Genomic DNA, 57,671 nt, shown 5'->3' with positions numbered 1-57,671 from the left:
ACTGTTCATAACGGTTTGTTGATCATTTAAAAACCGTCAGACGATAAATATTTATGCCAGCCAAAGTAAAGTGAGCCCGTCAGCAGCTCAGGTCATACCAGCAGCAGTGATTTCAGGAGCGGAATTTCAAGGGGCTTCGACAGGAGCCGGATAATATGGGGATTATTGCGGGCTTCGAGAATATCGGCGGTATCAACCGTGGAGGAAATCATAAAGAGCTTGATGCGGCTGCGGATTTCGGAAGGTAACGAAGCATAAAGTCCGGTAAACTCAAACCCATTGATTTCAGGCATTTGCAGGTCGAGCAGGATTACCGTTTCAGGCATTTCCGTCGTTTGTTCCATCAAAAAATCAATTGCCTCCCTGCCTGAGCCAAACGACGTGACGTGTTGTGCAAGACCGCTGCGCATCAGCAGCTTTTCGTGCGTGAACAAGTCGAACACGCTGTCATCAATCAGTATAAAATCCATAGCGCTACCGGTAATGTTTAAATGTTGAATACCCTTCAACCTTTACCTGTCAGTTAATCTGTAATCACTCTTTGTTTACATTATTGTAAGATACCGTAGAAGTAGTTTAATACTTAAAATAAAAGAGTATCTTAGTAGCGTGTAGGAAAATATCTGGACTAATGTTATATAAAGCTTTATTTCCTAAATATAAACTGAAAGTATCTTTATTGGCTGTATTTGTCCTCATTTTTAAGGTACTTCCTACTATCGGGCAGGAAATCAACTACCCCTTCCGTCATCTTTCCACGAATAGTGGTTTGTCACAGAATAACGTCACAAGCATACTATGTGACAGCAGGGGCTTCATGTGGTTCGGCACGCCCGACGGGCTCAACATCTACGACGGCTACAAGTTTACGATTTACCGCAACGACCCGGAAAACGAGCGCAGCCTCGGGCATAACTACGTGCATGCCTTGTGCGAGGACAAACGCGGCAAACTCTGGATCGGCACGGACGATGCGGGTTTGAGCCTGTATAATCCGGTGACCGACCGTTTTCTTAATTTCAGGACAAATGCTGCGGTACCCGGCAGCATCAGCCACAACAAAGTCACCAGCATATCCATGAATGCCAAAGGCAACCTCTGGATAGGGACGGGAGGCGGAGGTATCAATTATCTTGATATAGCTACCAAGAAGTTTACTGCATTCAGGCACTCTCCGGATGTCAGAAGTTTAAGCAGCGACTTTGTATCCTATGTTCTGGTTGACCGGAAAGGACGTGTATGGGTGGCTACTTCCAATGCCGGCCTCAACCTGATGACCAGTCCGAAAGGGGATTTTGTACACTTTACACACGCACCTGCCACGCCCGGCTCACTCAGCAAAAATGAACTCAATGCCCTATACGAAGACCGGGCCGGCAATATCTGGATTGCTACGGAGGGAGGCGGCCTCAACCGGTTCAATCCGGCCGACAGTACCTTTACCGTGTTCCGCCACAACCCGGATGACAAGCGTAGTATCTCCCACAATGATGTCCTGTCGATCCAGGAGGACAAAGCCGGCCGCCTCTGGATTGGGACGCGTAATGGAGGCATTAACATCCTGAATGCTGACGGAACCTTCGACCATTTTGTAGCGGACCGCTCCAATCCGGACCGGCTGAACAATGGTTCCATTTACACCATGTTCTGCGATAAGAATGGTGCGATGTGGGTGGGAACATACAGCGGCGGTATCAACATCATGGATGCCGAGCCTTTGAAGTTTAACAGATTACGAAGCTATGCAGGCAAAATCGACGGTCTGAACAATGATAACATTCTCGCTATCACCGAAGACCATGCAGGAAATCTCTGGCTGGGAACCGATGGGGGCGGGATCAATGTGTGGGACCGTAAAAATGCCGCATTTTCCCACTACAAGCACGAGCCTGAAAACCGTAAAAGCATTGCGAGCAATTATGTGATTTCCCTGCACGAGGACCGTGACAAGATCATGTGGATCGGTAATTACAAAGGGGGATTAAGCACATTTAATTCTAAACAAAGAACGTTCGACAACCTTAACCGGGAAAGCAAAATCAAGGGACGGATACCTTCCAATATCCACGCGCTCGAAGATGACCATGCGGGAACGCTGTGGATCGCCACGTCCGAGGGCCTGCTGCGGTACAACAAGGCCAGCGGTACCTACATCCGGTACTACGCACACCCTTCAAAGCCCGACGGGATCAATGCCAATGTAATCCTGTCCCTGCTGGTAGACAGGCAGGACCGGGTATGGGTAGGTACTGAAGGAGGCGGGCTCAACCTTTTTCAAGACAAAACGGGCACATTCAAACATTACACAAGCGACATTCATGACAAGACAACGCTGAGCAGCAATCTGGTCAACTGTATTTATCAGGACAGCAAAAACAGGATCTGGGTGGGTACCAACGGCGGACTGAACCTGATGGATGACCGCAAAGGTACATTTACCCAATACCGGCAGAAAGACGGCCTGCCCAATGAAGTGATTGAGGGAATCCTGGAAGATGCGCACGGAACGCTGTGGCTCACCACAAACCTCGGGGTTTCCAACTTCAACCCTGATACCCGCACCTTCCGGAATTACGATACAAGCGATGGTCTGCAGGGGACGTCTTTCAACAGGATGTCGGTGTATAAAAATGCGGCAGGTACCATGTTCCTGGGCGGGCAGAACGGGTTGAATGTTTTTCATCCCGACAGTATCCGCTATAATAAATATGTACCTCCGGTATTCATCACGGATTTTCAGGTCTTCAACAAGTCTGTCAGCAATAAGGACAAAAATTCTCCACTGAGGCATCACATCACGGCTGTGAAGGACATCCGCGTTTCGCACAAGGACCTGATGCTTTCTTTTGAATTTACCGCCTTGAACTATACCATCACGCGTAAAAATCAGTATGCCTACAAGCTGGAAGGTTTCGATGATGACTGGATTATGTCGGGGACTACCCGGAGAGCGACCTACACCAATCTCGACCCGGGTGACTATGTTTTCAGGGTCAAGGCTTCGAACAATGATGGTGTCTGGAATGAGACGGGCACTTACATCCGGCTGCATATCGTACCTCCATTCTGGGGGACATGGTGGTTCAGGGGTGTCATACTACTGCTGCTTGCCGGAGTGATTTTCCTGCTGTACCAGATGCGCGTGGGAGCCATGAAAAAACAGCGTAAAATTCTTTTGCAGGAAGTAAAAGAGCGCACGAAAGAGGTGATCCTGCAAAAACAGGCACTCGAAATTCAGGCGGAACATTTGCATAAGCTCAACAGGGACCTCAAACAAAAGCACATTCTTGAACATCAGGCCAGAGAGGAAGCAGAAAAGGCAAACCAGGCCAAAAGTGTATTCCTGGCCACAATGAGCCACGAAATCAGGACGCCTATGAACGGTATTCTGGGTATGGCGCTGCTGCTTTCACAAACCGAAATGACCGACGAGCAGGCCGAATATACCGAAACGATCATGAGCTGCGGGGATGGACTACTGACAGTCATCAATGACATTCTTGACTTTTCGAAAATCGAATCGGGGAACATGGAGCTGGAAAGCAAAACGTTTGACCTGCCTGAATGCATTGAGGAAGTACTGGGAGTATTTTCGGGCAAAGCTGCGCTCGAAGGACTGGACCTTGTTTACCAGATCAATCCCGAAGTGCCGTCCCGAATTATCGGTGACAGCCTGCGGCTGAGGCAGGTACTGATTAACCTGGTCGGAAATGCAGTAAAATTTACCAAAAAAGGGGAAATCCTCGTCAGTGTGGCACTGCTTTCGACAGATGAGCATGGCGAGATCGAACTGCAGTTCAAGGTGAAGGATTCGGGCATCGGGATTTCTGACGACAAGCTTGATCTTCTTTTCCGGGCATTTTCGCAGGTGGATTCATCGCACAGCCGCAAGTACGGGGGCACGGGTCTGGGACTTGTGATATGCCGCAGGCTGGTGGAGCTCATGGGCGGGCGCATCTATGCCGAAAGTGAGGAGGAAAAAGGGGCAACATTTACCTTCACGATCATGACCCTGCCCGGTGAACCTGATCCGGCTGCCGGCACAGAGCTGCACCGGAGCGACAGTGAAGGCAAGCAGGTACTGGTGGTGGACGACAACCGGACCAATCTGCGGATCATCGACAGCCAGCTGAAATACTGGAAGCTTGTTCCCGCTTTGGCCTCGTCGGGCAGGGAAGCACTGGAAATCTTAAAGTCCAACCCCAAAATAGAGCTGGTGATCACCGACCAGAACATGCCGGTCATGAATGGCCTTGACCTGTCCAGAAAAATCAGGGACACCTACCCGGACATTCCGATTGTACTGCTCAGCTCGGTAGGGGACGAAACGCGTAAAAACTATCCGGATATATTCGCAGCCGTGCTGACAAAGCCTGTGAAACATCAGCGCCTTGGTCAGGTGATCCAGAACGAGCTTTCGCGCCAGGTTGTGGCCCCGGCTCCTCCACCCCGCCCCAGCTTACTGTCTACCTACTTTGCTGAGGAATTTCCACTAAAAATCCTCGTGACTGAGGATAATGCGATCAATGAAAAGTTGTTTGTGACGGTTTTGACAAAGCTGGGATATCACCCTACGGTTGCTCATAACGGACTGGAAGCATTGAACGCAGCACGCGAAGAAACATTCGACATGATTTTTATGGATGTGCAAATGCCGGAAATGGACGGCCTGGATGCTACACGCAATATCCGCAAGCTGAATATCCAGCAGCCTTACATTACCGCAATGACGGCCAATGCCATGCATGAAGATCGCGAAATATGCCTCAAAGCGGGTATGGACGACTATATATCCAAGCCGCTCCGCCACGAAGACATCAAAGCGGCCTTGCAGCGTGGGTATACTGCCAGACAGCCCATGCTGGAATAATCTGCAATTTGGTATACCGACGGGCGGTTTTTTACGGCTTAATTGCTTTCATCGTATAAATAGTAATTCGACATAGGGTAATAAACCTGCATCTGCTTTCTTCAGGCATGGTTTTGATTGGAGTGCGGTACAAAACCAATGTCCATACTCAAATATGCAGGAAGGAAGGAAACGCGTAATCATTACGAATGTCACTCCTCAGATCGAAGGAGGGAAATATCCGGCCAGGCGGGCAATAGGTGAAAGCATAACAGTTACTGCAGATATTTTTGGTGACGGCCACGACTCAGTAGCAGCCAGTATTGTTTTCAAACATGAAAATGATCAGCACTGGGATGAAGTTGCTATGCAGTTCCTGATCAATGATCAGTGGGAAGCTACCTGGCGTCCGGAGAAGCTCGGCTTTTACGAATATCGGGTAACGGGCTGGATAGACCATTATACAACCTGGAAAAAGGGCCTCGTCAAGAAGTACGAAGCCGGGCAGGACCTGGCTGTGGAGCTGCTTATCGGAGTTGAACTGCTGGATGAAGCCGGGGCACTTGCTTCCGAGACTGACAAACCGCTGTTTTCACAATGGGCAGAACAGCTGAAAAATGAAAAAAACAGGGAAGCTGCCGTAAATCTGGCCATCAGCGGGAGTGTTGCCGAAGCAGTGGGCAAGATCCGGTTTACAAATCGCATTACTGTTTTCCCCACAACATTCCAGCTTGAAATTGAGCGTAAAAAAGCGGCTTACAGTACCTGGTACGAGTTCTTTCCACGTTCGGCTGCTGCCACTCCCCAAACCCACGGTACTTTCAAAGATGCAGAACGCCTGCTGCCGAGAGTAGCCAAAATGGGGTTTGATACCTTATACTTCCCGCCCATTCACCCCATCGGTGAGATGAAGCGCAAAGGGCGCAATAATACACTTACCCCCGCGCCCACCGATCCGGGATCGCCCTGGGCGATTGGTAACAGGCTGGGTGGGCATAAAGCTGTGCATCCGGAGCTGGGTACCATTGAAGATTTTGAAGCACTGGTGCAGGCGGCAAAAAACCTGGGCATTGAGATTGCGATGGACATTGCCTACCAATGCGCGCCGGATCATCCTTATGTAAAGGAGCATCCGCAATGGTTTAAGTGGCGGCCCGACGGTACAGTTCAGTATGCTGAAAATCCGCCCAAAAGATACGAGGACATTCTTCCCTTTGATTTTGAAACAAAAGACTGGGAAAACCTCTGGAATGAGCTGAAAAGTGTGATTGATTTCTGGATTGAAAAGGGAGTTAAAGTATTCCGTATTGATAATCCGCATACAAAAGCATTTGCCTTCTGGGAATGGATGATCGGAGAAGTACGGAGAAAAAACCCCGAGGTGCTCTTCCTGGCAGAGGCATTTACACGTCCGCGGATCATGGAGCGGCTTGCCAAAATCGGCTTCAACCAGTCCTATACCTATTTTACCTGGCGAAATACCAAATGGGAGCTCGAACAATATATGAACGAGCTTACCAAAACTGACCAGCAGTACTATTTCCGGCCCAACTTCTGGCCCAACACGCCTGATATTCTTCCGCATCACCTTGCCGAAGGTGGCGAAAATGCGCACATTATCCGCTTTTTGCTTGCTGCCACACTGTCGTCCAACTACGGGATGTATGGTCCTGTGTACGAATTTGGCGTCAATACGCCGCACCCGGGCAAGGAGGAATATACCGACAATGAAAAGTACGAGATCAAGCACTGGGACTGGGAACGGTACAGCCGTACTGCCGAAATAATCACGCGGGTCAATCGTATCCGCAGGGAAAATACAGCCCTGCAATCCACCTGGAACATCGACTTTGCCGAGACCGATAATGACTCCATTATTTCGTTTGTCAAAACAGATACCGAGACTGGCAATGCATTACTGATCGCGATCAACCTGGACGTATATAATACTCAGGGAGCGCACATCAAGGTGCCGGTAACGAAGTTCGGGTTGGATTACCACCAGTCATACCGGGTCAGTGACATGCTGAGCGGTGAGAAATATTACTGGCAGGGCGAATACAATTATGTACAGATGAACCCTTACGAAATGCCCGGACACATCCTCAAAATTGAACCTTTGAACTGACACTTGCATGGAAAATAAACAAGAGTTGCCTGATAAGAATTTGCATTGGTACAAAGATGCGATCATTTACGAACTACACATTAAAGCGTTCAAAGACGGAAATTGTGACGGAATAGGAGATTTTAAGGGTTTGATGGAGCAACTGGACTACCTGCAGGATTTGGGTGTGACGGCGATCTGGCTCCTTCCTTTTTATCCCTCGCCCCTGCGTGACGACGGCTACGATATTGCGGATTATTATAATATCAATCCATCCTACGGGGAGATCCACGAGTTTAAAACATTCCTGAAAGAAGCCCACAAGCGCGGGCTGAAAGTAATTACCGAGCTGGTAATTAACCACACTTCCGACCAACACCCCTGGTTTCAGAGGGCAAGAAAGGCACCGAAAGGGTCAGCTCACCGTAACTATTATGTATGGACGGACAATCCTAAACAATACAAGGATGCCCGCATTATTTTTCAGGACTACGAAAAATCAAACTGGACCTGGGACGATGTTGCCGGGCAGTATTACTGGCACCGGTTTTTCCATCACCAGCCCGATCTCAACTTTGACAACCAGCAGGTAAGGGATGAAATTTTCAAGATCATCAACTACTGGTGTAAAATGGGTGTCGACGGGTTCCGGCTGGATGCAGTACCGTATCTTTTTGAGCGGGATGGCACCAACTGTGAAAACCTGCCCGAGACGCACGTGTTTTTGAAAGAGCTTCGTAAACATGTAGATAGCCACTTTCCAGGGACGCTGCTCCTGGCTGAGGCCAATATGTGGCCGGAAGACTCGGCTGCGTACTTTGGCGATGGGGACGAATGCCAGATGAACTATCACTTCCCGATCATGCCGCGGATGTTTATGTCGCTGCAAATGGAGGATCGCTATCCAATTACTGACATTTTCGATCAGACGCCTGCTATTCCTGAAAATTGTCAGTGGGGTATTTTCCTGCGTAATCACGACGAGCTTACCCTGGAAATGGTAACCGACGAGGAGCGCGACTATATGTACAAAGCCTATGTGAAAGACCCGAAAGCACGCATTAACCTCGGGATTCGGCACCGGCTGGCACCTTTAATGGATAATAATCGTAAGAAAATCGAGTTGCTCAACTCGCTTCTTTTTACTTTCCCGGGAACTCCGATTATTTACTATGGTGATGAAATCGGGATGGGCGATAACTTTTACCTGGGTGACCGTGATGGCGTGCGTACACCCATGCAATGGTCACCAGACCGCAATGCCGGATTCTCCCAGGCCAATCCGCAGCGACTGTACCTGCCGCTGATTCTTGATCCCCAATACCATTATGAGTCGGTCAATGTGGAGTTGCAAACGCGCAACACATCGTCGCTGCTGTGGTGGATGAAACGTGCGATCAACACCCGCAAGAAATACAAGGCATTCAGCCGGGGTGATATCCGTTTTCTAAGTTCGGAAAACAGTAAGATCCTTTCGTTTACCAGAACGTTCGAGGATGAAACGATGCTGGTGGTGGCAAACCTTTCGCGCTTCCCGCAGCCGGTAGAGCTTGACTTGGACGATTACAAAGGGTATCAACCCGTTGAAATATACAGCCGGAACAAGTTTCCGATGGTAAAGGATAGTACGCCATACTTCTTTACACTTGAAGCTTATGCATGTCAGTGTTTTATTTTACAAAAAACACACCCCGAAATAGACGAGAACCGCGAGCTTCCTCTAATACGTCTCAATAAATGGTCCAAACTGCTGGAACCTGCACTTCGTGAACAGCTGGAAAACCAGATGCTGCCTTACTATATGATGAAAATGAGGTGGTTTGGAGGTAAAGGAAAGGGTCTGGATAGTGTCAAGATCATTTCGCATGTTGAGATTCCAATGGGCGACAATCTGCCTGCGTACATTCTGCTGCTGGAAACTACCTACCAGAATGACATGCCCGAGATGTACCAGCTGCCTGTCGCATTTGGAAAAGATCCGTTTGCACATAAGGTTCGCGAGGATTGTCCGCAGGCTGTGATTGCCAGGGTACAGCTAGAAGGTGACGAGGAGGGAGTACTTTTTGACGCAGTGTACGGGCTCGAATTTCAGCAATACCTGCTTACGTACATGGCTCAGGGTCACACAGTTCATGATAATGGAAATACCATCCATTTTACCGGCAATGAGCAGCTCGCCACACATTTGCAGGAAACCGAGAAGATCAAACCGAAAGTAATGTCGGCAGAACAAAGCAATACTTCACTTTCGTATGATGGCAAGTATTTCTTTAAACTGTATCGCAAAGTAGACCGTGCAGTAAATCCGGATATGGAAATTACACATTTCCTTACCCATGAAGCTGCATTCAAAAACATTCCGGCATTTGTGGGTGCGGTGGAATGGAAGCATGGTAAAGACTCCATGATCCTGGGAATGATGCAGGAAATGGTGACCAATGCCAATGATGCATGGGCTTATATGCTGGACAGGCTGGACAGCTTCAATGAAACAATCCTGTCCTCGGCAGATATCCAGTTGCCGCAGGAACTTCGCGGTACTTTGATTGAGCCGGTAGGTTATGAAGATATACCCGAATCATTCCGGAATCTGCTGGATGTACCGGTAGTGGAACAGGTATCACTTTTGGGCGTCAGAACTGCTGAAATGCACCTTGCACTGGCATCCAACAATGACTTGCCTGATTTCAAACCGGAGGAGTTCTCGCTGCACTACCAGCGTTCGGTATATTCGTCATTGCTATCATTGGTGCGCAGTACATTCCAGGGTTTGAACCGGAACTCCAAAAAACTGTCTCCCGAGCTGAAAGCTGAGGCTGACCGGATCATTCAAATGAAGGAAGATATCCTGACAGAGCTTAAAAAGGTTTACAGCCGGAAAATCGATACGGCAAAAATCCGGATACATGGCGACTATCACCTTGGACAAGTTCTGTTTACCGGGAAAGACTTTGTGATCCTGGATTTCGAGGGTGAACCTGCTCGTAGTTACAGTGAGCGGCGACTGAAACGGTCGGCATTGCGTGACGTCGCCGGCATGATCCGCTCCTTCCATTATGCTGCTTACGGAAGCCTTTATCTTGATAATCAAATCCGTACAGAGGACATTGACAAGCTTCTCCCATTTGTAGAACAATGGTACCATTACATGAGCGGGCTTTTCATGAAATCGTATCTGGAAACTGTGGGCGACAGTCCGATTATTCCGCAGAAAAAAGAAGACCTGGAAGTACTCGTGCAGACATTCCTGCTGCAAAAGGCGATTTACGAGCTGAACTATGAGGTGAATAACCGCCCGACGTGGGTAGGTGTACCAATCAGGGGCATCAAGGCAATCATGAAAAACACGGAAACACAATCAAATACAGAGTCAGTGTTGGCTTAAACAATCAGTTATGACGGATCAAACGGTTGAAAAATCAACTTCTGAAAACCTGGCAATGCTGACCGACTTCGACACCGGCCTGTTCAGGTCGGGTACGCATTACCATATTTATAACAAGCTGGGCTCCCACGCGGCAGAGGTAAATGGTCGAAAAGGCACATACTTTGCGGTTTGGGCGCCAAATGCCCGCTACGTTTCGGTAGTGGGTGATTTTAACGGCTGGAATCGTGATAATTCGCCACTGACGGCCCGCCCGGATCATTCGGGCATTTGGGAAGGGTTTTTGCCCGAGCCGCAGAAAGGTGCATATTACAAATACTTCATACGCTCCCTGAGCGGCTATGAAGTAGAAAAGGCTGACCCCTATGCTGTTCACTGGGAAACTCCGCCGCATACGGCTTCGGTTGTCTGGGACCTGGATTTTGAATGGAGTGACGAGACATGGATGGAACAGCGCAAAGCTACCAATGCACTCAAAAAGCCGATTTCGGTTTATGAAGTGCACCTGGGATCATGGAGGCGTAAGGATGAAGAAGAAGGCCGGTTCCTTACCTATCGCGAACTTGCAACGGAGCTTCCGGAATATTGCCAGTATATGGGTTTTACCCATGTGGAGTTGCTGCCGGTTATGGAGCATCCCTTCTATGGTTCGTGGGGTTACCAGGTTACCGGGTACTTTGCGCCTTCGAGCAGGTATGGTACGCCTCAGGATTTTATGTTCCTGATCAATGCATTACATCAGGCAGGCATTGGGGTAATCCTCGACTGGGTACCCTCCCACTTTCCTACGGATGAGCACGGCCTCGGCTATTTTGACGGTACGCACCTGTACGAGCATGCCGATCCGAGGCAGGGCTTTCATCCTGACTGGAAAAGTAACATTTTCAATTTCGGGAGAAACGAGGTACGCACTTTCCTGATTTCAAATGCTGTTTATTGGCTTGAAAAATTCCATATCGATGCCCTGCGGGTGGATGCGGTAGCTTCCATGCTTTACCTGGATTATTCAAGAAATGAGGGTGAATGGATTCCCAATCGGCATGGCGGCCGTGAAAACCTGGAAGCGATTGACTTTTTGAAGACTTTCAATGAAGTAGTTCATCGTTATTTCCCGGACGTTTTTACAGTGGCAGAGGAGTCTACCGCCTGGCCTGGCGTCACCCATCCGACTTCAGAAGGCGGCCTGGGCTTTGACATGAAATGGATGATGGGCTGGATGCACGATACGCTCAGCTATTTCGAGAAAGATCCGGTATACCGCTCGTACCATCAGGGTCAACTCACATTTAGCCTGGTTTATGCATTTTCTGAAAAGTTTACCCTGCCGCTCTCGCATGACGAAGTGGTATATGGCAAGCATTCGCTGATCGACAAAATGCCGGGCGATGAGTGGCGTAAGTTTGCCAATCTGCGACTGCTCTACGGGTATATGTTCGGGCATCCGGGCGCCAAGCTGCTGTTCATGGGAGCAGACTTTGCACAGCGTCATGAATGGCGGCATGATTTCAGCCTGGATTGGAATGAAAACCTGCATCCGTCCCACAATGGGATTCAGAAGTTATTGAAAGACCTGAATGCACTGTACCAGCAAAATCCGGCACTTTACGATAAGAACTTCTCGCCGGATGGTTTTGAATGGATAGACAATCAGGATGCGACGAACAGTGTACTGAGCTGGGTTCGTAAAGGTAACACTGAGAAAGATGAGCTGATCTTTATTGCGCACTTCACTCCCAATGTTCGTTCCAATTACAGGATTGGGGTACCGCGCCCAGGTTATTACCGGGAGATATTCAATACGGATGATCTGAAATATGGTGGCACAAACCTGCTCAATATTGACCTTATCGAAAGTTATCCGATTCCAAAGCATGGGAAAATTCATTCGGCTCCGCTGACGCTCCCTCCGCTGGGACTGATCGTTCTGAAATACGAGCGGCCTTTTGACTGGTGGTGAAAGAGGAGAAATCAACTGGTATAAAACAGAAATGGCAGCGCTTAGGCGCTGCCTTTCTGCACTTTAACACACACTATTTATCTTGCAATGACAATCTTGTAATTCTTCTCATCGCCATTTCTGCTTTTAAGACTCACGATATACATGCCTGCACTCAGCTTGCTTACATCAACCTTATCCTGAGGCTTGGCACCTGACTGGTAAACTTCAATTCCGTTTGCATTCAGGATACGTACTTTGGAAACCTGCGCAAAATCACCCGCATCAATGGAAAGAATGTTCGAGACAGGATTGGGATACATAGATAAGCTTTCTCCATCAAACTCAACATTACGGATACTACTATACGCAATGCTGCCATCCTTGTCAATCATGTGTAAACGGTACAGGTTATTTCCTGAGAGAGGAGCATTGTCACTGGCGGTGTAATTTTGGACCGCCTTGCTATCTCCCGACGCTTTGACTGTGTTGATCACAGTCCACTGCTTTCCGTTCCTACTACGCTCCACATCAAAGTGGTCGCTGTTCACCTCCTCGGTTGTTGACCAGGTCAGGTTTACTTGTTTTCCTTCTTTGGATGCTTCGAAGGTGGAGAGCTTGACGGGGAGGGGGACAGAAGGTGTTGGTGCTGAGGTTCCAATCTCATTCGCAGAGTTACCACTCATATCACCCCACTTTGAACCTTTTGGGCCCGTATCGTAACCAGTTGCGGCAGTCCTCACCTGAATCTTTGCGCCATTTTCAGGTGTGCCAATAACTATCCCTGCATTCCATGTTAACTTAACTGACCCTACATGAGTGGGGGTTGTAGTTAAATCATCACTTGTTTCAGTTCTTATTACAACATATTTAAAACGGGTATCGAAACCTGCTGGTGATGTGCCCGCCAAATTTACTGGTGCGTTAATAAATGCAACCTGTGAATTTGTAACAGTTGCCTCATTTGCAATGGATTGCACACTAGGACTTATTTCAGTTCCATCCGTACCAAAATCCACATCGAATGCCACATCACAACTTTGGAACGCAAAATCTTGACCATTTGTAGCGACATAATCTACGTAAGCCTGGCTTGCAGACATGTAGAGATCAAATGTAAGCGTTGGACCCGCCGGGTCATTCGTTGCCTTTATATTTCTAGCTTCAAAAAGAATATGCGGTCCAGGCGCTACTTGATCAATTGGCGTTGTTTGTCCGAATGCATCATTTACAAACAAGCCAGCAACAATAAAAAATGAGTGTTTAAAAGTCCGGTTCATACGTATTGGTTTAAATTATTATTAGTAATTCAATAGGATAGAATATGGAGATATCTTACTGCCAAGATGCAGCATATTAAGATCAGTGGCATCGACAGAGCCATTCATATCAATGTCCTCAACTGAATAGACATCGTATGGAGATAGTTTTGTCTTTGAAAACAGCTGGTTATAGTCTGTTGCGTCACCCGCCAAATCCTGATTTACATCATAAGACCACATGCACCACGTTCCATTTTTTTGAACCAACTGTGGTGAGGAAGGCTGATTGGGATCATTATACGCTCTGTTTAATCCAGCAGAAAAGTCATAGAAGGCAGAAGGAACTGTAAAGGAAATTACATTGCTCATTACTGCCAGATGATTGCGGTGTTTTACCGAAATGATCGCACCCTTAGGACGGTTAAGGAATTTTGGCAATTTTCCTTCTAGATCTACTACATCACCACTGGTTTGAAGCAGTAAAGCTTGGGATTCCAGCACTGTACCCGGATTCATATTATCCCGTATCTCTACAAGTAGCCAATCGACTACCTTTCCACCTACAAAGAACTGATTATTGATTGAGGCAGCTTCTTGACCTTTTCCATACGGGTCTTTAATTGGCAAAAGATTTGACAATTGCAGATCGTTGCGCATAGAAACCGAATTGCCAAGCATTGCTCCCTGTAACTTCACTTTCAACGTCAAGTCGACCAGGCATGGATTCGCTTTTACCCTAACTTTCGCCTTTGATTTATTTGTATTGAAACAGCCTCCAATGCTTTGATGAAATGCATAGTAAATACCAGGACTGGATGAGCTTGGAGATGTTATTTTTGAACCGGAATGATCGCTGGTCGTATACCATACAGTTGACATTCCCGAAGGAGGAAAACCATCCAACAATTGAGTAATGTTTCCTTTATTATCAGGACAGGTTGCGTCAGTTACTGTGTCCTTTAATGCTACTTCGTTTGGGCCTGTGACAGTCAGACTTGCACTTGACAATGGAGAGTTAAGACATTCTGCAATCGGATCATAGTAATAGGCAAATACTTTTTTACTCGGACCAATTTCGTCCCCAAGAGAAAACGCATCAGAATTCAAAATTTCACCTAGACCGGTACTCGGATTTCCATATTCATTATACCACACTAGCTTCGATCCATTAGGAGTACTGCTAGTAACCTTTGAATTTAAATTTACTTTCGTCGAAATGCAGTTATACGAGATATCAGGATTAGGCACAAGGGTTACCTGATTAGTTCCTGCGTTACATGTAACTAAGGCATCTTTTGCAACGTCGATTGCAAGATATCCTCCCCCCGAAGAACCAATCTGTGCACCTCCCGCAAACCGAATTACTGCGCTCGATGCCAAAGCTTTAAATCGGATTTTTATCTTTTTCCAAACACCTTTGTCGTTGCCAAAACTTGCCGTAAACGCTTGATTTGGCGAGTTTTGTGGTTCGTCAGATTTGGCTCCACTTACAAAAGTTGCGTGAGCCTCTATCGGATAATTTGTATTGGAACCAGTAATTGTAGACAAGACATGCAAAAACAACGTGTAATGCTTGTCCACAACTAACCCTGTCATTGTCGTTTGAATTTCCTCAGTAGCTGATGCATTAACAAAGAGTGTAGGAAAGGTCCTTGCCCCAGATGGAGGAGATGGTAACTCAAATTTCCAGGAAAGATTGGACGTCCCACAATACTTTGTATTTGAAAGATCAGGATGTGAGTCGGCAAAAACAGCCCAGCCCGGTGCTGTACAATCAGTACAAATTGCTGCTCCGCTTGAAACAGGTATGCTTTGCGCAAACGTTAGATTGGCGGCTCCAAGCAGCATTGCCAAAGTTTTCACAAGATACTTCTTCATATTTAGTGCGTTTTAGATGTTGAATTTTAAGTAACGCGGAGGGATACAGGTTTAATCATGTAACATATAGTGGGTTACGAGCCGGAAGCTCTCCTGTTTTTGCTTTGCTGTTTTCATAGTCATGAATGTTTTTCCTGTTCAACATATTTGATCATGTATTACCATGATCTGGCGCCGGTTCAAAATTGGCAGGAAAGAAAATCTTTTTTGCAAAGCGATGATCCTGCGGAATTTACAATGAGCAAACGGTGTATGGTATCGAAATCTCTCATTGGGTAATCCACTTAGAAGAGGTTCAAACAACAAACAAGATTGTCATTCTACATAAAAATAGTTTGACAAAGCAGCGGGCTGGAATCTTTGACCCTGTCCCGCTGCTGCCTTGCAGGTCAGTGCCGGCCCGAGTCGATCAGGATCAGAAGGATCATGAAAGCGGAACAGGCAAGGACCGGGATAGCCGATGCGCCCACGAGCACATTGGATGCGATAAGCCAGCCTTCACTCCGGAAAATGAGAGAAAGCACGACCAGCACCACTAGTCCTGCGCCAATGGTATTAATAGGTACATTGTATTCGGCTCCGTTCGGAGAATTCATTTTGTCACGGATCGCATTGGCGGCAATCAGAACAATGGCGACACAGTCTATGATCATCCCGATCACGTACAGGTCCAGGTTTTGGTACAAAGTTTCCAGCGTTTTTTTTGGTTATTGGTTATCAACTTTACGTGGTTGAGCAGATTGAGAAAGAAGCAAACGAAAGCTTAATGCAAGCAGAAAAAGGCCGATGAAGGGACCGACATCGAGCAGACCGGCATCGCCCGGCGGAACAGGGAAAGTATATACATTCAGAATGATGAGCAGCAAGCCGAACACAGCCGCCGTAATACCCCAGAAACGAAGAATGGGAATCCGCAGGGTTGCGGCCCCGAATAACACTAGGTAGACACCGATAAACATGTCCCAAGCAACGTCCATGCCCATATCGACCATCCTGACTGCCTCCTTAACCTGGTTTCCCAGGGATGGCGGAACATCCCGGAATGGTACCTTCACCCCTATCTCTACGGCGAGCTGCGCGGAAAGGAAAATGGCGCATATACAAAATGCAAAACTGCCGAAAACAAAGGCCAGCTCGTTAACGTAAGATACCCGCTCCGCACGGATCCACTCGCGCAATACAAACAGGAAAACAATTCCGAACATTGGAAAAAACATAGCCAGCAGGAACACAATCTGATCAGGCAGGGATGTAAATACAATTATAAGGTAGCTGGTCACTGACAATACACCTGAAAATGCGCCCAAACGCTTCATTTTCACCATTTCCTGTTGTTTCATAGCGTCAATTTTCTGTAAATTCCCGGTAGTAGCAGGGTGCCAAACCAGCGCTAAAGCTGAATAAGAATACTTGTATTCACCTAAAAGAATTTTTGAACGGCTTGTATAAATTATTCTAAGGCATAATGCCCAGGTGGGTAACCTTACGGTGCTAAATCCGATGAACGCTGGGAAAAAACCTATGGATAAATGACAGCCGCCGCTGGTGCATCGGTACTCCCGGTGCATGATGTGGTGCACTATATTGCTTTCTGCTCAATCCTTTCCGTTCGCGCATGAAATGCAGACTTCTGATATACTTGCTTCTTCTCCTCATGCCCGGCCGGAGCATGGCGCAGTTTATTTTTCAAAATTTGAATGAGAATGACGGCCTCAGCGCCAGGGAAACAACCTGCCTCTACCGCGACAAAGAAGGTTTTCTGTGGATCGGTACAAGCAACGGACTGAACCGGTTTGACGGCAACCTGATACGCCGGTACAATGGCCAGAAAGGCGAAAAAGCATACTATATTAATGCAGTTCAACCTGTGGATGACGACAGGAACCTGCTCGTTGCTACGAGCCGGGGATTGATGCTGTTTGACAAGCAGGCAGGAAAATTTTTTATCGATGCGCGGATTGCGGCATTTGCAAACAAGAAAATCCTCTCCATCAAACCGGACGGAAACGGACGTTTGTGGCTGATCGCACTGAAAGAGATCTTTATTTTTGATAATAATAAGATCCGCCGGTGTGAAGAAGTTATTCCTGAAACCAAAATTTTGCAAGGCCAGAACTTTGCTTTTTCGGCTGTCACCGCCTTTTGCTGGGATGCTTTACGGCGTGGTTTCTGGGTGGGTGGGTACCGGCCCTACTTTATTGATGTTGCGCACAAAGCAGTGTATTCCAGGGCAAACAATCCTTTAAACTATCCCATTCTCAACAAGGAATTCATTACAGCGATCACGCTCGACAGGGATTATAACCTCTGGTTTGGATCCAATACCGATTTCTCGATCAACTTCTGGGACGTAAAGAAACAGGCAGTCAGGTCCTACCGTGAAATCGACGGCAAAAAACTGAGTGATGGTTTCAACTACCTGTATGTGGATCGTAAAAACCGGTTGTGGGCATCAACCTGGACTTACAGCGCTTACCTGAAAGCTCCGGATGCTCCTTTCCGTAAAATCCCTTACAGCCAGGACGACCCTAATTCCATTGCATACGGACATTTTCAGGATGCGATTGAAGATCCGGAGGGGAATATCTGGTTTGCGACCATCAATGGATTGAGTAAAAATCCGGCCAATGCTCCCCTGAATGCCATTTACAAGCTTCCGAGCTTTGACTTTACCCTGGATACCGGCTTTGCACATGCCAACGCAATTGTAGTAGACCATAATCAGATCGTAGCAGCCAAAGAGGACGGGATTGTGTTTTACAACATGGACAAGCGCGACTACCAGCGGTTTATGGTTACAAAGTCAGGTGACCTGCTCCGCAACAAATTCCTGTCCATCGCCAAAACAAGTACACGATGGTGGTTTGGCGGTGTCAACGGAGTTTATTTTCTGGATCCGGGAGCGACGTCGATTCAGCGCTTTGAGCAGGTGAAATACAAATCAGGCGGTACGTACACCAACTTTATCTTTGAGGATATCCAAGGGAAAATATGGTTTCACATTGTTGATGATGCATTGTACCGGTACGATCCGGAAAGCGGAGTATTAAAGCGGTTTGTCGGAAAAGATAAAACGAGTGGCCTGTTTGATTACAAAGGGCTTCAGAGTTATTTGCAGCTCAAAAACGGCAACCTCCTTTTTGTGCTGGAAGGTACCGGGTTTCTCCACTATGATATAAACTCCGGAAAGTTTTCGACCTCCCCTTTTATAAATAAGAACTTCTTTGTGGGCCAGTTGCTGGAAGATGAGGAAGGCGAAATCTGGGCTGCGGTGAGCAGGCGGGGGTTGCTGAAATACAATCTGGCGGGGCAATGTACCGACAGCATTACTACTGCAAACGGATTGTTGTTCGACCTTATCAGCAGTATTGCAATGGATCAGCGGAAAGTGATCTGGGTAGCAAGCTCGGAAGGGCTGCTGTTTTTTGATACCAAATCGAGGGATGTAGTCCGGTTCAGGATTAATCTCGGGAAAACGCTGCAGGATTACTGGAACTCCGTCAAAATAGTTGGAAACAAGCTGTATGCGATCATGCTGGATCATATTGTGGTGATTGACCCCTCCAAGCTGGCGAGCATCCGTGTCACCAGGCCACCTAATATTACATCTGTCAAAATTTTTGAAAAAGAGCTCGCCGGCGTCCAGAACAACAAGACGGTCCGGATCGGCTCGGATGAGGATTTTATAACGTTCCAGTTTGCCTCACTGAACCATCGCGACGTCCCCTCCCTCCAGTATGGCTACATGATGGAGGGAATCGATGATGATTGGGTCAACTCAGGGCGTTCCATGATCGTATCCTATAATCACCTGCCTCCGGGAAATTACACGTTTAAGGTCAGGAGTACCAATGAGAGTGGAAAATGGATGCCCGAGATCAACACGCTCAAAGTTCAGGTGATACCACAATGGTGGCAAACCTGGTGGTTCCGCTTCATTGTGGTGCTGGCTGTGGGCATATCACTCCGGCTGACTTACCAGGGCTTTGTAGCACGAAGACAGAAGAAGGTTTTTGAATCAACCATTGAATACTTTGCCAATTCGGTTTATGGTGAAAATTCTGTAAATGAAATATGCTGGGACATTGCCCGTAACTGCATATCCCAGCTGCATTTTGAGGATTGTGTTGTTTACCTTTTTGATAAAGAAAAAAACAAACTGATCCAAAAGGCAGCTTACGGTCCTAAAAACCTGAAAGGACACGAGATAGAAAATCCGCTTGAACTAAGTATAGGTGAAGGGATCGTTGGAGCGGCTGCGGCTACCCGCAAGCCTGTGATCGTCAGGAACACCGGGCACGACCCAAGGTACATCATGGACGATAAAAAGCGCATGTCGGAGCTGGCAGTGCCGATTATGCATGAAGGAAAGGTGATCGGGGTCGTAGATTCAGAAAACAGCCAGCCTAATTTTTTCAAAAAATCACATGCGCGCGCGCTCATGACCATTGCTTCCATCAGCGCGACCAAAATTGCCGAGGCGCAGGCCGAAGATCAGGCTTACGAGAAGGAGATTATGCTCCTGGAAATTAACAAAATGCTGGCCGAAAGCCAACTGATGGCCCTCCGCGCCCAAATGAACCCTCACTTTGTCTTCAATTGCCTCAACAGTATACAGGAGTGCATTGTGACTGAGAAATACGGTGAAGCGAGCAAGTACCTCAACAAGTTTTCAAAGCTGTTCAGGACCGTACTCAACAACTCGGACAAAAAACTGGTGACCATTGAAGAGGAACGCGACGTGCTGGAACTCTACCTTGAACTGGAACAAATGCGCTTTGGACAAACATTCACTTACCAGATCATTGTGGATGAAGAACTGGAATCCGAAGAAATCCTGCTTCCCTCCATGCTGTTGCAGCCCTATGTCGAAAACGCTTTGTGGCACGGACTCATGCATAAAAACAGCGGCGGCACCTTGCTGGTTTCTTTCGAAAAAGTGGATGATGAAGTGTTCCGGTGCACGATCGAGGATAATGGTATAGGCCGAAAAAAGTCATTTGAAATCAAACAGTATAACAGCAAGGCCAAACAACACAAATCCAAAGGGTTGCAGATCACCAAAGACCGGCTGGATCTTTTACAGCGCCAGGGCCAGCATGCTTCTGTGCACATTATTGACAAGTATGATGATGAAGGTCAGGCCAGTGGTACCTGCGTAGTAATTGAACTATCCACATTTTTGCAAAACGTTTAAATGCACACGCTATGATCCGAGCATTGATTATCGATGATGAACAAAAAGCAAGAAACATTGTCCACCGCTACCTGATCAACCTGGTACCTGAAATTGGAGAGGTCGAGCATGCAGAGTCGGTGAGCAAAGCGGTAGAAATGATGGAGTACTTTAAGCCTAACCTGGTTTTTCTGGATGTCGAAATGCCTCACCAGAATGGATTTGATTTTATTGCAGAAAAAAAGAAGGCAGAGTTCGATGTCGTTTTTACGACTGCCTACAACCAGTACGCCATCCAGGCGATCCGGTTCAGCGCACTCGACTATCTTCTTAAACCCATTGATCCGGAAGAGCTTAAAGCAGCCGTGGACCGATTTATACAAAAAAGTCAGCAACGATCTGTTTTGTACCGGGAAGATCTTTACGCCAATCTGGCAAATAACATCAAGAAGAACGATGCGAAAGAATTCAAGCTGGCAGTGCCGTCGAGTGAGGGTATTTTCTTTTTTACGCTGGACGAAGTAGTGCGGCTGGAAGCCTGTAAAAATTACACTTACATTCACCTGGACGGCAAGAGGCCTTTTATTTCAAGTAAAACGCTGAAATACTACCATGATATGCTAAGTGAATTCAACTTTATCCGCACCCATAAGTCACACCTGGTAAATCCGCTCTTTATTCAGCAGATCAGTCACAATCACCAGTTTGTACTGCTGTCTGATGGTACCCGCGTGGAAGTTTCGCGGAGGAAAAAAGATGAGGTTGAGCTGTATCTGCGGCTCAGGTAAATCAGCGCACCAGCTGATCGAATAATTTTTGAACTTCCTCATCCGGCTCACAACACATGCCCGGATGTACCCTGGACGCCTGAACGATCGAGCTGCGGATAGCAGTAAGCCAGCGAAAACGCGACGCAATCGGCAATGCCCCTATCGTACCTCCCTGCTTACCACCTTCGCTCACTGTGTGAAATGCGGCGAGGTATTCCTTCACTTCATCTATATCCGTAGCCGGGCAAAGTGCGGCCAGCCGTGCTTCATTGAGGCTGATCAGCGTTTTCAGAAATTTCTTTCCTGGACAGTACAGGATCACGCCGGCATTGATAAACTCCTCACGCTCAACCCTGGGCATCACGCGGATTACTGCATACTCAAATAAGTAACGCTCTGGCATCATCAGCTCCTTTTACAAAAACATCAGAAACAGAAAGCCGCAGGGACAGGTAGCGGGTGTAAGCCTGGCGGTGCTCCCCGGGTGACTCAAAGGGAGAGTCGCGGAGCAGCCAGTCATCGGGAATAAGGGAGACGATGTTTTCAATAACCTGATCATTTAAAATTTCCCTGAAAGCGGCATCAGTTTCAGGCAGCCGGGATGCATATCTCAGCAAGACGTGATCTTTGATCTGTACAAATGGTTTTAATGCCTGGGCCTCCCAATCATTCCAGGTATGATGAAAGTACAATGATGCGCCATGGTCTATCAGCCATAGCTCCTTATGCCAGACAAGCATATTGGTATTGCGGGCAGTACGGTCCACATTGGTGATGAAACTATCCAGCCACACGATCTTTGAAGCTGTATCCGCATCAATGCCGTTTACGACAGGGTCAAAGGTAAATGCACCTGACAAATAATGCATTGCAAGATTGAGGCCCGTGCTTGCGCGCAGCAAATCCTGAATTTCCTCGTCGGGCTCGGTACGCCCGAATGCTTCATCCAGATGTGCAAAGACGATCTCCGGCATTTTGAGGCCTAATTTGCGCGCAAGCTCACCCCCGATTAGCTCAGCAATGAGGGCCTTTGTGCCCTGCCCTGCTCCTTTGAACTTTAACACATACAGAAAACCATCGTCTGCCTCGGCTATGGCCGGCAGCGACCCGCCTTCGCGCAGGGGCGTAACGTAGCGGATCACCTGCACATCCCGGATCTCAGGTCTGGTATCATTCATGCAAACAAATTCTTAGGTTCAAGGCAGGCAATATAGGCATTTAGTTTAAACCGCAAAAACAACCTCATTGCCCTGCGCAGCCTGGCTGCCCGTATAGCTTACCTGGTGAACCATGTTTCCTGTCCTATCCCGCAGACTGATGGTTCCACCGGTATTGTTGAGTATGATCTGACTGGTTTCAAGGTCGACAGTCAAACTTGAAACCGGTGGGATAGACCCGGTGAGAAGCTGTGTGCGGTTATTTTTATCTACTATCGCCCACCCCTCGATGGATACCGGCTGGTCGCCTCCGTTTTCAAGAATTACTTTTTCGGCATTGCGGTCGCTCCCCGCCGGGTTAACGATCGCCGAGCGGATTTTTACAACTACTGCAGCCGGTGCCCCAACCCGCAGTTCCAGCGCTTTCCTGACAGCTTCACAGGCATCTGCCTTGCCGAAGCCAAACCAGTTGCTCCATGTACCATCGGCCAGTCCCTGATCTTCAAAGTTTGCCGGGAACACCGGAGAAACGTCCCAGGATGTGTCATTATCAAAGTTGGCCGGGGGAGTTTGCGGGTACGGCGTCGTATTCAGGTCCTTGGATGCTGTCTGCTGCAATACCGAAATCACTTCAAGCGCAGTAAGATCGGGATTGGCTGAAATGACCAGCCCCGCTATACCCGCGGTAAGTGGTGTAGCGCTGGATGTGCCCCCGAAGCTGTCGGTCACAGCAACGATCGAATCACCGGTAGTGGTAACGATTCCTTTCCCTTCGACGGCCAGGCGATAATAAGTGTGCACATTGTTGGTAGGTGCTGTGAGCGAGATGCCCGGACCATAATTGGAATAATGACTGCGCCTCGCGGTACTGGCCAATGCAGCGATATGCATGACTCCCGGAATACCCACCAGATTATGGGTGAACACTTTGCTGGTTTGTACTCCTACCCATACCAGCGAGTCGCCGGAGACCTGCACGCCGTGATCAAAGGGAATTTCCTGGTCGCCGGAGTACTCGATCGGACAGTTTTCATTTCCGGATGCCCAAAGAAAAACAATGCCTTTGCCACGCCGGCCACCGGTTGCGGCGAGGCTTTGAATGCGGTTCACGACCTGCTGGCTGAACATCATGGTGGGTGAGCTGCCCCAGGAATTAGAGAATACATCCACCTTGTCCGAGATATACTGAAGCACAAGCATCATCTTATTATCATCAATAAACAGGCCGCCTTCGGGCGAAGACTCCCATTTGACCGGTAGCAGCCTGCAACCCGGAGCGGCTCCTACGGTCAGTGTTCCGTCTACCTCCCCGGCGATCACGCCCGCGCAGGAGGTACCGTGATTATTATCAGGCTGATACATGCGCGACGGATCAGCACCGATGTCTGTTTTCTTCACCAGGGTATCGCGGTTAAAATATCCCCAGCCGGCGAACTTGCCTGTAGAGTCAAAATCATCGTGATCGAGCTTGCATCCGTCGTCGGCCAGGCCGATAACAACATCGGCACTGCCGTAACTATTAAGCAGCAGCCAGGCTTCTTCGCAGCGGCTCGATGAACGCGGATCATAATCTTCCGCCGGTGCAGTGCGGGTGTGCAGGTGCCATTCCAGATTGTAGGAAGGATCTGCAGGCAGGTCAAGGTACTTGGTTACCCGCTGGATAAGGTCATGCTCAGCAATCGCAATTCCGGGTTCTTCCTCGTTGATCTTCACGATCATTTTCACCGGGTTCATACCCGATTGATTGGTGAGCTGAAAAAGAAAGTCGATATCGCTGTACTGCGCCTTGATGATGAGCGCATACTTGTTGATAAATGCCGAAAGCTCGTCCGTATCCGGCTTTTTCTTGAATGTGACCATGATCCGGTCTGTGATCAGGAACTCCTGGTTTGTATCCTGAAGCTGATAGGCATGGTGCGTGGGTGCCAGGGTACGGCTTGCCGACATAACGGAATCAAGCTGATCGGCAGGTACCGTTGCGCGGAACGCCGAGGGCGAAACCTGTTCAAGTTGCTGAACACCCAGGGTAGCAATATTTTCGGGAGACATACGCGCAACAAACTGGTCGGCTTTCTTGTAGAGGGCTACTTTTTTACCATTACGGTAGGTATACACATTGTTTTGATCTGCCATGGCGCTTTTTCGGTTTTGATGTAGAAAATGATCCGGTACTATTTGAACAGAATATCATTCCAGGGGCTCCGGCGGAACAGAGGCAGGCCGGTACTGCATAGTTCAAGATAGGAAGAAAGTAGCCTTTGCACCAGCGTAGGACTACGCTTTCTGACACGGTACTTTACCCATTGCTCTTTTTAAACGTAAAATCAGCTACCGGAAGCTCAGGAGATGTACATGAGGAGTATTTTCATTTTAGTACAAATAGTACTTTACAAGTACCCGCTAATTCTTGCGGGCAATCCCGCAAAAACTGGTAATTACCTGATCAATATATAGTTAAACTAGCTGCAAAAGAGAAAATAGCTTCCCTGCAAACCAGGGCAGTTTTTCACTTTTCAAACAAATAATTCTATGTTAAAATTTGCACGAAGAACGAACCCCTACTAGATTCGTAGAAGTAATTTAGGCAACTGCATAAAGTTATTCAGTAATGTATTCAAGGTGTCTTGCCCGTTTTTTTGCAGCACTACTGGTTGTTTTGGTATACACCGGCACCTGCCTTGCACAACCCGCCAATGCAGTTTATGCAGACAAACAAACCAACGGCGGACAGCAGGCAACGGTGGGTTCATACTCGGTAACGAATCCCGATAATGCCAGAAATACCGCCGGCAATGTCAAACCGAACGACAACTTTGCTTTACTGGATGCAGGCAGCACGCTGGGCATTTCAAAAGCCTGGATACAACTTGAATTTCCAAACGAGATTACCAGCAGTGCTGCGTCGCCGGCTACGGCATACGTCCGCATCAATAATAATAACAATGCACTGACTACGTCCGGTGCAATCACCGTGACGGCCTACGACAAAAACGGCAACGCGGTTGCCCTGGTCAGCAACGAATATGCACCCTACTATACGCCCGACGGGAGTGTTTTTGTGGCCCTCAGCCCCACTGCAAGCTACAAATCCGTGAGGATCACGGTTGCCACATCGGTACTGCTCGGCAGCATCAGTTTGCAGGTTTACTATGCTTTTTACGGCCCGCAGGCTTCCAATGTATCCAACCCCTACCCATTCAGTGTATCCGATTGCGGCAAACCCAATGTTTCCACCAAAGGCAGCTCCGGCGGATTGAACCTGGGGACGTTCGATGTGTCGAATGCCGGCAATGCCATAGATGAAAGCACTTCCACCCGGTCGTCCTTTGTAGCAACCGGATTGTCTCTATTGTCAGGCCACATCAAGCAGACGTTCTTTTTCAATGGACCGTCCAATGCTGCCGATGCAGTGCGGTTTATCCTTTCACAAAGCGGATCTTTCCTTGCCGTCAACCTGGGCAACAGCCTGACTTTACAAGCTTATAATGGTTCCACACTGGTTGGATCGGCCCAGTTGGTGGCCAGCCTGCTGGATGCCGACCTGCTCGGACTTTTGGGCACAAATAATACACAGGCCGCATTTTACTTTTCGCCCAAAGATGCCGTGGGCAATCCGGTCGTATTTGACCGGGTGGAACTCGACCTGAATATCGGCACACTCGGTCTGGCACTGGGATCCAATGGAGTCAACATCCACGACGTTCGCAGGGCGCCGGATGTGCCCAATGCTTCCAATGTAAAAGCATGTACCAACATCGGGACCGCAGCGCTCGCCGCACTGGCGCCCCAGGCCGGGATTGCCGGCATCGGGAGCTTTACCTATCGCTGGTACGATTCCGTGCGATCGGGAACGCTGCTCACCGCTCAGGCCAACTGGACGGCAACAGGCCTCAACACCGCAGGGGAACGCACATACTATGCCGAAATCCAGAAAAGCGGAAGCGGCTGCATTGTCTCTCCCCGGAAAAAAGTGACCGTTACCGTAGTTGCACCGCCCGTTTCTCCGGGTGTGGCACTTACCCCATAATTGTGTCAAATGCATTTCATCAGCAGTTTTCATTTCAGTTACCACTCAATCAAACCGTTTTTATGAAAAAAAGCATCTTTACCATTTTTGCCCTGCTTGCACTGCTTGCATTCAATACCACGTCCAGGGCTGGCACTTACTACGTGGTCAGCGGCGAACCGTTTTCCCTGGCGCCGGCTTCGGGATCTACTTCGTTTTTTCAGTACCTGTGGACACTCGACCCAGGTACAGGACAGGTGATCAGGACACTTGACCAGGCGAGCGGCGGCGTGCTGACGCATACTTTTGGCGATGGAACCGCTACCTCGGCATCTTTGCACAAAATTACCCTTGGTGTACTTACCGCGCTGGACGGCTGCTTGTCCGAAGTTGTGGAGCATACCATCATTGTACTTCCGAAACTGACCGTCAGCATTACAGCTGATAAAGAGAATTTCTGCTCGAATGCTGCCGTTAATTCGAAGCTTACGGCTACGGTGTCCGCAGCTACCGGGCTGGATACCTACGGGGTGACATTATCGCCATTTGCCTGGAAACTGGGCAGCAATGCGGTTGACGGACAAACGTCATCAGTACTGAATGTTACCGCTCCCGGCACCTACTCCGCCCTGGTCACCTACGTGCTTCCAACCACGGGCAGCTTTATTCCGACAGCTTCCAAAATCGCCGGAGCTATTGTGGGAGGTACCAAGCAAATCCTCAACAATCTTCCGCTGCCTACGGCGCCTGCAATTACGCTCAACTAACCTGGCAGTATTCAGAAACCAATTGCTACGCCTACTTTCATGCATTACCTACTGACTGCCTTGTTATTGCTTGTGTCTGGTCTGTCTTTGGGTCAGGCCGGGAGCAGAGAGGTAACCATATGCAGGGAAACCACGCTCCGGCTCACAGCCGCCTCCGCCGGCGCAGCCAGCTACCAATGGTACCGGAACGATGCGCTTGTTGAAACGGAAGCGGGCCCGGAACTGGTTGTGTCGGATGAAGGTACCTATAAGGCATTTGGTGTCAATGCGGATGGATGTGTATCCGACGAGTCGGTGCATATTGTTGTTACGTTCAACAAACCGCTGGCAGTAGCGGATTTTGGCACTGCCATTAAAAATAAACTGACCACGATTGATGTGCTTGCCAATGATGAGTCGACGTGCGCACCCCTAAAACCCGCAACGCTGGCCTTGGACGAGCTACCTGAACATGGCCAGGCAACCGTCTCAGCAGGAAGCATCCTGTTTGATCCCGAGAAGGATTATACCGGGCCGGATGCATTTACCTATATCGTGAGCGACGCCAATGGTGTGGTTTCAACCAGAGGACGGGTATCAATGGACATTGTTTCGAACCCGATGCCGGTAGTACTGTCGTATTTTGATGCAACAAAAAGTGAGTCGGTAACCCGTTTGGCGTGGGGTACCAGTCTGGAAGTAAACAGCGACCATTTCAGCATTGAACGAAGCATTGACGCCAGAACCTGGACCAGTATCGCAATGCTGCCTGCTGTACCGGGAACAACGCCGGTGAGCTACCATTTTACGGACAGCCTTCCGGAGCCGGGAGTGAATTATTACCGCCTCAAAATGACCGACCGGGACAGTAGTTTCACGTACAGCAGCATCCGCTCGGTCTTTTTCCCGGAATTGTCGTGGGCCGAACTTTACCCCAATCCGGTGACCGACATGCTGCATATCGTCATCAGGAATAAAAAAGTGAGCAGGGTCAGAATGATCAGTACCTCGGGTCTGACCTTGTTTTCACAACGTGTCAGTTCATCCGACTTGATGATCAGTATGAAAAACTATGCACTGGGCCAGTATATGTTCCATTTTGAACAAAGCGACGGCGCGGTAAAAGTTTTTAAAATCTTTCACAACTGACAAATCACCCATGATCACATTACACACATGATCGAGCGCAAGCTCCTGCACGAATGCACACTATGTAGTCAGTATATGCTGAATTCCCGGTTCGCAGCCGGGATTTTTCATGGAATGGATTTTGTAAATACCGCCACATCAACAAAACTGAAAACACAATGAAAAGGCTTCAGATATGGATTATTGCCGCATTGCTTGCGGCGCCCGCCCTGACCATGGCGCAAACCAGTTCCCAATCATCCTACCAGAAAAAAACCAGGCGCACCAGCGTCACAAAGGACACCTCCGATGTGTCGGCGATATTGAAAGATACTGTCAACCAGGAAACCGGACCGATCCTGAATGACAATGGTACCGTCAGTTCCTCAGGCACTGTTGATGGCAGCCGCAGCAGCACCGGACGCAAGGATGTGGACTCGACAACTTCCTACTCGGTGAAACGTACCAAAAAAACGATGAAAGCAGAGCGAAAGAATCCGTAAGACTGATATTGCTTCAAAAAAGTAAATCCTACCCGGAATACCGGACAGGATTTACTTTTTAATGATCAACTCAGGACAACATTACTTTTTCTGCTGGGAGAGGAAAGTTACCAGCGAGGCAAGTTCTTGGTATGAAAGCTCATTGGCAAGGCCGGTCGGCATCATGGATGTTTCCATTTCCTTGCGGCTGATAATATCCGACGTTTTAATGGTATTGACCTGTCCGGCAATGTCACGGATCACCAGCTTGTCGGCCGACTCCTGCGATACAAAGCCCATGTACGTTTTGTCTCCTTTTGCCGTGATGAGTACCGACGCAAAACCCTGTGAAATGGATGCATTGGGTTTAAGAATGGATTCGGCAATCTGCTCACGGTTCATGATCGAGCCAATCTGCCCCATAAACGGCCCCTTCATCACTTCACCTTTGCTGATACTGTGGCAGGCTATGCAGCCTTGTTTTGCAAAAAGCGTCCTGCCAACTGCTGCATCACCCGGGATCTTGGCAATTGCGAGCATCACATCCTCAATCGAGGACTCTCCTACCTGGCCTTTTTTGTTTCGTATTTTTTCAAGATCCACTTTTACCTCTTCTTTCGCTACCAATACCGAGTCCCCGCCAAAATCTGCAATTTCCATGCGGTGACGGCTGTTCAGACCGGAATAAAATGCTTTGCCTGCATTGTCGGCCTTGTTCCATTGTTCGGTCAGGAATGTACGGATGGCATCAGACGACTCCCACGTGACAGCCTTGTAATATGGGCCATGGGTATCGGGGCGTGTACTCCACCACCACGATCCATCATAATCTGCTTCCTTTTTGTAAAGACGCGATAAGGTAATCAGGATATCCTTTTTCAGCTTTTCATCCGAAGTTTTGCCATAAGCTGCGATGAGGCCGTTTACAGCTTTCGGATCATGCATGTACCGCAATGCCCACAAGGCAAGGGTTGAATTTTCTGTACCGATCGCATTTACGCAGGCATCCACTGCATTCAGACTTACGAGTGAACGTACTGCAATATGGGGTGCAATGATATCGGGGTTGGGAGTTGCATGAGGACCTTCCACATCTTTGGCCGGTGCCACAAACGACGCCGGAACCTTCACTTTCAGCAGTTCACTGGCAGCCTCTGCCTTTCCCAGCCGGCCCAAACCTATTTCCGCAACCAGCTGCACGCGGGGCGATGCGTCTTTCAAACCATTCAGGAATGGTTCTGAGGGCACTTTATCAATGAAAGTTTTTCTGTCGGCCAGGGCACGCAGCGCAAACTCGCGGACAGCAGCTTCACTACTCAGCTTTACCAGGTTGGAAATACCCGAGGCTCCAGCCACTTGCGCATACGTGTAAATTCCTGCTACCCGCACAGGCAATGCCAGCTTCTGATCGGCTGCTATGGCCCACACTGCTTTTTCCGTCTCTTTGGCCGGGCGCGACAGCAGCTCCTGCTGCGCGGCAAGCCTTGCCACGCCGCTACCCGTTTTCAGGATATTCACCAGCTCCTTCACCGAAGCTTTCGGCAGGTTTGCAAAAGGCTTGTACTTCCAGCTTTTGGGAACCGCCCGCACGACAAAGCCTTTTCCGGGATCTCCGGAGTAACCTGCACCATCCCAGGCCGACAGAAACATCCGTCCCGAAGCGTCAACATCGAGGTCCGTGATCTGCGAAAGCTTGATAAATTCTTCTTCTTTCTGCTTGAAAGTCGGGCCGTCGGAAGTAACGCAGTGAATGTAAAGCTGACTTCTTCCCCAGTCGGCCATCATCGGTACATTGTTAAACTGTGCAGGCCAGGTAGGATCGTCCATAAACAATGCACCCGTGCCCGAGCCGCCCCCAAGGTCCACCAGTGCGGGGATAATTTCATCCGTAAAATGCTGGAAAAGAACCGGGTACCCATATTCTCCCGACTGGATCTGGTTGCTGAAACGAATGTTCCAGCCACCGCCATCATTGGTATTACCACGTGTGAAAATGTTCATATACGGGTCGATCGCCACATCGTAAATGTTGCGCATCCCATGCGTGTACACTTCCATCTCGGTACCGTCAGGCCGTACCCGCACAATGCCGCCACCGAGTTGCGTCAGCGTCTTTCCGGAGCGGTCTACCGCACCATGAAAACCGAAATCGCCTACTGCGATGTAAATCCACCCGTCAATGCCCATCCGGATCCCGTTGGTAGCATGGTCGGTACCGCGGGATTGCAGGAACTTGGGCGAGCTCAGATGCTGGATCAAAGGTTTGGAAGGTCCATCGGCCACACCATCCCGGTTTTTATCCTCAAAAACCACCAGGTCCATACCCGAAGCCTTGCCCGTTTCTTTTGAAAAAACGGTGTGCATCACGTAAACCTGGTCGCCCATCGCGATAATACCTCTCGGATCATCGGCCATAGCGAAAGTGGTATGCTTATCAAGCTTGCCGTCATTGTCCGAGTCCACCAGCCTGATGATCTTGCCTTTACCCGGCTCTTTGCCGAGCGAACCGATCATATCCACACCTACAAATACTTCGCCGCCCGCCGATACTGCGAGGCAGGCCGGGCTGGGCGTAATATCAGAGCCTGCAAAGTGCGTGATATCCAGCTCCTGGGGCCAGCTGGTTGCATTTCTGAGGGTATCCCTGCTTACGGTAACAGCATGATCCCCGGGCAATGGGGTATTGTTCGTGTGCCAAAAGAAAATAAGCAGCGCCGAGAGGATGCTGAAAGAAATTTTAAACATACTGCAATGAAAATGGAATGTTAGGAGATTGAAGATGGGCAAAACACCATCATGAAACGATTTTTACAGCCTGGCGGGCGATGAGCACCCATTTGCCGGATTGCTTCTGCCACACCTGAAGTACTTTCAGATTGGCGGTACCCAGATCCTTTCCGGCATCGTGCGTTGTTGCTTTGAAAACATGCCGTACGATGGCCGCGTCACCGGTTACTGTGATGGTCTGCTCGGTTTGCTCAATGCTTTCAAAATTGAATTTTCCGCTGATCAGGGAGGCGGCGAATACTTGCTGATCCTCTACCAGGCCATTGGAGTGCCCGTAGCTCAATGCTTTGGAAGTTGCTGCATTCAGGTCGGCTTCCTTGGGATCGATGAGCAGCTTACGGAAGTTTTCAACCGCAGCAGCTACCGCTGCCTCTTCTTTGGACTGGGCAAATGAACTCACTGTAACTGCCATAAGTATGATCATTGAAACGATTAAGCGCGGGAAAACAGTTTGACGGCTCATAGGATAAGGATTAGATTTTACAGATATTGACAATGGTAAAATTAAATGATCCGCGTGCAGAACCTATCATTTACACAGAAAGAAATAGTATTTTTTCAAACACGCACGATTATCCGCATCAATGTAAAATGCGGACTGGTACTATCCATTACCTGGAAAAAAGTGCGCTTGCCTGCCTCGTTCTGCCAGGAAATAAGATGGAAGATTGATGGAAAAAGATTTTGGGAGAGCTGCTTAGCTGATATCCTGAAGAAAAACAATCTTACCGTCTTTGAAACGAAAAACCGATTTGCCATGCATTTCAATGCTGTCACCGGCCTTTAATCCGTTCGGAAGCGCGGTTGCGAGTACACCTTTATAGGCAATACCCACCTCCGCCAGATCGTCTTTGAAGGTAAGCCCGGTCACGGTCTGCGTTCTTTGGCTGAAAAGCGTTGCGGCAAGTTGTGCCTGCTTTTTAAGCGCTTCCAAACCCTCGGTTGCCAGATTGATTTCGCCTGCGGATATATTTTCAAAACGTACATGATTGTCCATATCCGCCAGCATGCCGCTGATGTCGAAACGGTTATAGGCTTCAATGTATCGTGCTATGATTTGCGTGTACTTGTCGTAATCTGCTTGCATCGGCTTGCGGGATAGTCGGTCCAAATATAGTATTTCCGACGAAAATGCGGCACTACTGCATTACAGCAGCTCTTCCAGCTCCACAACCCTGGGCGTACGGGTGAGCAGATGGATAATCAGCCACGCGACCAGGTAGGTAAAGCCGCAGATCGTAAAAATGATATTGTAGCCCGCCTGGATGTTGCCGGCGGCCTTGTAGGTATCCAGCAGGCTCCCGATCAGGATCGGAAAAAGGATACCGCCCACTGCCCCTGCCATGCCGCCGATGCCTACAACGGAACTCACAGCCTGCTTCGGGAACAAATCCGATGGGAGTGTGAACACGTTGGTAGCCCATGCCTGGTGAAGGGCCACCGCCACACTGATCAAGCCCACCGCCATCCACACACCGGTCGCAAACTGGATCAGGATCACCGATAATTCCAGGAAAGCAAATGCCAGCAGTACCGTTTTACGCGCTTTCAGGGTGGGCCAGCCTCTTTTGATCAGCCAGGAGGAAAGGTAACCTCCGCCGATACTCCCCACGGTGGTCGCCGTGTAGATCAGCATCAGTTCCAGACTCGGCTTTTTCAGGTCCAGGTTAAATGTTGAGGCAAAATAGGAAGGCAGCCAGAAAAGGAAGAACCAGTAAATAGGGTCGATGAGGCCCTTGCCTGTGATATAGGCCCAGGTTTGCGAAAATGTAAAAAGCCGCGCCCACTTCACGGGCTGGCGCTCGGGGTCGTGCTCGTCCTGATCCTGCCCGCTGGCAATATAATGCAGCTCTGCATCGCTCAGGCGCTTCTGGCGGGCGGGTATGTCGTAAAAAATCATCCAGAATAACAGCCACACAAATCCAAGCGCACCGGTGATCCAGAATACCTCCTGCCATCCATACCGGCTCAAAATCCAGGGCACCAGGAGCAAGGCCACGACCACGCCCACACTGGTACCCGCGTTGAACAATCCGGTTGCCAGCGCGCGCTCTTTCCTGGGAAACCACTCCGCTACCGTTTTCACCGCGGCCGGGTAATTTCCTGCCTCACCCAGCCCGAGCCCCACGCGTGCCAGCCCAAAACCGAATGCACTCCGTGCCACCGCATGCAGCATTCCTGCGACACTCCAGAACACGATGGTAAATGCATAGCCCAGCCTGGTACCGATCTTGTCAATGAGCCAGCCGAAAACAAGTAATCCCACCGCATAGGCAGCTGTAAATGCCATCACAATGCGCGCAAAATCCGTTTCGGTCCAGCTGAACTCCTTTTCCAGGATCGGCTTCAGCAACCCGATGATCTGCCGGTCGAGGTAGTTGATCGTTGTAGCCAGAAAAAGTAACAGAACGATGATCCAGCGGTAGTGATTGATCTTGCCCATTTAAATGGAAAGTTTTTGTACAAACCGTGAAAAATGCGCTTTCAGACCCGCCCAGTCCTTTTCCTGTATTATTTTCTTGTCAAAAAGCTGGCTGCCGATTCCCAGTCCGTTAGCGCCCGCCTTCAGAAAGTCGGACATATTTTCAAGACTGACGCCGCCCGTCGGAAGGAGTTTCAGCTGGTTCATGGGTGCTTTCAGGTCTTTGATGTACTCCGGCCCCAGCGAAGTGGCAGGATATATTTTGACCATGGAAGCGCCCATCGTCCAGGCATTGTAAATCTCGGAAGGGGTAAATGCGCCCGGGAAAACAGGAATGCCTTTTTTTACGCAGGATTTGATCACCTTTTTACTGATGACGGGCGTGACGATAAATTGTGCGCCGGCATCCAGGGCATCGTTCAGGTCGTCTTTGGTACAAACAGTACCTGCACCAATGTTCAGTCCTTCCCCTTCCTCTTCCAGTGCATAGGCAATCATATCGGCAGCGCCGGGTGTGTTCATCGTAATTTCGACCGTAGTCAGCCCGGCTTCCCGGTAAATGGGCAGAATACGTTTTACGTCCTCAAAAGACACGTTCCGGATAATACCGACCAGCGGTGCCTGCTCAAAAAGCGACCAGGAAAATGAATGCTCACTCATATACTTGTTTTGTTCAATGTGATACGCTGATGTTCAAAAATGCGGATATGACCGTAAACCGCGGCCTGGTCCGACAACTCCGGAGCGATTACGCGCGTCCGGCCAGCCAGCCCGAGTGTCCGGATCGCCTGCCGGTATGGGGCCGACAGATTTTCGCCCCCGCAAAGCACCACCTGGTTGTGCGCTTCACCGGTCAGTTCGCGGAGTTCCGCGCCGATGAGCAGGCCGCTGAGGTACATCGCATTTTGTTTTTTACTTAGTAAACCAAAAAGCTGCCTGGTTCTTACTGTAAAAAGTGCATGTAAAATAGGGCTCTTCCCGCTTTCCACCACACCCAGCCTGAAAGCATCCCACAATTCAGGCGTATACTCATCGGGCTTGCTGAGGATTACAGAGTCCTTCAGAATGCTGCCGCTCACCATCAGATTGAATAGCTCGCCCGTCATGAATGTCTTGAAACCTGCCATTTTACCCTCCTGTACGTACAGGTGCTTGGAGTGTGTTCCGGGAAAAACAAAAGTGGTTTTTACATCCTCATCCACCCCGGCGAGTTCGTATAACCCGATAAGCTGTGTTTCTTCACCCCGCATCACATCGTCGCTGCTCCGTACACCCGAAACCAGCAGTATCTCGTACGGAAAAGCAGCAGAAGTGCCCAGGTACCGTACCAGCATACCGCTTGAATCCAATGCAAAAGGCACTTCTGCATACGGCAGTTCAAGCATACCGATGGATGAAGACGCCATTCCCGACACCACAACCGGAATGTTCGTCAGGTCAAACCCGGACCGGCCTCCAAGCTCGCTGATGCTGCGGAGCAACATTCCCCTGAAAAAATCTTCCCGGCTTACTCCTCCTCCACCCGCCTGCCATTCATTGAAGGTACTGCTCACCCCTTTTCCCGACATCACTTCACCCACACAGGCGCGGCTCCTGACATCGACCAGCCTCAGGCGGAAGGAGGTCGTGCCCCAGTCACAGCTCAACAGATACTTGCTCATATTCCGGTTCGTTTTGGGCAGGATGAGGATTGATGTTCTCCCGCTGATATCTGATCACTTACGGCAAGGCGAACGCGACGTATTTTCCGCCTGATTTGAGCCCGTACCGCGTGCCTCCTGCGGCAATCACCACATACTGCCGGCCGCTGGCCATGTAGGTAATGGGTGTTGCAAATCCCCCTGCAGGCAGCTGGTACTCCCATACGATCTTTCCAGTCCTGGTGTCGAAAGCGCGCATTTTTTCGTCATAAGTGGCTGCTATAAACAGCAGCCCGCCTGCCGTGACGACGGGCCCGCCATGATTTTCGGTACCCGTAGCCGGCACACCTTTCCTGCTCAGCTCAGGATACTCGCCAAGCGGCACCTTCCAGAGATACTCTCCGGTGTTGAGGTCCACTGCATTGAGCGTACCCCAGGGTGGCTTGATGGCCGGGTAATTGTCCTGATCGCGAAACTGCACATTCCCGTTATTGATATAAGGAGGCATATAGGGGAAGGCAGCATTATTTACCGGACCGGTTTGAGCTGTTTGTGCATGTACATCGCCGGGCGCCGGCTTGTTTTCCATATGGAGTAAAAACCCGATGATCGCCTGCCTGTCTTCCTTTGCAATATGCTGGAACGATGGCATCCGGCCGCGGCCTGTTTCCAGCAATGCGCTGATTTGCTCACGGCTCATGCGCTTGCCGATGTCTTTCAAAACCGGGTAAGCCTGCGAGGCCGTACTGGCGCCGCTTTTGCTGTCGGTAGCATGGCAGGCCGCGCAGTTGGTATTAAAAAGTACGTGTCCCCTGGATGCAGTCTGACCTTCGGCCTTCTCCCGGCTGTCGCGCATTTTGAGCCACCAGAGCATGTTGTTTCCATTGACATACATGATACCACCCGGGTCCGCCGCTGTGCCGCCCCACTCCGCACCTCCGCCGATACCATACAACAAGCCTCCTGTAAGGCTTGGAGGCAGGTTTTTAGGTCCTTTTGTACTGTTGGCAAACCGGTCCGACACATAGGCATGGGCCTCAGGCGTACGCGTGGTGATTTCCGCTTCCGTCAGGTTTTGTTTGGCAAAAGGTGCTGGCTTCACCGGCACGGGCTGTGTAGGCCAGGGATGCTCGCCGGGTAAGGCACCGGCTGTGGGTGCGGGTACTTCTTTGATGGGAAAAAGCGGCTTACCCGTATCGCGGTCAAATACAAAAATATACCCGTCCTTGGTCGCCTGGGCCACTGCATCAATGCTTTTTCCCTGGTGCTTCACCGTGATGAGGTTGGGCGGACACGGAATATCACGGTCCCAGAGATCATGGTGGACGGTTTGGAAATGCCAGATTCTTTTGCCTGTCCCCGCATCCAGGGCGATTACACAGTTCGCAAACAGATTGGTACCCTTGCGTGCCCCTCCGTAAAAATCAACTGAAGGTGAGCCAGTACCCAGGAAAACCATTCCCCTTTTTTCGTCCAGTACCATTCCGGCCCAGCAGTTGGCACCACCCAGCTTCCTGTACGAGTCTTCCGACCAGGTTTCGTACCCGTACTCCCCCGGCAGCGGAATGGTCCTGAAAACCCAGGCCAGCTTTCCGGTACGCACATCAAATGCCCTGATATGCCCGGGCAATGCATCTCCTCCCTCGGAAACGGACGAGCCAGTAATGAACAGATCTTTGTAAACCACTCCCGGCGTCGTGTTCCGGATGTTGAAGTTATCCAGGTTGTAGCCGTATGTTTTTTCATCTCCCAGACCTTCGTGGAAATCGACTTCCCCGTTTTTACCAAAAGAAGAAATCAGCTTGCCGGTTTCGGCATTGACCGCATACAGGGCAGCGCCGGCAGTGTACAAGATACGCTTGTCGGCACCGTCGGACCAGTAAGTAACTCCCCTGACCGGATGCAGCCGCGGCCGCTTTCCTTCAAACGGATCGAATTTCCAGAGCTCTTTCCCGGTGGCAGCATCGGCAGCGAAAAGTTTCAGGTATGGGGTAGTACCATACATAATACCGTTCACGACAATCGGCTGGCACTGCATATCCATTCCCCGCTCCGACGGGTCCTTGTTTTCACCCGTGTCGTAAGTCCAGGCAAGTTTAAGGTTCTGAACGTTCGTACGGTTAATCTGCGTAAGCGGCGAGTAACGGTTGCCTGCATGGTTGCCCCCATACACCGGCCAGTCTGTGTCTTCACGCTCCGACTGACGGAAAGTCGTCCCGAGGGCACCGGCCAGCAGCAGCAGGGCGAGCAGTGTGGTCGTTTTATTCATTGGATCGATGTTGTAATTGCATTCAATTTCCGCGGGTAGCTACCGGTACGGCTATGCCCCTGTGCATACTGCCGAACAGGCGTGCAGCAGTAACACAGGGGCTTGGCATTTGTACTATAAGTTGGGATTCAGGGAAGTATCCGAATAAGGCAGTGGCAACCAGTAATTGGCCTTGGTGATAGCGCGGATGGGTTGCAAGTCGTCAGGACTTTTATTTGCATTGGCTTCCTCAACTTTTTCCAATCTTACCAGATCAAACCACCGTGTTCTTTCGCAGGCAAACTCCCATGCACGTTCCTGCACCACCTCGTCGGCAAACTGGGCGGCGCTCAGGCCATCGGCTGATGATAATGCCTTGGTTCCCGCGGCACGTCCTCTGAGGCGAATGGCATTCAATGCATCGTAGGCAGCCTGATCAGGCCCGGCGGCACGTGCTTTGGCCTCGGCATAAATGGTCAGCACGTGCGCATACCGCATCATCACCGACGGCAATGACGCCTGGTACGTTGAAATATCTCCCTTGATGTACCACTTTTTATAGTAGGGATGCTTTGTCAGGCTGCGCTGCCATGGAATTTTTGCACCTGACAATCCGAACTCAGTCCTGAAAGTAGCATCCTTCCGCGGACCTGCCGGAAATGCATTGAAGAAGTTGAGCTCTGCATACATATCATCCCAGCCGCCCTCTTCCCCGGGCATGGTCGTCAACCCATACGTCGAATTTCCCGAGTCGCCGCTGGTAAATCCATTGATCTGAAACACCGCTTCGGCAGTTCCCGTGGAAGCCGGGTCGTTTTCAAAAACAGCAGCAAATGTGGGCAGCAGCTGAAAGCCGTAAGCAGCATGGTTATCGATTACTTCCTTGGCCTTTGCGGCAGCGAGCCCGTACTTGTCGGCCTGCTTCAATGGCCAGCCCGCCATGGTCAGGTACACATCTGCCAGGTATGCCTTGGCCGAACCTTTGTTGGGCCGGCCCGGATCGCGCTTGGTATCGGGGAGGTTGGTTTCGGCCACTTTCAGGTCAGCCACGATCAGGTCGTACACCTGCTGCGGCGTCGATTTGCTTATTTGCAGCAAGTCGGCGGAGTACTCGCCGGCCAGTACCAGCGGGATATTTCCCCAGAAACGCGTAAGCCAGTAATAGGAAAATGCGCGTATAAAGTGCGCCTCGCCTACGATGACCGCGATGGATGCCGCATCTCCGGTCGTCTTTTCCCAGTTATTGATCACATTGTTGGCGCCCTGTATGGCCTTGTAGCAACCGTTGTATACAGCATTGGACCGCTGGTTGGTGGTGGATACGTTAAACTGGTCGAATTCCCGCCAGTCGGCCTTGTTGCTGGCCGGGTGCGTGGTCACATCGTCGCTGCCGAGGGTGGCGGCATTGGCCGAAGGATGCAGAAAACCCATCGACCACTGCGCTCCCAGACCCTTGTAAGCGCCTGTCAGTGCTGATTCGAGACCTGCCTGGGTGGCAAGTACATTTTCTCCGTAAAGCAGCCCGGTAGTATCTTCTTCCAGGTAATCCTTACAGCCCGCGCCCGTCAGGAGCGACAATGCGAGTATGAGTATGTTGATCTTTTTCATTGGATTTGATTGTTGTCGCGGGATTGGCTGCCGGCGATCGGCTTCTGGCTTTCCGCTTTGTATATTTTGTTTAAATGCTTCTTGAACCTGTAAATCCCGGTGCTGAAAACCGGCGCAAGTATGCCCTCTCAAAATCCCAGGTTCAGCCCCAGCGTGAAAACTTTTGCATTCGGATATGAGCCCCGGTCAATGCCGATGGCCGTGTCGGTGCCCGAGCCTACATTGCTTGATTCGGGATCCGGGCCGGAGTATTTGGTGATGGTAAACAGGTTGGTAGCGCTGGCGAAGATGCGAACAGTTGCCTTACCGCTCAACAGCGAGCCCGGGAAGTTATAAGCAAGCGACACATTTTTGAGCCTTACAAAGCTTCCGTTTTCGAGGAACCGGCTTGACTGGGTAAAAGGCTGGTATGTTTTGGTAAATGCAGGAATGTCCGAATCTTCATTGCCCGGCCGGTAGTAGTCGCGGATCTCGGTCAGCAGGAACTGCCTGGCTTCTCCCGAGCCCGACATGGCGCCTGCGCGGGTATAATTCAGTTTATCCACACCAAAAACACCGTTGACAAACACATTCAGCGTGAAGCCGCTGTAAGTAAATGTATTGTTCCACCCTCCGGTAACTTTGGGAAAAGCATGACCGATGATCTGAAAATCGTCTGTGGTGATACTGTTGTCCCCATTGATATCCTCATAATGGGGGTCACCCGGCACGCGTCCCTGGCGGGCAGCTATGTCTGCCTCATCAGGCTTGAAGGTACCCAGGTATTTGAGTCCCCAGTAAGAGCCCAGCGGCTGACCTGGCATCAGCATAAATTCATTCGTGATAGACATCCCGCCGCCTGCCCCGGTTCCGGTACCGATGCGCGGAAGTCCGCCAAGGTCCATTACACGGTTTTTCAGCGTCGAAAAGTTCAGGTTGGTTTCCCATGTAAACCTTTTACCCTGGACCGGTGTACCACCCACCGCAAATTCAAAACCCTTGTTCTCGATCTCTCCGATGTTGCGTGTCTGGGTACCGCCGCCTGCATAGTTCGGGATGGATACGTTCAGCAGCAGGTCCCGGGTGTTTTTATGGAAATAATCGGCTTCCAGGTGAATACGGCCGTTCAGAAATTCCATTTCCACCCCTGCATCGCTCTGGCTGGTGGTTTCCCATTTCAGGTCGGAGTTACCCGCATTGCCCTGGATCACACCGGCCGTGATGCTGTTGTTGTTGAATGATACGTAAGTCGTATTGTACAGCGACAGGGTTGCATACGGATTGATTGCCTGGCTGCCCGTAAGTCCCCAGCTCCCGCGCAGTTTCAGGTTGCTGAATACATTCAGGTTTTTGATAAACGCTTCCTCCGAAAGCCGCCAGCCCACTGCCACCGACGGGAACACGCTGTACCGATTGTCAGCACTGAACTTGGACGATCCGTCCCGGCGTACCGCAGCAGTCAGCAGGTATTTGTCTTTGAATGCATAATTCACCCGGCCAAGCAGTGACAACAGGGTCCATTTCTGGAAACCGGAAGAAACCGATGCGGCCGAGTTACCGCCGATATTATCGTAGCCCAGCTGCGGAAAGCGCAGCCCGGTGGCATTGGCAGTAAAGTTTTTGTTGGTATACTGCTGGGTTTCAAGCACCGCCACTGCATTGATCGAATGGTCGCCGAGCTGCACATTGTAGTTCAGACTGTTGGTATTCTGCAGTGTGACGGCATCGGACGAGTACCGGGATGCATTGGGAACATTGTTGGCAATCCGCGGACCGTTGAAGTTGCTGTTCTGCTGATCCAGGTAGTTGATCGCATACTGAAGATCCAGGCTCAGGCCCTTCACCGGAAGCTGGTAGTTTAATCCGCCGATTGCATTGATGTTCATTCTGGCAAGATCATTGGACCGATCGTACAGGTTGTCGAGCGGACTGCGCGATACCGACCCGATCGGATCGGCAAAGGTTGGCAGGCCGTCTGCCCCATAGGCAGGCGTGGTGGGGGCCCATTGCAGGGCTTCAATCAGCGCACCGCCGCCGTCGGTATTGTGATTTTTGGAATAAGCACCCGAAAGATTGAACCGGAATGCCAGCTTGTTACTAACCTGGGTGTTCAGGTTGGTACGAAAAACGTAGCGCTTGAAATTACTGTTTTCTACGATTCCATTCTGTTTTACGTAATTACCTGAAATCATGAAAGTAGTTTTGTCGCCACCGCCGGTTACGGTGAGCTGCTGCTGGGTACCACTGCCCCTCCGGTACACCAGGTCCTGCCAGTCGGTTCCGCCATTGGCTTTGTAGCCCGAAATCTGGGCGTCGGTATACGGAGGCGTAGAGCCTGTTGCAAGCGCCCGTGCATTCACGATCTCTGCAAATTCACCCGCAGGCAGCAGGTCAAATGTTTTGATCACATTGGAAAAGCTTCCCTGCCCCTCGTAAGTTACCTTGATCCCCTTATTTCCTTTCTTGGTGGTAATAATGATGACCCCGTTTGCACCCCGGCTTCCATAGATGGAAGTCGACGCAGCGTCTTTCAATACCTGCAGAGAGGCGATATCCGCGGGATTGAGCAGGCTGTAATCTGCGCCAATGTAGCCGTCGATCACATACAGCGGATCATTGTTGCCAAGTACCGAGTTCGCACCCCGCACACGGATTTTGGAATCACCCCCCGGCGAACCATTTGACTGGGTCACCTGCACACCGGTCGCCCGTCCCTGCAATACTTGATCAAGGCGGGTCACAGGCTGCTGTGAAAACTCCTTGGTCGATATGACAGCCAGTGAGCCGGTTACGTCAGTTTTGCGCTGCGTTCCGTACCCTACCACCACCACTTCGCCCAGGCTGCGTGAGGTCTGCATTAGTTTCACCTCAATCGTGCTCCGGTTGCTGATCGCAATGGTTTGACTTTCGTACCCGATAAATGAAAATACGAGGGAGCCGCTCGCAGGAGCACTGATCGTAAAATTTCCGTCGGCATCCGAAACGGTCCCCTGCGAGGTACCGCTCAGCAAAATGTTCACGCCCGGGAGGGCTGCATTATCCTGGTCTGTGACCTTTCCTGTCACCGTGCTGTTCTGGGCAAAAGCCAGCGTACTGCCCAGCAGCAGGTGAAACAACATTACTTCCCACACTTTTTTCATAGCATTTCCTGATGTATTTATTGGTATAAAAAAGAATCAAATACTTGCTTACCAGTCCACAACCGACCCGTCGAGCGCATTGTACGACTCCGGGTTTTTCCAGTCGTGGCCTATCTTATCCTTCATCTGGTCTTCGTCCAGCTCAATGCCCAGTCCGGGCTTCACAGGTACCATTACGGTTCCGTCTTTTTGTAGCTTAAATGGTTCTTTCAGATAGCCTTCACCCAGGGTTACCTGCTCCTGTACAAGAAAATTGGGTACGCTGGCTGCGAGCTGAATGCCGGTAGCCAGTGAAATAGGACCCATCGGATTGTGCGGCGCAATGGGTACATAGTAGGCTTCTGCCATGCCCGCAATCAGCCGGCCTTCGGTGATGCCGCCGGCGTGGCAGAGATCGGGCTGAACAATGCTTGCAGCTCCTTTTTCGAGGATCTCGCGAAAGCCCCATTTGGTAAAAATCCGCTCGCCGGTCGCAATGGGCAGGTGGGTGCCGCGGGCAATATCAACCAGCGTATCCACATTCTGCGCCTGGCAGGGTTCTTCAATAAACATAGGCTGAAACTGTTCAAGCTCTTTGATCAGCACCTTGGAGGTTTGCTGGGGCACCGACCCATGAAAGTCGATGGCAATGTCCATATCGGGACCGCCGGCTTCCCGGAGTGAAGCAAAGTTGTCCGCAGCATATCTGATAAATGAGGGGTTTTCAACAATGTTGGCAGGGTTCTTCCTGGCAACTCCGGTTTTAATAACGGTGTAGCCTTCGGCCTTCCGCTTTTTCATTTCCTCTGCATTGGAGGCCCGGCCATATACCCGCACCCGGTCGCGGGTAGGACCGCCCAGAAGTTCGTATATCGGTACGTTGAGGAGCTTGCCTTTGATATCCCAGAGCGCCTGATCAATCCCGCTGAGGGCACTCGTCAGGATGGGGCCGCCCCGGTAAAATGCATGGCGATAAATGGCCTGCCAGTGATGTACAACCGCCCTCGGGTCCTTTCCCAGCAGGTACGGCTCCACTTCCTTGATCGCCGTCTGAATGGTCAGGGCACGGCCTTCCAGCAGGGGTTCGCCAAGGCCCACAATGCCGGCATCGGTGTGGATTTTCAGGAATATCCACCGGGGTTTAACCAGGAAAGTTTCGAGCTTCGTGATCTTTACTTTGCCGTATTCCCTGAAAGGTTGCGGAGGCGCAGCATAGGAGTTTTTGGGCAGCAGCATGGTACCCGCAGCCGCAATACCCAGCACAGATTCAATGGCTGAGCGGCGGGACATTTTGGTTTGTTTCATGGTAAAGGTTCAGGTTTGATGGTCCGGGTCAGCGGGCCTGGTTCAGGTTGGTACATGTGGCTCCTGCACCCTGGCGGCAGCCCTTTGTCCGCTCTGCACCGGCACTGTTACCAATTATGAATAGATCCGTCCGGCGCTTTCAGGATCGGATGCGGGAACTTGGTTTTTTCTTTCACTTCCAAGACGAACGTCGCCTTTTTGGGATCGAACCTGACGCCCAGTCCCGGCGCATCGTTCAGGTACAGTTTGCCATTTTTGAAGTTGATAAAATCCTCGTTGAAGTACGGGGGACGCTCGGGCTCGCCTCCTCCAAGTTCCATGAGCGCCCGGGCAGGACTGCTGGAACCCAGTACATGCACCAGTGTGGCCGTGGCCAGCGGACCCGTGAAGTGCGGGATCATGCCTACGTAGTGGGTCTCGCACATGGATGCGAGCTTTTTGAACTCGCTGATTCCGCCGGTATTGGGCAGGGTAAAGCGGGTATAGTCGATGAGGCGGTTTTCGATCAGTTCGTTGGTATCCCAGCGGTCGCCGAACTGCTCCCCAACCGCAATCGGCACCTTGGTCATGGTACGTACCGTTTTGTACACCCCCGGGTTTTCAGAGCGGATAATGTCCTCCACGAAGTAGGGTTCAAGGGGTTCCAGCGCATTGCAGATTTTCAGCCCGTCGGTCATATCGAACCGGGTATGCAGGTCTATCGCCCACTTGCCGCCGCCACCTACGGCTTCGTCAATACGTTTGCAGAAATCAATCGTCTTTTTAACATTATCGTAAAAATCAAAAGGCTCGTCCCCGTTGCCTCCGGTAGGGCCAATGCGGTAAGCCCTGAGCCCGGCTTCAATGCAGTCCCTGGCGCGCTCCTCCTCGGTTTTGCCTTTGGAAGCTTTAAAGCCGGTGGCATAGCATTCTACATAGTCACGGGTAGCGCCGCCGAGCAGCTCGTACACCGGCACGTTCAATGCCTTGCCTTTGATGTCCCACAATGCCATTTCGAGCGCGCCGAGCGCATGCAGCTTCTCCCGGCCCGGCGGGTAAAACATGCCGCGGTATATATTCTGCCAGATGTGCTCGATCCGGAACGGGTCTTCCCCGATCATCATTTGCGCACACTGCTCAATCATATCCTTGCTGCCTCCTTCGCCTATGCCGCTGATCCCGCCGTCTGTCTCGATCTCCACGATACCCCGCGCCTGGTTGAAGAGCGGCTTGTTGTACCCCGGAGCGGCATAGTACCGGATTTTGGTAATCTTCATTTTAGAAGCCAGGCCAGCCTTTGCGGCAGGGATCCCTGCCACGACTGCCGCGGCTCCCACGATCGTATTTCGTAAAAACTCCCTTCTTTCCATGTATCAGTTTCTGGTTTGCAACTCGATTTGTATTCAGGAAAACTTCATTCAAAAGCACTGCATGACGGCCCTGCTCCGGTATTTTCAGCTTAGTCCTGACGGGTGCAGCTTGTCACGATGTCAGGTTAACCGTTTAAGCATTGGTATAAAAATTCAGGATGACCACATTGATTTTGTCATGGACGAATCACGGGCGATCAGCTTTGCTTCCATCAGGATCTGCTTCATGCCTTCTTCCGGGTTTTTGAGTTTTTTTAGCAGGTACTCGACGGACGTTTTGCCCAGCATTTCCAGAGGCTGGCGCAGGTAGGTAATGGGACAGTAGTACAGGTCAAAAACTTCCGCCTGTCCGAAGCTGACAATCGCCAGGTCGGAAGGTACTTTCAGACGCAGCTCATTAATATACTTCAAACCATTGATGGCCAGCCCGTAAGTAGCGAAGATCAATGCCTCCACCCGATGATCCAGGGCCAGCACTTCGTCTATCGCAACTTTTACCTCCTGCTCCATGGTTTCAAACTTTACCTCTTTCAGCCAGCTTGGATTGAAGTCGATCCGGTGGTCGGCGAGCGCATGCCGGTACCCGCGGATGCGCTCCACCATGTGGTACATTTCGGATTTATAGGCGATCAGTCCCACGCGCTCGTACCCGCCCCGGATGAGGTGGATGCCGGCATCGTAGGAAGCCTTGAAGTTGTTGGTGGCTACAAAGTCGGTTTGTATATCGGGAAAATGCCGGTCAAGCAGCACAAAAGGCAGGCTACGCTCTTTCAGGTAATGTACCTGGTTTTCAGAACCCTCGCAGGAAACAATGATGAATCCATCGACCTGCCTGTTGATAAGTACATTGAGCAGGTCCCAGGATTTATCCGCATTTTCATCACAGCTCCCGATGATCACCGTGTACCCGTTTTGTTTGGCCTCGTCCTCAACCACGCGCGCAATGTTGGCAAAAAAAGGATTGGAAATATCCGCAATGATCAGCCCGATGGTATGCGTGCGGCCGCTGCGCAGACTTTTGGCGAGGTGATTGGGCTGGTAGTTGAGCTCCCGGGCAATCTCACGGATCTTGCGGGCGATGGTTTCCCCCACCCGGGTCTCCTTTTCCTTCCCGTTCAGGACATAGGAAACCAGGGCGGTAGAAACGCCGGCTTTTTGGGCTATGTCTTTGAGGGAAACCTTTTTCATGGGCGGATGATCGTACCATCGAACTTGCGTACCTGCCAGTTGGACTTGGTGGTAATGGGATACTTGGCAGCTTCCTTTTCATTGATGTCCACACCAATGCCCGGTGATTCGTTCAGGTGCATATAGCCATTTTTCATCGTTGGGCAGCCCGAAAAAATTTCAAGCGTTTTGTCGTTGAAAGACACTGCCTCCTGAATTCCGAAGTTCCATACGGCCATATCAATGTGCGCGTGGGCAGCGTGGCCGACGGGCGACACGTCCCCGGGACCATGCCAGGCCGTACGGATGTTGAACCACTCTCCCAGCCTGGCAACCTTCATCGCCGGGGTAATGCCGCCGATCTGTGAAACGTGAATGCGGATGTAGTCGAACCATTGATTAACCATTGGTTCCAGGAATTCATTGATGTTGTTGAAAAGCTCGCCCATGGCGATAGGCACCGAGGTAACCTGGCGCAGCTGTTTGAACCATTTCATATTTTCAGGTGAAAACGGATCTTCAATAAAGAAGGGATTGTATTCTTCCAGCTTCTTGATCATGTTGATCGAATTCATGGGCTGTACCCGCTCGTGAATGTCGTGGAGCAGCTCTATTTCTTCACCGCAACTTTTTCGTACAGCTGCAAACAGCTTGGGAATGGCTTTGAGGTAGGTATTTTCATTCATGAAATTATCGCTTTCACCTCCAAAGCCGGCACCGCGGAAATCGGGTTTTTCAATGGTACTGCCTACCGCGCCATAGCCGCCCTGCTGAATGCGGATAAACTTGAAACCGCGCTCCATGATGCCTTTGACGCTCTCGACGGTTTCTTCGGGCGAGTTACCATTGGCGTGCGTGTAGCAGGGTACTGCAAACCGTACTTTCCCGCCCAGCAGCTGGTGGAGCGGCATGCCCGCACGTTTTCCCTTGATATCCCACAATGCCTGATCAAGGCCGCTGAGCGCATTGTTCAGTACCGGTCCATTGCGCCAGTAGGAGCTCACGTAAGCCGACTGCCACATATCCTCGATATTGTCCACATCTTTACCCGCACAAAATTCATTGAGGTAAGTGTTAATAGCGACTATTACGACTTCGGCGCGCTGGGTGAACGTGGCGCATCCCAGTCCGTAGAGGCCGGGCTCGGTAGTCTCCACTTTCACAACGATCAGATTGGACCCCTGGGGCGCGGTAGCGATTGCCTTTACGCTTTTGATCTTCACCGGCTTCATCGCTTTGGCATAATCCGGTGTGCCTTTTTCCTCCCTGGCTTTGGCATCCGATATCCCTCCGAATAATCCCATCAGTCCGGCTGAGCCGCTCAGCCCCAGCATTTTCATGGTGTCGCGACGACTAAATTCACTTTTGTTCATGCGCAGCTATTTAGATGTTTTCTGGTTTGGTTTCAGCTATTCCTTGTCCCACCATACGCGGGTATTAAGGTCATTGGGCCCCTGGCGGGTGTTGGCGTCATTTACATTCTGAAGGTTGACCACGATCTCACTGTCGGGATACGGCATGCGCCGGATGAAATTGCCGGTGATCTCCGCCCCCGGGTAAGGGTTTTTCTTCAAAGCGGGAAAGCCGCTCCTGCGGAAGTTGGCGAAGGATTCGTTGCCGTCGAGAAAGGTTGCGACCCAGTACTGGGTATTGATTTGCTCCAGCGCTTTGGCATTATCGAGCGGATGTGCTTTCAGGTAGGCAGCGATTGTGGCTTCGGGGATCGCAGCCGAAGGATCATAGGATGCCATTTGTTCGAGGTTGGCACGAATGCCTTTTTCGAAATAGTCCGCGGGTGAACCTTGTATCCAGCCGCGCACGGCGGCTTCGGCCACCAGCAGCTGTACCTGTGCATAGGTAATATGAAACTCAGGCGCGTCAAGTTTCAGGACGGTGGTCAGGTTGATCTGCGAGAAATCCCAGAGACTGGCCACACCATTTTCAGCCAGTACATTGTTAATCGTCACATCATTGTACCCCATAGGCATACCAACCTGTACTTTGGGGTCGGAGGATGCGCGTGCCGGCACCTGCTCAGGGCCGCCTTTTGCCCCTACATACCGCACCGCAAACACCGGCAGGCGCGGATCATTGTTTTCCTTCAGATAGTTCACAAAAGGAGCTGCGAGGTAGAAGTTGGTTTTTTCACGCGCGGCCAGGTGATTGGCAATGTAATTGTTGTAAATGGCTGTGTGACGGATCACGGAGTTATCGGCATTGCTGGCGAATACACCTCCGGAGACCGCTTTGACCACATAACTTTTCGCAGTCTGCGGGTCTGCCTTCGTGAGCCGCATGCTTGCCCGCAGCATCATGGAGTAGCCCAGCTTTTTCCATTTGGCAACATCCCCGCCGTACAGAATGTCAGTGGTAACAGGCGGCTGCGAAGCATCCAGTGCAGCGGAAGCTTCTTCCAGCTCTTTCAGAATATCGCGGTAAATGGCCTCCTGGGGATCATACTTGGGCCGGATGATCTCACTGATGTACCCCTGCCCTGCCTCAAAGTAAGGCACGTCGCCGTAGGTATCCGTCAGGATCATAAAAGCATAGGCTTTCCAGATGCGGGCGGCATGGTAGATATTGGCCTGCGCAGGATCGTCGCGCGTCTGATCGACCACGGCGACAAGCTGCTTGATCACATTCCGGTATAAATTAACCCATACCAGCGGCGTGTTGGCATTGTTGTAGGTGTTGTAATTGCCACCCGAAAGGGAGCTCCCGTAAGGTGTGATCACCTGCTGCACAATCCCGAAATTGTAGCACAGCATGCCCAGGGTGGATACGCCGTCGAGATAGGTGGTGCTGATGATCGCCTTGTTGAGGATCAGCGACGGCGCCAGCGAAGTGGGATCAACCTTGTTGGTATTGATTTTATCAAAACCCTGGTCACAGCCCGACAGCAGGCCGAGCAGGAGTATCACTGAGAAGATATGCCTGGTTTTCATGATCGTTCCCGTTTAAAATTTGACATTCAGATTGAACCCGATGCTCCGGGTTGGCGGCAGGCCGGGCCAGAAATCGAGCCCGGTAGCATTGTCCGAAGCATTCAGGACTTCTTCGGGGTCCATGTTTTCCGTCCACTTTTTAATGACGAGTACATTGTTGGCGATGGCGCTGATGCGCAGGCCTTTGACAAAAAACTGCTCAGGAAGCAACTTGCCGAGATCATAGCTCAATGTAAGCTGGCGCAGCTTCCAGAAACCTGCATTTGATACAAAATCCTCATTGACACCCAGCGGATTGATGGATTCGTAAAAAGGCTGCACGGCGGCTTTGGTCTGGTTAATCTCCCCGTCGGGATTCACACCATTCCCAATCACGTAGCCTTCGGCCCGGCCGGGCAGCGTCCTTTTGGACAGTCCGTGACGCATGTAGTTAATATTGCGGCCGGCAATCATTTTATGCCCCAGCTTGAAATCGATCAAAGCTGAAAGCATGATGCCTTTGTAGTTGAAAGTATTGGTGATGCCGCCGAAATATCTGGGAAGCGCATTCCCGACATTCATCAGCGTATTATTCCGCATCGGCATGCCGCTGTTTTTGTCAAAAACCTGTCTTCCTTCTTCGTCACGCAGGTATTTGAACGTATACAGCTGACCGAGCGGCTTACCTACGACCATGTTCAGTGTGCGGCCTCCCCCGCCGCCTACGGTAATCACAGTATCCTTTTCGGCAGTACCCAACTTTAATACTTTGGAAGTATTGTAGGATGCATTGAAACTGACATCCCAGGTGAAATCCTTTGTTTTGACAGGCGTGAGATTGATGAGCAGTTCGAGGCCCTGGTTCATGCTGCGGCCCACATTGATGAGCTGATTGGTGTAGGAGGATGCATCGGAAATCTGCGCGGCCAGGATCTGGTCCTCTGTGATTTTGTGGTAATAAGTAAAGTCAAAACCAACCTGATTGTTGAAGAGGCGCATTTCCAGTCCTGCTTCGGCTTCCTTCACACGCAGCGGACGTAGATTCCGGTTTGGGACGGTCATCGCATTGATACCGCCCACAGGCACCAGCTGACCGGAAGGATTGGGGAAGGAGTTGTTGTCAACCGAATAGTACAATGCATTGGAATACGGATTTACATTGTCTGAACCTACCTGTGCATACGCAGCCCTCAGCTTCCCGAAGGTGATCCAGGCAGGCAGGTTGGGAAATGCCTGCGAAAAGATGAAACTACCCGTCACAGAAGGATAAAGGATGCTGCGGTTTTGGGGAGCCAGGGTCGAGAACCAGTCGTTGCGGGCAGTTATGTTCAGGTAAAGAAACTCTTTCCAGGAAATGGTTGCTGCGCCGTACAGCGAGTTGATTTTCTTTTCAGACAAAGCATAAAGCGGATTTTTTACGCGCCCGTTCATGACCGTGTACAGGTCGGGCTGGATGAAGTCCTGCACGGTGACGCTGTTGTAATCCATGCGCGCATACCGCTGATTACCGCCGAGCGTAATATCCAGGCCTATGTTCCCGAAGGTGTGATTGGCACCGAGAATGAAGTCAAGGTTACGTTCGGTGCTGCGGCGCACATCCTGGGTAAATGATCCGTTAACATAGCCTACGGGCGCCTTGGCGATGGGTGCATAACCATTGGGAATGTTATAGTCCTGGCTGCGGACGTAAAAATCCTGTGCAACACGTCCCTGCAGGTACAGCCAGTCGGTAAACTGGTACTTCAGCGCTACATTCCCGAAGATGCGGTCACGGTTGATGTTTTCAAAGTGATGGCTCAGCGAGTAGTAGGGATTATTGCGGACAAGAAAGCGCGAGAAAACGAATTCATCCCCATTGGGCAAGGTCTGGTTCTGGCGGAGCGCATCAAAAGGCATGGAGTTGGCCAGCGTGAATATGACCGTGGAAGTCGCAAAATCCTGCGTATCCAGCTGCGGCGGATTGATGTTCTTCTCTTTGGAATAGTTGATATTGCCCGATGCCGTCAGCTTTCGCGATATATTCTGGGTAAAACCAAGGTTAACCACCTTGCGGTTGAACTTATTATTCTCGACAATGCCGCGGTTGTCCGTATTGGCAAGAGAAAGGCTGAAACCGCCGTTTGCACCATTGTTGGATACGGTAACGGTATTGGTCATGTTGGTACCAACGCGGTAAAATTGCTTAACCCGGTTCCGCACCGGCTGGTAGGGCCAGGTTTCGTTGTCAAACAGGGTTTGGGTCATGCCGGGCTCAAACTTCTCACCAAATGACCACACGCCCGAAGTAGGAAATGCCGTAGTAGGACGCTTGCCGCCTTCACCCTGCCCGTACTCATACTGAAAATCAGTGAAATCCAGTGGCGTGTCGGTAGTGAAATTCAGGTTGTAATCGAGGCCGATACCTTTGCCGGTACCCCGGTTTTTCGTAGTGATCATAACTACCCCATCCTTTGCCCGGGAGCCGTAGAGGGCGGCGGCAGTTGCGCCTTTCAGCACGGTCATAGACTCTATATCATCGGGATTGATGCTCGACAGGCCGTCGCCCCCGTCAGAGCTGTTGGCGGACCGCGGCCCGAAGTCGCCGCCTCCTGCATAGTTGGAGTTATCGATCGGGACCCCGTTGACGACGATCAGCGGATTATTCTGCCCGCTGAATGAGGACTGTCCCCGGATCCGGATCTTGGCGGTGCCGCCCGGCCCGGTAGATAAGGACGAGATATTGACACCGGCCATTTTACCCTGTAACGAGCTGACTACATTAGGCGTACGGTTGGTGGAAATCTGGTCGGCATTCACGGTGGCCGTGGCATATCCCAGCGTTTTTGCCTCGCGTTTGATACCCAGGGCCGTCACTACTACTTCATTCAGGTTTTTGGCTTCCTGGTTGAGGGTGATGTCAATGACAGACTGTGCATTGGCCGCGACCGTCTGGCTGACGTAGCCGATAAATGAAAATACCAGACTGGAACTGGCAGGAACATCAATCGTGTACTTTCCATCGGCATCGGTAACGGTACCTTGCGACGTACCGCTTACCAGCACATTGACGCCGGGGAGCGGCTGATTGTCCTGGCCTTTGACTATGCCGGAGACCCTGTTATTCTGCGCGTTTGCATCAAAGCACAGAATGGTCAGCAGCAAAGCGATTACTGTAAAGATTTTTTCCATACAAGAGAAATCTGGTTACGAAAAAGACAAAGTCCGGCTGGCTGCCTGTACGTTAATGCAGGCAGAATTTTTCTCTAAGACACAGGTATCAGCCCGTCCGCGACACACGAACGCATATCTATATACGAAAACAAAGTAATCGTGGTTTACTGCCGGGCGCGGCGGTAAAAAGCAGGATCACCGGTAGAAAGTGCCCTTATCCTTGCGGTATCTGGAAGTTAGTTTTCATTTAAACGTTTAAGCAAAAAGGATTAAGAGTTTAGGAATAAATATCTTCTTGAACAGGAAATGCATGCCGGAATGAAGAACACTTACTTATGACTTTTTGCCAGAGCGAAGAGGAAGTACGGATATCGCGAAACCAGAGCCTTTATAATTTTATAATTAATCTTTTTTAAAGAACAGCTGATGATTCAAATGTAAGTTTAAACGTTTAAACAACAAAATATTCAAACATTATTTTCTTACAATTAATCAATAAAAAAACATATACACCCTTTGTAGCGCAGTGGCGGTGTATTTCGTGACAGGAACAAAACTATTTCGTCCAGAAGATCTCCTTAATCTGGGGTTCAGACTGGAGGGAATCTACAATCGTCGTCATCTGTGGAACGTTCACATCCTCAAACCGGATCTGTATCACAAACTCTTCATCATTCCGGTCGAAAGTGAAGCTGGCTACGGAAACGTTTTCATTGTTCAGCACCTGTTTGAGAATGTGCGACGGACTGGATTCGAGCGTGGTGGTAATGCGAACGGTTTTATGCCGGAAGCGCTGGGATAACCTTTTTTCCAGCGGCTGCATGATGAGGAGGATAATGATGGCAATGCCCGTCGTCAAACCGGCAGCGAAGTACATACCGCCACCCGTAGCCAGCCCGATGGCGGCCACCGTCCACAAGCCCGAGGCAGTCGTAAGTCCTTTGATGATACCCTGTTTGAGGTACAAAATAGTACCTGCACCTATAAATCCGATGCCGCTCACAACCTGTGACGCTACGCGGGAAGGATCGAGCTCGACGCCCGGATGGGACAGTACATCGCCAAAACCATGGGCCGAAACAATCATGGACAAGGCCGACCCGACACAAACCATCATGTGGGTGCGCATGCCGGCGGTCCAATCCTTACGCTCCCGCTCCAACCCGATGACGGCGCCCAAAACAGCCGCCAGACCGAGGCGAATTGCTATTTCACTCCAATGCAGCATCATTATTAAAGCATTTAAGTAAAACCATTCACAGCGGCACAACCGTCCGGCGGGAGCCAGCTGCTACATAACCTTGATCCCCTCTGCCTTGAAGCGGGTATAAACCTGTTCCAGTACAAAGCTTTTGAAATCACTCTCCTGATACACATTGTCGAGCCAGACCAGAATTTTCAACTCGATGTTATCGGCGGCGATGGCATTGACGAGTATCTGCCGCGGCGCTTTCGTGACAGTGCCCTCGGCCTGGTCTATGATATCCTCGATGACCTTTTTTACGTGTGTAATATCCGCTTCCGAACTGATTTTGAAAGTTATTTCGGTTTTCAGGCGCGCATCACTGGTGGTGTAGTTCACGAGCCTGCCCGACAGCAGGTCACCATTGGGGATGATTACCCGCGATCCCTGTGGCGTAAGCATCCTGCTGGACCTGATCCCGATATCGAGTACCTTTCCTTTTTTGTCGGCCAGCTCAATGTAGTCGCCAATGGTAAACGGTTTTTCAAAAATCAGGATGATACCGGATACAAAGTTGTTGACGATGTTCTGCATACCCAGTCCGATACCGACACCCAATGCACCGATCAGTACGGTGATTTTGCTGAGCGGCACCCCTGACACGGTGACGGCAATGAGGAATCCTACTACCAGAATAACCAGGCGCAGCAACGCCATTTTGGAGCCGCGGTGCACGGTTTCACCCGTAAAGCCGGTATCCGAACCTGAAAACAGGAAGGCCACGTTTTTCTGCAAACTATTTGAAATCCAGATGATGATGCTGAAAAACAGCACATTTTCAAGTGTAAAGGTGACACTGCCGAAAGTCCTGGGTTTTTCCAGGATGCTGGTCAGGAAGTCAAAAACAGACGAGATAATGTTCAGATTGATACAAAAAACGAGCAGCCAGAGTACTACGGACACAAATGACAAGGCACGCTGTGAGTACATGCGGCTTTTCTGAATGCTGATCCGGGAAAAAAGGCGCTTTGAAGCCGAGCTTACGCGGATATGCAGTTCAAGCGCTTCGGTAATGGTATGAACAAATACGGCCAGCCCCACTACCTGCACCAGGCCACTGAGGGCAGTAATGCTGAATGCCTTGGCGAGCGTAAGACGACCGAGGATGTTCAGCACAATGGACAGTACATGCAGCGCAATGTAAATGATCACCACCGGCCTGATAAAACGCTCTTCCAGGGTAACGTGCCGTATCTGGCGGAAGAATTTTGACCCAAAGAAAATAGAACCTACGTTGAGGGCAACCAAAGCGGTGCGCAGAAAAAAGGACTCGTTGACGGCAACATTGGCGACAGCAGTAAGTACATACAGCAAGAGGACCGAAAACCACCATGCAAGCTGGGTACGCGGGAGTTGTTTGAGAAAGAATACCGTGAGTGTCAGCAGCAGCAGAAACTGGTTGAGCTCGATATACACGGACGGAGCACGCGGCTCAAAAAGCGGCGTGATATTGAACAGAAAAATAAGGGTGGCCAGAAAGGGCTTATGGCTGATAAACTTGAAGTCGAGCTCACCTACATCCTTGCGTAGCCGGGCAGTTTCGGCAAAGCTGTAATTGATGTAAATCCATGCAAAAAACCCGATACAGATGAGCAGGAGAAAGATCCTGTTGTCCCAGGTTGACTGGATGAAGTACCTCAATACTTTATTCTGACCGGAATAGGATACGCGTACCAGCTTGTCCACCTTGGCCGTTTCGTCCTGCTGAGGTGCATTCCAAAGATAGCTGGTTTCCTTACCCAGCAGGTTGCGCCCCGACTCTTTGATAAATTCATTGATATTGTTACTCAGTTCATTGGCGGCAAAATACACTTCCGAAACATCGGCCAGCAGGTTGCTCACCGTATCCAGATTGGCCGTGGTTACTTTGCCAGCTTCCTGCAACTTGAACCTCAGATCGCGGATTTGCCTGTAATACAGCTTGCGCTGTGTGGAGTCGCCGCTTTTTACGGCCAGCAGCGAATCCCTGCCAAACTCGATCACATCGGTTGACATTTTTTGCAGCTCCGCATTGTACCTGGAAAGCTGCCGGCGCCAGGTGGCCGTTTTTTGCTGAACATCCGTCAGCATGAGCCGGTAATTGGCCAGGTTTTTACTATCGGGAACAGGCTTTGCCACGCTGATCGCTTCCTCGATCTGACGCACATTTGAGCGGGCGGTTTTCAGGTCGTTGATAATTCCCTGGCTGTTATAACCTTTTTTGTTGGCCGCATTGATCTGCGTGACTGCGGCTTGTGCCTGCTCAATTTTGAACAGCAGGGTATCGGGGATGACTGTGGCGAGGGGCTGCCTGGGCGAACTGGCAGCAGAGTCCTGGGCAAGTGCCGCAACATTGAAAATACACAATGTGCACAGCAGCCCGAAAATTTGTGTAAATGAGCGGTTGAATTTTCTAACAAGCAAAAATAAGCGGTAACTGAAAAGATCCCTGTCGGATAGCATAGTATGGATTTTAGCGGGTACTTGTGCTCTTTTAGCAAGAGAACAGCGATTTTCGCAAAAATTCCGTACCAATAAACGTCACCGGTCAGTGCGGGACCGTCAACTGCCGTTTCTCTGGCCTATTTTTTTTTACGTAACTACTCAGGATGATTTTAAAAATTTTTAATTTTAGGAAACTGGCAAAAGTTCTATTGCTACCCCACTCTGTCTCAACGTGCTATACTTAGTAAATTTGAACCCCTCTATGACAATAACCTATGAAGCTGCCTGTCTGTTCCCGCTCCCGCCTGTGTCTGTGCTGCCAGAGTCATGCCACCAGATTCTGTTTTTTTCCTCCATTGTAAGTGAGGTGCGCAACAAATGCCGCCTGATCGCTTCATTTTGCTAATCTTTTTCTGCTCACCTTCACAATGAAGTTTTTAACTATTGATAATCAGGCCCTGATTCAGTTTGGATTGAAATTCCTGATTGAAACACATTTTCCAGACGCAGCAATACACCAGGTTGCCAACAAGGATGCAGCTTTCGATGCATTGGAAGAGGAAAATTTTGATCTTGTTTTTATAGGCATCCACGATGACGAACAGGATGGCTTTACCTGGCTGAGCAAGGTAAAGGCGTTGCGTCCGCTTTCGAAATTTCTTGTGTACCTGCCATTTGAGGAGCAGGAAACCAGGAATGCCTACCTACGGGCAGGTGCCGACGAGGTAGTTTCCTTTCGCGCAGGGCTGAACGAAATTGCTGATTGTTTCAGAATATTGCTTGAAGCAACGTATGTGACGCCCCGCCACGGCTAGTTCATACCAGCACTACTCCCCTGGGTACTCCATCGCGGTTTTCGGAGTAGTCCAGCGCGAGGTGCTTGCCGGTCTGTTCAGCCTCTTCAAGCATTTCAAACACTTTTCTTTCGCCGAGCATCAGCAATGCCTGGAAGAGTACGCTTGCATAGGTACACTCAGCCGTACCCGGTCCTTTTTCTTTTGCAAGGTCATTATAATGTCCAAAAAGATCTTTACCTTTTCCCATAAGTGTACAGTTTTTGATCAAAAAGGCCTGCAAACATTGTACCTACTCAATGTACATGTAGTGGCGCGCAAACAAAATCCGTTATTTTTACCGCCCTACATTCCAATCTGCATTTTGAAATACATTCTTGCATTCATATTCTTCTTTACAGGGTCCGCCGGTTATGCCCAGGATGGTGTCCTGCCCCTTGACAAAGACAAAAACGTGTACTACTCCGACGTTGCAAAGCCCGACCTGCCCAAAGATTCCATCTTTAAAAAAGCACAGGAATGGGTTGTAAGAGCATTCGGTAACTATGAAAATGTGGTTACGCTGGAAGCCGCTGATGCCGGGCGGATCGTGCTGACCAGCTATGCACAGGTACTTACTTCCAAATTTGA

The 57,671-nt window shown here is 50.2% G+C and carries 39 protein-coding genes (2 of these 39 only partly in view); 12 read left to right on the top strand and 27 right to left on the bottom strand.

All coding sequences use genetic code 11. From position 1 onward, the window contains the following. Positions 1-9, bottom strand: partial view of a malto-oligosyltrehalose synthase gene (treY, locus tag HWI92_RS00810; protein WP_204660318.1) — the 5' end (the start) only. Its footprint begins 4,203 nt before the window's first position; the window shows 9 of its 4,212 coding nt (coding positions 1-9); it begins with the start codon at positions 7-9; its stop codon lies off the left edge, out of view. Between the two features lie 83 nt (positions 10-92). Beyond that, entirely contained in the window at positions 93-470 is a 378-nt protein-coding gene (locus HWI92_RS00805; protein WP_204660317.1) for a response regulator, read from the bottom strand. Between the two features lie 209 nt (positions 471-679). On the opposite strand from HWI92_RS00805, the gene HWI92_RS00800 reads away from it, so the two are divergent. From HWI92_RS00800 to glgB, 4 genes are all read left to right on the top strand, one after another. After that, positions 680-4,870 carry a hybrid sensor histidine kinase/response regulator gene (locus tag HWI92_RS00800; protein WP_204660316.1) on the top strand — a complete coding sequence of 1,397 codons (4,191 nt, stop codon included), beginning with the start codon at positions 680-682 and terminating at the stop codon, positions 4,868-4,870. 154 nt (positions 4,871-5,024) lie between these two features. Continuing rightward, positions 5,025-6,977 (top strand): alpha-1,4-glucan--maltose-1-phosphate maltosyltransferase, encoded by a 1,953-nt coding sequence (locus tag HWI92_RS00795; RefSeq protein WP_204660315.1) that lies wholly within the window; start codon positions 5,025-5,027, stop codon positions 6,975-6,977. A 7-nt stretch (positions 6,978-6,984) separates the two neighbouring features. After that, the gene (gene treS, locus HWI92_RS00790) at positions 6,985-10,341 is read left to right on the top strand and encodes a maltose alpha-D-glucosyltransferase (RefSeq protein WP_204660314.1); all 3,357 of its coding nucleotides are present in this window, start codon (positions 6,985-6,987) and stop codon (positions 10,339-10,341) included. A 10-nt stretch (positions 10,342-10,351) separates the two neighbouring features. After that, complete coding sequence (gene glgB, locus HWI92_RS00785) at positions 10,352-12,298, top strand: 1,4-alpha-glucan branching protein GlgB (protein WP_204660313.1); 1,947 nt, start codon at positions 10,352-10,354, stop codon at positions 12,296-12,298. Between the two features lie 77 nt (positions 12,299-12,375). Here glgB and HWI92_RS00780 read toward each other — a convergent pair whose 3' ends face one another. From HWI92_RS00780 to HWI92_RS00765, 4 genes are all read right to left on the bottom strand, one after another. After that, positions 12,376-13,557, bottom strand: coding sequence for a T9SS type A sorting domain-containing protein (locus tag HWI92_RS00780; protein WP_204660312.1), 1,182 nt, complete (start codon positions 13,555-13,557; stop codon positions 12,376-12,378). A gap of 21 nt (positions 13,558-13,578) precedes the next feature. Continuing rightward, complete coding sequence (locus HWI92_RS00775) at positions 13,579-15,417, bottom strand: hypothetical protein (protein ID WP_204660311.1); 1,839 nt, start codon at positions 15,415-15,417, stop codon at positions 13,579-13,581. A gap of 389 nt (positions 15,418-15,806) precedes the next feature. Continuing rightward, positions 15,807-16,103, bottom strand: coding sequence for a hypothetical protein (locus HWI92_RS00770; protein ID WP_204660310.1), 297 nt, complete (start codon positions 16,101-16,103; stop codon positions 15,807-15,809). Positions 16,104-16,124: 21 nt separating this feature from the next. Next, a complete protein-coding gene (locus HWI92_RS00765) occupies positions 16,125-16,757 on the bottom strand; it encodes a hypothetical protein (protein WP_204660309.1) in 633 nt (210 codons plus the stop codon). 275 nt (positions 16,758-17,032) lie between these two features. On the opposite strand from HWI92_RS00765, the gene HWI92_RS00760 reads away from it, so the two are divergent. Next, a complete protein-coding gene (locus HWI92_RS00760; protein ID WP_204660308.1) occupies positions 17,033-20,614 on the top strand; it encodes a sensor histidine kinase in 3,582 nt (1,193 codons plus the stop codon). Positions 20,615-20,625: 11 nt separating this feature from the next. Next, positions 20,626-21,381: a LytR/AlgR family response regulator transcription factor gene (locus HWI92_RS00755; protein ID WP_204660307.1), complete on the top strand. Its 756-nt coding sequence runs from the start codon at positions 20,626-20,628 to the stop codon at positions 21,379-21,381. Between the two features lies 1 nt (position 21,382). Here the strand turns inward: HWI92_RS00755 and HWI92_RS00750 are convergent, their stop codons facing one another. The 3 genes from HWI92_RS00750 to HWI92_RS00740 are packed head-to-tail and all read right to left on the bottom strand — an operon-like array spanning position 21,383 to position 24,653. Beyond that, positions 21,383-21,769, bottom strand: coding sequence for a DUF3037 domain-containing protein (locus tag HWI92_RS00750; protein ID WP_310589504.1), 387 nt, complete (start codon positions 21,767-21,769; stop codon positions 21,383-21,385). Further along, complete coding sequence (locus HWI92_RS00745; RefSeq protein ID WP_204660306.1) at positions 21,744-22,541, bottom strand: HipA family kinase; 798 nt, start codon at positions 22,539-22,541, stop codon at positions 21,744-21,746. The genes HWI92_RS00750 and HWI92_RS00745 overlap by 26 nt, the downstream gene beginning before the upstream one ends. A 45-nt stretch (positions 22,542-22,586) precedes the next feature. Further along, entirely contained in the window at positions 22,587-24,653 is a 2,067-nt protein-coding gene (locus tag HWI92_RS00740) for a S8 family serine peptidase (RefSeq protein WP_204660305.1), read from the bottom strand. 475 nt (positions 24,654-25,128) lie between these two features. Between HWI92_RS00740 and HWI92_RS00735 the strand changes: the two genes are divergently transcribed. The 4 genes from HWI92_RS00735 to HWI92_RS00720 all read left to right on the top strand — a co-directional run bounded on the left by HWI92_RS00735 (position 25,129) and on the right by HWI92_RS00720 (position 28,903). Beyond that, positions 25,129-26,547 carry an Ig-like domain-containing protein gene (locus tag HWI92_RS00735; protein ID WP_204660304.1) on the top strand — a complete coding sequence of 473 codons (1,419 nt, stop codon included), beginning with the start codon at positions 25,129-25,131 and terminating at the stop codon, positions 26,545-26,547. 62 nt (positions 26,548-26,609) lie between these two features. Next, on the top strand, positions 26,610-27,293 hold the full coding sequence (locus tag HWI92_RS00730) for a hypothetical protein (protein ID WP_204660303.1): 684 nt from the start codon (positions 26,610-26,612) through the stop codon (positions 27,291-27,293). Positions 27,294-27,332: 39 nt separating this feature from the next. Then, positions 27,333-28,421 carry an Ig-like domain-containing protein gene (locus tag HWI92_RS00725; RefSeq protein ID WP_204660302.1) on the top strand — a complete coding sequence of 363 codons (1,089 nt, stop codon included), beginning with the start codon at positions 27,333-27,335 and terminating at the stop codon, positions 28,419-28,421. A gap of 158 nt (positions 28,422-28,579) precedes the next feature. Continuing rightward, the gene (locus tag HWI92_RS00720) at positions 28,580-28,903 is read left to right on the top strand and encodes a hypothetical protein (protein WP_204660301.1); all 324 of its coding nucleotides are present in this window, start codon (positions 28,580-28,582) and stop codon (positions 28,901-28,903) included. An 81-nt stretch (positions 28,904-28,984) separates the two neighbouring features. On the opposite strand, the gene HWI92_RS00715 is transcribed toward HWI92_RS00720, so the two are convergent. The 17 genes from HWI92_RS00715 to HWI92_RS00635 all read right to left on the bottom strand — a co-directional run bounded on the left by HWI92_RS00715 (position 28,985) and on the right by HWI92_RS00635 (position 56,226). After that, positions 28,985-31,627, bottom strand: a complete 2,643-nt coding sequence (locus tag HWI92_RS00715) for a DUF7133 domain-containing protein (RefSeq protein WP_204660300.1) — start codon at positions 31,625-31,627, stop codon at positions 28,985-28,987. 49 nt (positions 31,628-31,676) lie between these two features. Next, a complete protein-coding gene (locus tag HWI92_RS00710; protein WP_229248650.1) occupies positions 31,677-32,081 on the bottom strand; it encodes a nuclear transport factor 2 family protein in 405 nt (134 codons plus the stop codon). A 285-nt stretch (positions 32,082-32,366) separates the two neighbouring features. After that, entirely contained in the window at positions 32,367-32,756 is a 390-nt protein-coding gene (locus HWI92_RS00705) for a nuclear transport factor 2 family protein (protein ID WP_204660298.1), read from the bottom strand. Between the two features lie 60 nt (positions 32,757-32,816). Further along, positions 32,817-34,112: an MFS transporter gene (locus HWI92_RS00700; protein WP_204660297.1), complete on the bottom strand. Its 1,296-nt coding sequence runs from the start codon at positions 34,110-34,112 to the stop codon at positions 32,817-32,819. Beyond that, a complete protein-coding gene (locus HWI92_RS00695; protein ID WP_204660296.1) occupies positions 34,113-34,751 on the bottom strand; it encodes a bifunctional 4-hydroxy-2-oxoglutarate aldolase/2-dehydro-3-deoxy-phosphogluconate aldolase in 639 nt (212 codons plus the stop codon). After that, positions 34,748-35,752, bottom strand: a complete 1,005-nt coding sequence (locus HWI92_RS00690) for a 2-dehydro-3-deoxygalactonokinase (protein WP_204660295.1) — start codon at positions 35,750-35,752, stop codon at positions 34,748-34,750. Before HWI92_RS00690 ends, HWI92_RS00695 begins: the two co-directional genes overlap by 4 nt. A gap of 58 nt (positions 35,753-35,810) precedes the next feature. Continuing rightward, the gene (locus HWI92_RS00685; protein ID WP_204660294.1) at positions 35,811-38,000 is read right to left on the bottom strand and encodes an outer membrane protein assembly factor BamB family protein; all 2,190 of its coding nucleotides are present in this window, start codon (positions 37,998-38,000) and stop codon (positions 35,811-35,813) included. A 114-nt stretch (positions 38,001-38,114) separates the two neighbouring features. Continuing rightward, on the bottom strand, positions 38,115-39,587 hold the full coding sequence (locus HWI92_RS00680) for a RagB/SusD family nutrient uptake outer membrane protein (protein WP_204660293.1): 1,473 nt from the start codon (positions 39,585-39,587) through the stop codon (positions 38,115-38,117). Positions 39,588-39,715: 128 nt separating this feature from the next. Then, a complete protein-coding gene (locus tag HWI92_RS00675; protein WP_204660292.1) occupies positions 39,716-42,706 on the bottom strand; it encodes a SusC/RagA family TonB-linked outer membrane protein in 2,991 nt (996 codons plus the stop codon). 48 nt (positions 42,707-42,754) lie between these two features. Continuing rightward, positions 42,755-43,990: a galactonate dehydratase gene (gene dgoD, locus HWI92_RS00670; protein ID WP_204660291.1), complete on the bottom strand. Its 1,236-nt coding sequence runs from the start codon at positions 43,988-43,990 to the stop codon at positions 42,755-42,757. A 107-nt stretch (positions 43,991-44,097) separates the two neighbouring features. Continuing rightward, complete coding sequence (locus HWI92_RS00665) at positions 44,098-45,339, bottom strand: mandelate racemase/muconate lactonizing enzyme family protein (protein ID WP_204660290.1); 1,242 nt, start codon at positions 45,337-45,339, stop codon at positions 44,098-44,100. A gap of 153 nt (positions 45,340-45,492) precedes the next feature. Further along, positions 45,493-46,527 (bottom strand): LacI family DNA-binding transcriptional regulator, encoded by a 1,035-nt coding sequence (locus HWI92_RS00660; RefSeq protein ID WP_204660289.1) that lies wholly within the window; start codon positions 46,525-46,527, stop codon positions 45,493-45,495. Further along, the gene (locus tag HWI92_RS00655) at positions 46,524-47,879 is read right to left on the bottom strand and encodes an enolase C-terminal domain-like protein (RefSeq protein WP_204660288.1); all 1,356 of its coding nucleotides are present in this window, start codon (positions 47,877-47,879) and stop codon (positions 46,524-46,526) included. Before HWI92_RS00655 ends, HWI92_RS00660 begins: the two co-directional genes overlap by 4 nt. Before the next feature lie 36 nt (positions 47,880-47,915). After that, positions 47,916-49,451, bottom strand: coding sequence for a SusD/RagB family nutrient-binding outer membrane lipoprotein (locus tag HWI92_RS00650; RefSeq protein WP_204660287.1), 1,536 nt, complete (start codon positions 49,449-49,451; stop codon positions 47,916-47,918). Positions 49,452-49,463: 12 nt separating this feature from the next. Then, a complete protein-coding gene (locus HWI92_RS00645; protein ID WP_204660286.1) occupies positions 49,464-52,598 on the bottom strand; it encodes a SusC/RagA family TonB-linked outer membrane protein in 3,135 nt (1,044 codons plus the stop codon). 538 nt (positions 52,599-53,136) lie between these two features. Beyond that, a complete protein-coding gene (locus tag HWI92_RS00640) occupies positions 53,137-53,811 on the bottom strand; it encodes an MgtC/SapB family protein (RefSeq protein ID WP_229248648.1) in 675 nt (224 codons plus the stop codon). Between the two features lie 60 nt (positions 53,812-53,871). Beyond that, the gene (locus HWI92_RS00635) at positions 53,872-56,226 is read right to left on the bottom strand and encodes a mechanosensitive ion channel family protein (RefSeq protein ID WP_204660285.1); all 2,355 of its coding nucleotides are present in this window, start codon (positions 56,224-56,226) and stop codon (positions 53,872-53,874) included. 449 nt (positions 56,227-56,675) lie between these two features. Between HWI92_RS00635 and HWI92_RS00630 the strand changes: the two genes are divergently transcribed. Further along, positions 56,676-57,062, top strand: coding sequence for a response regulator (locus HWI92_RS00630; RefSeq protein WP_204660284.1), 387 nt, complete (start codon positions 56,676-56,678; stop codon positions 57,060-57,062). Between the two features lies 1 nt (position 57,063). Here the strand turns inward: HWI92_RS00630 and HWI92_RS00625 are convergent, their stop codons facing one another. Further along, positions 57,064-57,291, bottom strand: coding sequence for a hypothetical protein (locus tag HWI92_RS00625; protein ID WP_204660283.1), 228 nt, complete (start codon positions 57,289-57,291; stop codon positions 57,064-57,066). A 114-nt stretch (positions 57,292-57,405) separates the two neighbouring features. Between HWI92_RS00625 and HWI92_RS00620 the strand changes: the two genes are divergently transcribed. Then, a protein-coding gene (locus HWI92_RS00620; protein WP_204660282.1) for a DUF4468 domain-containing protein crosses the window boundary here: on the top strand, positions 57,406-57,671 show its start. It continues 292 nt past the right edge of the window; only the first 266 of its 558 coding nucleotides appear in the window; its start codon is at positions 57,406-57,408; its stop codon lies beyond the right edge, outside the window.

This window comes from Dyadobacter sandarakinus (assembly GCF_016894445.1).
In the GTDB taxonomy this organism is placed as follows: Bacteria; Bacteroidota; Bacteroidia; order Cytophagales; family Spirosomataceae; genus Dyadobacter; species Dyadobacter sandarakinus.
The sequence above is the reverse complement of the archived record's forward strand: the minus strand, read 5'-3'. Positions and strand labels throughout refer to the sequence as shown.

What these genes read in the sequence shown, in the direction of transcription:
- HWI92_RS00625 (WP_204660283.1), bottom strand. Translation starts at nt 57,291, where the DNA reads ATGGGAAAAGGTAAAGATCTTTTTGGACATTATAATGACCTTGCAAAA.
- HWI92_RS00660 (WP_204660289.1), bottom strand. Translation starts at nt 46,527, where the DNA reads ATGAAAAAGGTTTCCCTCAAAGACATAGCCCAAAAAGCCGGCGTTTCT.
- HWI92_RS00665 (WP_204660290.1), bottom strand. Translation starts at nt 45,339, where the DNA reads ATGGAAAGAAGGGAGTTTTTACGAAATACGATCGTGGGAGCCGCGGCA.
- glgB (WP_204660313.1), top strand. Translation starts at nt 10,352, where the DNA reads ATGACGGATCAAACGGTTGAAAAATCAACTTCTGAAAACCTGGCAATG.
- HWI92_RS00680 (WP_204660293.1), bottom strand. Translation starts at nt 39,587, where the DNA reads ATGAAAAAGATCAACATACTCATACTCGCATTGTCGCTCCTGACGGGC.
- HWI92_RS00755 (WP_204660307.1), top strand. Translation starts at nt 20,626, where the DNA reads ATGATCCGAGCATTGATTATCGATGATGAACAAAAAGCAAGAAACATT.
- treS (WP_204660314.1), top strand. Translation starts at nt 6,985, where the DNA reads ATGGAAAATAAACAAGAGTTGCCTGATAAGAATTTGCATTGGTACAAA.
- HWI92_RS00745 (WP_204660306.1), bottom strand. Translation starts at nt 22,541, where the DNA reads ATGAATGATACCAGACCTGAGATCCGGGATGTGCAGGTGATCCGCTAC.
- HWI92_RS00700 (WP_204660297.1), bottom strand. Translation starts at nt 34,112, where the DNA reads ATGGGCAAGATCAATCACTACCGCTGGATCATCGTTCTGTTACTTTTT.
- HWI92_RS00685 (WP_204660294.1), bottom strand. Translation starts at nt 38,000, where the DNA reads ATGAATAAAACGACCACACTGCTCGCCCTGCTGCTGCTGGCCGGTGCC.
- HWI92_RS00650 (WP_204660287.1), bottom strand. Translation starts at nt 49,451, where the DNA reads ATGAAAACCAGGCATATCTTCTCAGTGATACTCCTGCTCGGCCTGCTG.
- HWI92_RS00720 (WP_204660301.1), top strand. Translation starts at nt 28,580, where the DNA reads ATGAAAAGGCTTCAGATATGGATTATTGCCGCATTGCTTGCGGCGCCC.
- HWI92_RS00640 (WP_229248648.1), bottom strand. Translation starts at nt 53,811, where the DNA reads ATGATGCTGCATTGGAGTGAAATAGCAATTCGCCTCGGTCTGGCGGCT.
- HWI92_RS00795 (WP_204660315.1), top strand. Translation starts at nt 5,025, where the DNA reads ATGCAGGAAGGAAGGAAACGCGTAATCATTACGAATGTCACTCCTCAG.
- HWI92_RS00645 (WP_204660286.1), bottom strand. Translation starts at nt 52,598, where the DNA reads ATGGAAAAAATCTTTACAGTAATCGCTTTGCTGCTGACCATTCTGTGC.
- HWI92_RS00710 (WP_229248650.1), bottom strand. Translation starts at nt 32,081, where the DNA reads ATGGCAGTTACAGTGAGTTCATTTGCCCAGTCCAAAGAAGAGGCAGCG.
- dgoD (WP_204660291.1), bottom strand. Translation starts at nt 43,990, where the DNA reads ATGAAACAAACCAAAATGTCCCGCCGCTCAGCCATTGAATCTGTGCTG.
- HWI92_RS00750 (WP_310589504.1), bottom strand. Translation starts at nt 21,769, where the DNA reads ATGATGCCAGAGCGTTACTTATTTGAGTATGCAGTAATCCGCGTGATG.
- HWI92_RS00730 (WP_204660303.1), top strand. Translation starts at nt 26,610, where the DNA reads ATGAAAAAAAGCATCTTTACCATTTTTGCCCTGCTTGCACTGCTTGCA.
- HWI92_RS00630 (WP_204660284.1), top strand. Translation starts at nt 56,676, where the DNA reads ATGAAGTTTTTAACTATTGATAATCAGGCCCTGATTCAGTTTGGATTG.
- HWI92_RS00695 (WP_204660296.1), bottom strand. Translation starts at nt 34,751, where the DNA reads ATGAGTGAGCATTCATTTTCCTGGTCGCTTTTTGAGCAGGCACCGCTG.
- HWI92_RS00765 (WP_204660309.1), bottom strand. Translation starts at nt 16,757, where the DNA reads ATGAAACAACAGGAAATGGTGAAAATGAAGCGTTTGGGCGCATTTTCA.
- HWI92_RS00735 (WP_204660304.1), top strand. Translation starts at nt 25,129, where the DNA reads ATGTATTCAAGGTGTCTTGCCCGTTTTTTTGCAGCACTACTGGTTGTT.
- HWI92_RS00740 (WP_204660305.1), bottom strand. Translation starts at nt 24,653, where the DNA reads ATGGCAGATCAAAACAATGTGTATACCTACCGTAATGGTAAAAAAGTA.
- HWI92_RS00690 (WP_204660295.1), bottom strand. Translation starts at nt 35,752, where the DNA reads ATGAGCAAGTATCTGTTGAGCTGTGACTGGGGCACGACCTCCTTCCGC.
- HWI92_RS00655 (WP_204660288.1), bottom strand. Translation starts at nt 47,879, where the DNA reads ATGAACAAAAGTGAATTTAGTCGTCGCGACACCATGAAAATGCTGGGG.
- HWI92_RS00705 (WP_204660298.1), bottom strand. Translation starts at nt 32,756, where the DNA reads ATGCAAGCAGATTACGACAAGTACACGCAAATCATAGCACGATACATT.
- HWI92_RS00760 (WP_204660308.1), top strand. Translation starts at nt 17,033, where the DNA reads ATGAAATGCAGACTTCTGATATACTTGCTTCTTCTCCTCATGCCCGGC.
- HWI92_RS00780 (WP_204660312.1), bottom strand. Translation starts at nt 13,557, where the DNA reads ATGAACCGGACTTTTAAACACTCATTTTTTATTGTTGCTGGCTTGTTT.
- HWI92_RS00775 (WP_204660311.1), bottom strand. Translation starts at nt 15,417, where the DNA reads ATGAAGAAGTATCTTGTGAAAACTTTGGCAATGCTGCTTGGAGCCGCC.
- HWI92_RS00805 (WP_204660317.1), bottom strand. Translation starts at nt 470, where the DNA reads ATGGATTTTATACTGATTGATGACAGCGTGTTCGACTTGTTCACGCAC.
- HWI92_RS00675 (WP_204660292.1), bottom strand. Translation starts at nt 42,706, where the DNA reads ATGAAAAAAGTGTGGGAAGTAATGTTGTTTCACCTGCTGCTGGGCAGT.
- HWI92_RS00725 (WP_204660302.1), top strand. Translation starts at nt 27,333, where the DNA reads ATGCATTACCTACTGACTGCCTTGTTATTGCTTGTGTCTGGTCTGTCT.
- HWI92_RS00715 (WP_204660300.1), bottom strand. Translation starts at nt 31,627, where the DNA reads ATGTTTAAAATTTCTTTCAGCATCCTCTCGGCGCTGCTTATTTTCTTT.